Origin of the sequence: Pseudomonas sp. NPDC087346 (genome assembly GCF_044744235.1) — a bacterium.
GTDB lineage: Bacteria > Pseudomonadota > Gammaproteobacteria > Pseudomonadales > Pseudomonadaceae > Aquipseudomonas.
Genome location: NZ_JBIUXX010000017.1, coordinates 61,468 through 106,047, shown reverse-complemented (window position 1 = coordinate 106,047; position 44,580 = coordinate 61,468). Strand labels below are relative to the sequence as shown.

General features: G+C 59.8%; 36 protein-coding genes and 1 pseudogene. 19 read left to right on the top strand and 18 right to left on the bottom strand.

Going from position 1 to position 44,580, the window contains the following annotated elements; translation table 11 throughout:
* Nucleotides 1-212: 212 nt before the first annotated feature.
* Together ACIOZM_RS13175 and ACIOZM_RS13170 are read right to left on the bottom strand one after the other, a co-directional pair.
* Nucleotides 213-815: a LysE/ArgO family amino acid transporter gene (locus tag ACIOZM_RS13175; RefSeq protein WP_401214238.1), complete on the bottom strand. Its 603-nt coding sequence runs from the start codon at nucleotides 813-815 to the stop codon at nucleotides 213-215.
* A gap of 5 nt (nucleotides 816-820) precedes the next feature.
* A complete protein-coding gene (locus ACIOZM_RS13170; protein ID WP_401214236.1) occupies nucleotides 821-1,222 on the bottom strand; it encodes an ACT domain-containing protein in 402 nt (133 codons plus the stop codon).
* Between the two features lie 96 nt (nucleotides 1,223-1,318).
* On the opposite strand from ACIOZM_RS13170, the gene ACIOZM_RS13165 reads away from it, so the two are divergent.
* The 4 genes from ACIOZM_RS13165 (at nucleotide 1,319) to ACIOZM_RS13150 (ending at nucleotide 5,351) form a co-directional block, all read left to right on the top strand.
* The gene (locus tag ACIOZM_RS13165) at nucleotides 1,319-2,212 is read left to right on the top strand and encodes a LysR family transcriptional regulator ArgP (protein WP_401214233.1); all 894 of its coding nucleotides are present in this window, start codon (nucleotides 1,319-1,321) and stop codon (nucleotides 2,210-2,212) included.
* A 54-nt stretch (nucleotides 2,213-2,266) separates the two neighbouring features.
* Nucleotides 2,267-3,259 (top strand): NAD-dependent epimerase/dehydratase family protein, encoded by a 993-nt coding sequence (locus ACIOZM_RS13160; RefSeq protein WP_401214231.1) that lies wholly within the window; start codon nucleotides 2,267-2,269, stop codon nucleotides 3,257-3,259.
* Nucleotides 3,260-3,375: 116 nt separating this feature from the next.
* Nucleotides 3,376-4,233 (top strand): ATPase, encoded by an 858-nt coding sequence (locus ACIOZM_RS13155; RefSeq protein ID WP_401214228.1) that lies wholly within the window; start codon nucleotides 3,376-3,378, stop codon nucleotides 4,231-4,233.
* 269 nt (nucleotides 4,234-4,502) lie between these two features.
* Complete coding sequence (locus ACIOZM_RS13150; protein WP_401214226.1) at nucleotides 4,503-5,351, top strand: cache domain-containing protein; 849 nt, start codon at nucleotides 4,503-4,505, stop codon at nucleotides 5,349-5,351.
* A gap of 120 nt (nucleotides 5,352-5,471) precedes the next feature.
* Here ACIOZM_RS13150 and ACIOZM_RS13145 read toward each other — a convergent pair whose 3' ends face one another.
* Together ACIOZM_RS13145 and pobA are read right to left on the bottom strand one after the other, a co-directional pair.
* Nucleotides 5,472-6,989, bottom strand: a complete 1,518-nt coding sequence (locus tag ACIOZM_RS13145) for an MDR family MFS transporter (protein WP_401214224.1) — start codon at nucleotides 6,987-6,989, stop codon at nucleotides 5,472-5,474.
* A gap of 78 nt (nucleotides 6,990-7,067) precedes the next feature.
* Nucleotides 7,068-8,261 carry a 4-hydroxybenzoate 3-monooxygenase gene (gene pobA / locus ACIOZM_RS13140; RefSeq protein ID WP_401214221.1) on the bottom strand — a complete coding sequence of 398 codons (1,194 nt, stop codon included), beginning with the start codon at nucleotides 8,259-8,261 and terminating at the stop codon, nucleotides 7,068-7,070.
* Between the two features lie 178 nt (nucleotides 8,262-8,439).
* Here pobA and ACIOZM_RS13135 point away from each other — a divergent pair, with 178 nt between their 5' ends.
* Nucleotides 8,440-9,324: a helix-turn-helix domain-containing protein gene (locus ACIOZM_RS13135; protein ID WP_401214219.1), complete on the top strand. Its 885-nt coding sequence runs from the start codon at nucleotides 8,440-8,442 to the stop codon at nucleotides 9,322-9,324.
* A 133-nt stretch (nucleotides 9,325-9,457) separates the two neighbouring features.
* Here the strand turns inward: ACIOZM_RS13135 and ACIOZM_RS13130 are convergent, their stop codons facing one another.
* Complete coding sequence (locus ACIOZM_RS13130) at nucleotides 9,458-9,634, bottom strand: hypothetical protein (protein ID WP_008085463.1); 177 nt, start codon at nucleotides 9,632-9,634, stop codon at nucleotides 9,458-9,460.
* A 131-nt stretch (nucleotides 9,635-9,765) separates the two neighbouring features.
* Nucleotides 9,766-10,671, bottom strand: coding sequence for a LysR family transcriptional regulator (locus ACIOZM_RS13125; protein ID WP_401214217.1), 906 nt, complete (start codon nucleotides 10,669-10,671; stop codon nucleotides 9,766-9,768).
* A gap of 118 nt (nucleotides 10,672-10,789) precedes the next feature.
* On the opposite strand from ACIOZM_RS13125, the gene ACIOZM_RS13120 reads away from it, so the two are divergent.
* On the top strand, nucleotides 10,790-11,668 hold the full coding sequence (locus ACIOZM_RS13120; protein WP_401214214.1) for an MBL fold metallo-hydrolase: 879 nt from the start codon (nucleotides 10,790-10,792) through the stop codon (nucleotides 11,666-11,668).
* 240 nt (nucleotides 11,669-11,908) lie between these two features.
* Nucleotides 11,909-12,523, top strand: a complete 615-nt coding sequence (locus tag ACIOZM_RS13115) for an NAD(P)-dependent oxidoreductase (protein WP_401214211.1) — start codon at nucleotides 11,909-11,911, stop codon at nucleotides 12,521-12,523.
* A 122-nt stretch (nucleotides 12,524-12,645) separates the two neighbouring features.
* Here ACIOZM_RS13115 and ACIOZM_RS13110 read toward each other — a convergent pair whose 3' ends face one another.
* On the bottom strand, nucleotides 12,646-13,527 hold the full coding sequence (locus tag ACIOZM_RS13110; protein WP_401214208.1) for a LysR substrate-binding domain-containing protein: 882 nt from the start codon (nucleotides 13,525-13,527) through the stop codon (nucleotides 12,646-12,648).
* Nucleotides 13,528-13,755: 228 nt separating this feature from the next.
* Between ACIOZM_RS13110 and ACIOZM_RS13105 the strand changes: the two genes are divergently transcribed.
* From ACIOZM_RS13105 to ACIOZM_RS13080, 6 genes are all read left to right on the top strand, one after another.
* Entirely contained in the window at nucleotides 13,756-15,393 is a 1,638-nt protein-coding gene (locus ACIOZM_RS13105) for a 5-guanidino-2-oxopentanoate decarboxylase (RefSeq protein ID WP_401214207.1), read from the top strand.
* Nucleotides 15,390-16,841 (top strand): aldehyde dehydrogenase family protein, encoded by a 1,452-nt coding sequence (locus tag ACIOZM_RS13100; protein ID WP_401214205.1) that lies wholly within the window; start codon nucleotides 15,390-15,392, stop codon nucleotides 16,839-16,841. Before ACIOZM_RS13105 ends, ACIOZM_RS13100 begins: the two co-directional genes overlap by 4 nt.
* Nucleotides 16,842-17,058: 217 nt before the next feature.
* Entirely contained in the window at nucleotides 17,059-18,162 is a 1,104-nt protein-coding gene (locus tag ACIOZM_RS13095; RefSeq protein ID WP_401214203.1) for an ABC transporter substrate-binding protein, read from the top strand.
* A 191-nt stretch (nucleotides 18,163-18,353) separates the two neighbouring features.
* The gene (locus ACIOZM_RS13090; protein WP_401214201.1) at nucleotides 18,354-19,262 is read left to right on the top strand and encodes an ABC transporter permease; all 909 of its coding nucleotides are present in this window, start codon (nucleotides 18,354-18,356) and stop codon (nucleotides 19,260-19,262) included.
* Nucleotides 19,259-20,107: an ABC transporter permease gene (locus tag ACIOZM_RS13085; protein WP_401214199.1), complete on the top strand. Its 849-nt coding sequence runs from the start codon at nucleotides 19,259-19,261 to the stop codon at nucleotides 20,105-20,107. Before ACIOZM_RS13090 ends, ACIOZM_RS13085 begins: the two co-directional genes overlap by 4 nt.
* Nucleotides 20,108-20,122: 15 nt before the next feature.
* Nucleotides 20,123-21,178, top strand: a complete 1,056-nt coding sequence (locus ACIOZM_RS13080; RefSeq protein WP_401214197.1) for an ABC transporter ATP-binding protein — start codon at nucleotides 20,123-20,125, stop codon at nucleotides 21,176-21,178.
* Nucleotides 21,179-21,327: 149 nt separating this feature from the next.
* Here the strand turns inward: ACIOZM_RS13080 and cmrA are convergent.
* Nucleotides 21,328-21,573 (bottom strand): annotated as a pseudogene (gene cmrA / locus ACIOZM_RS13075) (AraC family transcriptional regulator CmrA); the annotation flags it as partial.
* A 233-nt stretch (nucleotides 21,574-21,806) separates the two neighbouring features.
* Complete coding sequence (locus tag ACIOZM_RS13070) at nucleotides 21,807-22,736, bottom strand: AraC family transcriptional regulator N-terminal domain-containing protein (protein WP_401214194.1); 930 nt, start codon at nucleotides 22,734-22,736, stop codon at nucleotides 21,807-21,809.
* Between the two features lie 380 nt (nucleotides 22,737-23,116).
* Here ACIOZM_RS13070 and ACIOZM_RS13065 point away from each other — a divergent pair, with 380 nt between their 5' ends.
* Together ACIOZM_RS13065 and ACIOZM_RS13060 are read left to right on the top strand one after the other, a co-directional pair.
* Entirely contained in the window at nucleotides 23,117-23,470 is a 354-nt protein-coding gene (locus ACIOZM_RS13065) for an antibiotic biosynthesis monooxygenase family protein (RefSeq protein WP_401214191.1), read from the top strand.
* A gap of 43 nt (nucleotides 23,471-23,513) precedes the next feature.
* A complete protein-coding gene (locus ACIOZM_RS13060) occupies nucleotides 23,514-23,756 on the top strand; it encodes a hypothetical protein (protein ID WP_401214189.1) in 243 nt (80 codons plus the stop codon).
* Here ACIOZM_RS13060 and ACIOZM_RS13055 read toward each other — a convergent pair whose 3' ends face one another.
* Nucleotides 23,757-24,386, bottom strand: coding sequence for a flavin reductase family protein (locus ACIOZM_RS13055; protein WP_401214187.1), 630 nt, complete (start codon nucleotides 24,384-24,386; stop codon nucleotides 23,757-23,759).
* Between the two features lie 157 nt (nucleotides 24,387-24,543).
* Nucleotides 24,544-24,777: a hypothetical protein gene (locus ACIOZM_RS13050; protein ID WP_401214184.1), complete on the bottom strand. Its 234-nt coding sequence runs from the start codon at nucleotides 24,775-24,777 to the stop codon at nucleotides 24,544-24,546.
* A gap of 341 nt (nucleotides 24,778-25,118) precedes the next feature.
* On the opposite strand from ACIOZM_RS13050, the gene ACIOZM_RS13045 reads away from it, so the two are divergent.
* On the top strand, nucleotides 25,119-25,874 hold the full coding sequence (locus ACIOZM_RS13045; RefSeq protein WP_401214181.1) for a hypothetical protein: 756 nt from the start codon (nucleotides 25,119-25,121) through the stop codon (nucleotides 25,872-25,874).
* Nucleotides 25,875-26,022: 148 nt separating this feature from the next.
* Here ACIOZM_RS13045 and ACIOZM_RS13040 read toward each other — a convergent pair whose 3' ends face one another.
* From ACIOZM_RS13040 to ACIOZM_RS13015, 6 genes are all read right to left on the bottom strand, one after another.
* Nucleotides 26,023-27,342, bottom strand: a complete 1,320-nt coding sequence (locus ACIOZM_RS13040; protein ID WP_401214178.1) for an MFS transporter — start codon at nucleotides 27,340-27,342, stop codon at nucleotides 26,023-26,025.
* 324 nt (nucleotides 27,343-27,666) lie between these two features.
* Nucleotides 27,667-28,998 carry a sigma-54-dependent transcriptional regulator gene (locus ACIOZM_RS13035; protein ID WP_401214175.1) on the bottom strand — a complete coding sequence of 444 codons (1,332 nt, stop codon included), beginning with the start codon at nucleotides 28,996-28,998 and terminating at the stop codon, nucleotides 27,667-27,669.
* The gene (locus ACIOZM_RS13030) at nucleotides 28,998-30,758 is read right to left on the bottom strand and encodes an ATP-binding protein (protein WP_401214251.1); all 1,761 of its coding nucleotides are present in this window, start codon (nucleotides 30,756-30,758) and stop codon (nucleotides 28,998-29,000) included. The genes ACIOZM_RS13035 and ACIOZM_RS13030 overlap by 1 nt, the downstream gene beginning before the upstream one ends.
* Nucleotides 30,759-30,833: 75 nt before the next feature.
* Nucleotides 30,834-33,500: an RHS repeat domain-containing protein gene (locus ACIOZM_RS13025; protein WP_401214172.1), complete on the bottom strand. Its 2,667-nt coding sequence runs from the start codon at nucleotides 33,498-33,500 to the stop codon at nucleotides 30,834-30,836.
* Nucleotides 33,500-38,017 (bottom strand): SpvB/TcaC N-terminal domain-containing protein, encoded by a 4,518-nt coding sequence (locus ACIOZM_RS13020; protein ID WP_401214169.1) that lies wholly within the window; start codon nucleotides 38,015-38,017, stop codon nucleotides 33,500-33,502. Before ACIOZM_RS13020 ends, ACIOZM_RS13025 begins: the two co-directional genes overlap by 1 nt.
* A gap of 203 nt (nucleotides 38,018-38,220) precedes the next feature.
* Complete coding sequence (locus ACIOZM_RS13015) at nucleotides 38,221-39,744, bottom strand: fumarate hydratase (RefSeq protein WP_401214166.1); 1,524 nt, start codon at nucleotides 39,742-39,744, stop codon at nucleotides 38,221-38,223.
* A gap of 496 nt (nucleotides 39,745-40,240) precedes the next feature.
* Here ACIOZM_RS13015 and ACIOZM_RS13010 point away from each other — a divergent pair, with 496 nt between their 5' ends.
* From ACIOZM_RS13010 to ACIOZM_RS13000, 3 genes are read left to right on the top strand one after another with little or no spacing between them, the layout of a single operon-like run.
* Nucleotides 40,241-41,347 (top strand): diguanylate cyclase domain-containing protein, encoded by a 1,107-nt coding sequence (locus tag ACIOZM_RS13010; RefSeq protein WP_401214163.1) that lies wholly within the window; start codon nucleotides 40,241-40,243, stop codon nucleotides 41,345-41,347.
* Entirely contained in the window at nucleotides 41,340-42,275 is a 936-nt protein-coding gene (locus tag ACIOZM_RS13005) for an iron-sulfur-binding ferredoxin reductase (RefSeq protein ID WP_401214161.1), read from the top strand. Before ACIOZM_RS13010 ends, ACIOZM_RS13005 begins: the two co-directional genes overlap by 8 nt.
* Nucleotides 42,276-42,302: 27 nt before the next feature.
* Nucleotides 42,303-43,052 (top strand): enoyl-CoA hydratase-related protein, encoded by a 750-nt coding sequence (locus ACIOZM_RS13000; RefSeq protein WP_401214158.1) that lies wholly within the window; start codon nucleotides 42,303-42,305, stop codon nucleotides 43,050-43,052.
* Between the two features lie 205 nt (nucleotides 43,053-43,257).
* Here the strand turns inward: ACIOZM_RS13000 and pyk are convergent.
* Nucleotides 43,258-44,580: pyruvate kinase (pyk, locus tag ACIOZM_RS12995; protein ID WP_401214156.1), on the bottom strand; the 1,323-nt coding region annotated here is incomplete at its 5' end.

The window sequence follows — 44,580 nt, the reverse complement described above, 5'->3', positions numbered from 1 at the left end:
GTGTGCGTAAGGCAGCGGCGGCAATTCGAAAGCCATGATGATTCTCCTAATCAGGTAAGTTGCGGTGAGCGCAAGGCCGATCACGGGCGGCCAGAAATGCACCGGCGAGTTTTTACTCTTTGCGGCGCAGGGTTCGGATCATAGCACCGGGGGTGCGGCATAACCACGCAACAACTGTGTGGGATAGAGGTTCCAGAGCCTTTTGGAATAAATCAGCTGGCGATAATCAATTGACCGGCCACGGTGAACATCATCACGGCCACCAGCAGATCGAGAATCCGCCATGTGCTCGGCCGCGCCAGCCAAGGGGCCAGCCACGCCGCGCCCAGCGCCAGGGTGAAAAACCACAGCAGCGAAGCGCTCGCCGCGCCCACCACATAAGCCCCCGGCACCGATTGCTGGGCTCCGAGCGAACCGATCAGCAACACGGTATCCAGATAAACGTGCGGATTGAGCAACGTCACCGCCAGTGCGCTAAGCATTACCGCGCGCAACGAACGCACAGTCTGATTTTCGTTTTGCGCCATGCTCTGCTTCGAAAACGCCCGACGCAGCGCCTGACTTCCGTACCAGATCAAAAACACCGCGCCGCCCCAGCGCGCAACCGCCAGCAGTGTCGGGTTCTGCGCGAGTACGGTGGCGAGACCGAAAACCCCGGCCGCTACCAGCAGTGCATCACAGGCGACGCACAGCGCGGCAACCGGCAAGTGATGCTCGCGACGCAGGCTTTGCGCCAACACAAATGCGTTCTGGGTACCGATCGCCATGATCAGCCCGAAAGCCACCAACAGGCCATTCACATAGCTTTGCCACATGTTGATTACTCCGCGTTGGCTGCCAGATCACGCAGCACTTGCATGGCGCGCTGGGCGTCGGCCTGGCCGACAAACAAATGATCGTGGTAATAGCCGGCAATCACGTTGCAACTGATTCCGGCCTTGCCCAGTGCAGTGGCGAAGGCGGCGGTCAGACCGACCGCTTCCAGTGCCGAGTGCACGTTCAAGGTGATCCACGCGGCAACGTAGTCGAAGCTGAAACCAGCCTTTTCGGCGTGGGAACGATCCAGAATCACCGTCAGGCCTTCCTGCTCGCGGAAACTACCGACGATCTCCAGGCCATTCGGCAATTGCCCGTCACGCAAGGTGCAGAACACGTATTCGCCGGGGTTGAGCTGCGGGCTCATGCTGCGCAGCAGGGTGTTCAATGAGGTTTCGCCGGCCATTGGGGTGTTCCTTGATAAAGAGTGCTTGCTGGCTATTCTCCGGTCAGACGCTGTATAAGAAAAACCAATAATGCTGATCGCTCATTAGGAAAACTGATGTTCGACTACAAACTGCTTTCTGCTCTCGCCGCGGTGGTCGAGCAGGCCGGATTCGAACGGGCTGCGCAGGTGTTGGGTCTGTCGCAATCGGCGATCTCCCAGCGAATCAAACTGCTGGAGGCGCGAGTCGGCCAACCGGTGTTGGTGCGCGGTACACCACCAGCGCCGACCGAGATTGGTCGGCGTCTGCTCAACCATGTGCAGCAAGTGCGCCTGCTCGAACGGGATCTGCAATCGCTGGTGCCGGCGCTGGACGAAGAAGGGCTGCCGGAACGCCTGCGCATCGCGCTGAATGCCGACAGCCTCGCCACTTGGTGGGCGCAAGCGGTGGGGGATTTCTGCGCCGAACAACACCTGTTGCTGGATCTGATCGTCGAAGACCAGACCGTCGGCCTCAAACGCATGCGCGCCGGTGAAGTCGCCGCCTGCCTGTGCGCCAGCGAACGCCCGGTCGCCGGGGCGCGCAGCGTGTTGCTCGGAGCGATGCGCTATCGGGCGCTCGCCAGCCCGACCTTTATTGCCCGGCATTTCCCGGACGGCGTAAAAGCCGAACAATTGCCGCGCACCCCGGCGCTGGTGTTTGGTCCGGATGATTTTCTCCAGCATCGCTACCTCGCATCCCTCGGTGTCGACGGTGGTTTCGAGCACCATTTATGCCCCTCATCCGAAGGTTTTATCCGCCTGATCGAGGCTGGTCTGGGCTGGGGACTGGTGCCGGAACTGCAAGTGCGCGAACAACTGGAGCGCGGCGAATTGCTCGAACTGTTGCCAGAAAAACCGATCGATGTGCCGTTGTACTGGCATCATTGGCGCAACGGCGGGCAGTTGTTGGGCCTGCTGACCGAGCAATTGGTACGTTCTTCGGCACAATGGCTGGTGCCGTTGGATTGACGGGCGGCGTCAAGACACACGCATTACGCAAAACGAAAGACATCGGAGCTCTACATGAAAATTCTGATCACCGGCGCAAGCGGCTTCATTGGCGGGCGCTTTGCGCGTTTCGCCCTGGAGCAGGGCCTGGATGTGCGCGTCAACGGCCGCCGGGCCGAAGGCGTCGAGCATCTGGTGCGCCGTGGCGCGGAGTTTGTTCAGGGTGATCTGAGCGATCCGGAACTGGTCCGCGAACTCTGTCGCGACGTCGAAGCCGTGGTGCATTGCGCCGGTGCCGTCGGCCTGTGGGGGCGCTATCAGGACTTTCATCAGGGCAACGTGCAAGTCACCGAAAACGTGGTCGAGGCCTGCCTGAAACAACGGGTTCGGCGCCTGGTGCACCTGTCGTCGCCATCGATCTACTTCGATGGCCGCGATCACCTTGGCTTGACCGAAGAGCAAGTGCCCAAACGTTTCAAGCATCACTATGCGGCGACTAAATATCTGGCCGAGCAAAAGGTTTTCGGCGCGCAGGAGTTCGGTCTGGAAACCATCGCCCTGCGTCCGCGCTTCGTCACCGGCGCCGGCGACATGAGCATTTTTCCGCGTCTGCTGAACATGCAGCGCAAGGGCCGGCTGGCGATCATCGGCAACGGCTTGAACAAGGTCGACTTCACCAGCGTGCACAACCTAAACGAAGCGCTGCTGAGCAGTTTGCTGGCGGCCGGGTCTGCGTTGGGAAAGGCCTACAACATCAGCAACGGCGCGCCTGTACCGCTGTGGGACGTGGTCAATTACGTGATGCGCAAAATGGACGTGCCGCAAGTTACGCGGCATCGCTCGTTTGGTCTGGCCTACAGCGTTGCGGCGCTCAACGAGGGTGCGTGCAAACTCTGGCCCGGACGCCCGGAACCGACCCTGTCACGGCTGGGCATGCAGGTGATGAACAAAAACTTCACCCTCGACATCAGTCGCGCCCGGCATTATCTGGACTACGATCCGAAAGTCAGCCTGTGGGCGGCCCTCGATGAATTCTGTGGCTGGTGGAAGGCTCAGGACATTCGCTGATACCACTTGGTCGGCCAACACTGAACCGCGCCGCAGGTCGAGGGTCAATCGCAGCGGTCGCGGGGTTTATACTTCGCCGCATTCAGCCATCACCGCGTTTCACAAAGGTTGCCTCAATGTCCATGCGTAACGATGCCAACGACGATTTCGATGATGTACCGAGCCTGCGTGCCGACACCCTCGACGACGATGACTTCCCGACCACCGCCCGCACCACCGTGCACTCGCGCACGCCGCCAGTGGTCAAGGTCAAGTCGGCGAGTACCGGTCCGTTGTGGGCACTGGTTGGCGCATTGTTCTTTGCCTTTATCGGTCTGGCCTGGTGGAGCTTCCAGCAGATTTCGCTGATGGAGCAACAATTGGTCGCGACTCAGGAAAGCTTCGCGCGGATCAGCGAGGAAGCGGCGGGGCGCTTGCAGGACATTTCCGGCAAGGTCGTCGCCAGCCAGTCGAATGTCAGCAGTGACAGCGAAGCCTTGAAGTTGCAGATCAAACAACTGCAAACCCAACTGCAGGATCAGAGCAAACAACAGCAGGGCGTGGCCGGACAGGCGACGGATCTGGACAAGCGTCTGGCGCAGATGACCGCGCAGACCACCGAACAACAGAACGCCAACACCCAATTGCAGGCGCAGGTCAAAGCCTTGAGTGCGGAACTGGCGAGCGTGAAAAACGCCCCGGCCGATACCAGCAAGGTCGATGCCCAGCTCAAAAGCTTCGACGCACAATTCAAGAGCCTTGGCGCTGACATCACTGCGTTGAAAAAGCAGGGCAACCCGAGCGCTGCGGTCGAGCGCCTGGAGCAGGAAATCATCGTGCTCAAAAGCGAGCAGGACAACCGCCCGACCGCCGCACAGGGCGGCGGCGGGAATACCGCCGAGTTCGATGCATTCCGTGGGCAAATGACCCGCACCATCAACACCCTGCAAGCGCAGATCCAGAACTTGCAGCAACAGCTCAACGCCCGTCCTTAGTACCTAAATTCTGTGCCGGGTGAGCTTCTGTGCAGTGGAGCTTTTTGTGGTGAGGGGGTTTGTCCCCGTCGGGCTGCGAAGCAGCCCCAAACCCTGTCACCGCCATTTTTCAGGCAAACCGGATTCGCCGGTTTGCGACGGCTGCGCCGCCGAACGGGGATAAATCCCCTCGCCACAAAAGCGCTGCAACCTGCGGACTCATGTTCAACTTTCTTATAACCGCAACCCGTCTACGCTCTTGAAACACCAACAAGAACGAGGGATGCGTTATGGGGTTATTGCATAAGGTTGCCTGGCTCGGCGTGATGTTGCTGGCGGGGTTCGGCCAGGCCAACGCGGCTGTCGCGGCAAAGGACGACAGTCAGGCCGCCATCGCCCTGCTGGAAAAAGCGCTGGCTTACTACCACGAGAACGGTGACAAGGCGTTTGCCGCGTTCAGTCGTCAGGGCGAATTTGTCGACAAGGATCGCTACGTGTTCGTGGTCGACACCAAAGGGGTGATGCTCGCCAGCGGCGGGCCGTCCTCCGCGCTGATCGGGCGTGACGTCAGTGAAGTGCTTGATCCTGACTTGCAGAAGGCCTTCAAGGATGCCTTGAAAGTGCCGGAAGGCAATGGCATTCAGCAGACCGAGTACCGCTGGAAAAACCAGGCCGATGGCAAGGTCGAGCGCAAGCACGTGTTCTATCAGCGCATCGGTCAGCGGATTCTGGCGGTCGGTTATTACTTGCCGCGAGCCTCGGCGGAACAAGCCAAATCGCTACTCGATAAAGCCGCCACTGATCTGGGCAAAGACCAAAAAGGCACGCTGACAGCGATCAATTCGCTGAAGGGCGGGTATTTGCAGGATGACCTGTATGTGTTCGTGGTCGATCTGGATACCCAACGCTATGTCGCGCATGGCACCAATCTGCGGCTGATCAACACCGATTTCAGCACGATCAAGGACCCGGAAGGTAAACCGGTGGGCGAGCCGATTCTGGCGCTGATCGCCAAGCAGGATGACGGCGAATACGAGTACCGCTGGAAGAACCCGGTGACCGGCAAGATCGAAGACAAGCATGCGTACCTGAAAAAGGTCGGGCGCTTCCTGGTTGCGGTCGGCTATTACAGCCCTTGAATGTGTTCCCCTGTAGGAGTGAGCCTGCTCGCGATAGCGGTATGTCATTCACCAATGAGGTCGACTGACACGGCCTCATCGCGAGCAGGCTCACTCCTACAGGGATTTGGGTTGTTTCGACTATTTGGCCGAGTGCTCACGCCCACGCAACAGGTTGTTCGGCATCGCAATCGCCGCCGCCAGCCCCAGCAACGAAATTGCCGCACTGACCATCAGCAGATGCCGGAACGTCACCAGCAATTCAGCACGCAAGGCATTCTGCGCATCGCCCGGTGCGGCATTCAGACCATCCAGCAGTACGTTGCCGGAGTGTCCTTCGCTGACCAGTGAACTGCTCGCCAGATGCGCGAAACTCGAATCCTGCAACAACGCCAGCAATAGCGCCGACATCAACGCCACGCCCACTGCGCCGCCCAATGAGCGGAACAGATTGGTGGTGCTGGTGGCGACGCCAATATCGCGTTGCTCCACCGAATTCTGGGTGCCAACCAGCGAGGTCGGGAATTGCATGCCGCCGGCAATCCCGCTGAATAGCATGAACAGACTGCTCACCAGCGTGGCATCCGGCGGGCTGAACGCCATGCCCATAATCGAGATTGGCATCAGGATCGCTCCGCCGAGAATCTGTGGTTTGTAGCGCCCGGTCACCGAAGTGCGACGCCCGGCGAAATACGCGCCAATCGGCAAGCCCATCGCCAGTGGCAACAGATGCAAAGCGGCCGCGTCTGCTCCGGCGCCGGTCACGCTCTGAAAGCGCAACGGCATCAGCACGATCAACGAAATGGCCTGGAAACTGGTGAAGAAAATTGTGCACCAGCACAGCAGCGCGTTGCGGTTGGTGAACAGGTGCATCGGCAGCAACGGCTCTCGCGCCCTGCGCTCATGCCAGACAAACAGCGCCAGCACCACGACGGCGCAAGCGAACAACCCAAGCACTTCACCGCTGCGCCACGAGTGACCCTGACCGACCTGCGTAATACCCAGCAGCAACGCGGTCAGGCCGATGATCATCAACAGCGTGCCCAAGTAATCGATGATCGGTTTGCGCTGCGGAATCGGCAGCCCCACCAGGTTGCGGCGGGCCACCCAATAGGCGCCGAGGCCCAATGGCAGGTTGATCAGGAACACCCAGCGCCACGACAGGTATTCGGTCATGTAGCCGCCGAGCACCGGGCCGGCGACGCTGGCCACCGCGTACATGCTGCTGAAATAGCCCTGATAGCGCCCACGTTCACGCGGCGGCACGATGTCGCCGATGATCGCCTGACTGACCGAAATCATCCCGCCGGCACCAATGCCCTGAAGGATGCGCGCCAGCACCAGTTGTTCCATGCTCTGGGCCATGCCGCAGAACAGCGATGCCAGAGTGAACAGGCCCATGCCGAACAGCATCAGTTTGCGCCGCCCGTACAAATCACCGAGCTTGCCGTAGATCGGCACCGCCACGGTCATTGCCACCATGTACCCGGAAATCACCCAGGCCAGCAGGCTGACATCCTTGAATTGCGCGGAGATGGCCGGCATCGATACGGCGACGATGGTCTGATCCAGCGCCCCCAGAAAGATCGCCATCATCAACGCGACCAGCACGCTGCGAATGGCCGGTTTGGGCGTTTCGGGGTGATTGAGATTGGTCACGGGCAAAACCTGCGGCAGTGTGGGTCCCGCAGGTCGCAAGGCGAGCGGGGATGCTCGCCAGTGTAAGTCGGTAGCAAGCTATTCGATAGCCTCGTACGGAAGTCCGACGTAATTTTCTGCAATGGTTTTTCTGCCGGCCTCCGAGCTGACGAAGTAGTCGAGTTCCGATGCACTGATGCGCTGGCTGAAATCATCATGCTCGTCAAAGCGATGCAGCATCGAGGTCATCCACCAGGAAAACCGTTCAGCCTTCCACACCCGGCGCAGGCAGATCTCCGAGTATTTCTCCAGCAGGTCAGTGCGGCCTTCGCGGTAAACCTTCAGCAGAATATTGAACAGCGTACTGACATCACTGGCCGCCAGATTCAGGCCCTTGGCGCCGGTGGGCGGGACGATGTGCGCGGCGTCGCCGACCAGAAACATCCGCCCGTACTGCATTGGCTCGACAACGAAGCTGCGCAACGGCGCGATGCTTTTTTCAATCGACGGACCGGTCACTAGTTTCGCCGCGAGGTCGGTAGGAAGGCGGCTTTTCAGCTCATCCCAGAAGCGCTGATCGCTCCAGTCATCAAGGTTTTCCTCGACCGGCACTTGCAGGTAATAACGCGTACGAGTCGCCGAACGCATGCTGCACAGGGCGAAACCACGTGGGTGGCGGGCGTAGACCAATTCGTCATGGACGGGTGGGGTGTCGGCCAGAATCCCCAGCCAGCCGAACGGATAAACTCGCTCGAAGACTTTCAGGCAGTCCTCGGGAATCGACTGGCGAGCGACGCCGTGGAAACCGTCGCAACCGGCGATGTAATCGCAATCGACGCGCCAGGTTTCACCGTCCTTTTCGAAGGTGACAAAGGCTTCGTCGCTTTTCATGCCGTGGGGAACGACATTGCCCACCTCATAAAACGACAACGCCCCGGCCTCCCGACGAGCGGCCATCAAGTCGCGGGTGACCTCGGTCTGGCCGTAGATCATCACGGTTTTGCCGCCGGTCAGCGCGTGCAGGTCGATGTGTACCTGACGTCCGTCGAGTGCCAGGTCGAAGCCGCCGTGCACCAGACCTTCGGCGTCCATGCGTGCACCCACGCCAGCCTGGCGCAACAGCTCTACCATGCCTTGTTCAAGCACGCCGGCGCGAATTCGCCCGAGTACATAATCGGGTGTCTGGCGTTCGAGGATGAGGGTGTCGATGCCGGCGTTGTGCAGCAGTTGGCCGAGCAACAAACCGGACGGACCGGCGCCGATGATGGCGACTTGGGTTTTCAGCGTTTTCATTGTTTTTATGACTCGCAAGCTTCACGCGGTGGATGCCGGTGAATGATTTTTATGGATCGAGTGCTTGCATTTTTCCCTTGCGGGTCTGTCAATTGAAGGTGAAAACTGAGCCGATACCTGTACATTCTGCCAATCGGGGCGATTATCGCCCGAAAACCTCGAGGCCTGGATTGAAGTGATGAACAACCCTGACCTGCCTTCGATTCCAGTGTTCAAGCTCTACGGTGAAAGCCTGGACTGGCCGACCCCCGACTTGCTGCACTGCGAAACCATCTCCAAACGCAGCCGCGAACATCAATGGGAAATCAAACCTCACCGCCACGCCGATTTGTGCCAGCTGCTCTTCGTCTTCAAAGGTCAGGCAGAGCTTGAAATCGAAGGTCAGCGCACGCAGTTGAACACCCCGGCCATCCAGATCCTGCCGCCGCTGTCGGTGCATGGATTTCGTTTTTCCGAGGACGTCGAAGGATTCGTCGTGACCCTCGCCACCCCGCTGATCAACCATCTGCAAGCGCAACTGGGCGACGCGGTACACGCCTTGGCGCAAACCGAGAATTACCCGGCGGGCAAGGACGGCGATTACCTCAACAGTCTGTTTTGCGCGTTGCAGGCCGAGTACAACGGCCACGAACCCGCGCGGGAAATGCTCATGCATTCGTTGGTCAGCGTGATCATGGTCTGGGTCAGCCGTCAGGCGATTCAGCGCCATAGCGCCAACCAACGTCCGCAACGGGCGCGGGAATACCTCAACGGTTTCATTCAACTGGTGGAAGAGACTTACCGACAGCACGTCAAGGTCGAGGATCTGGCGCATCGACTGGGGATTTCGGTGTCGCACCTCAACGGCACGTGCCGGGAACTGGCGGGACAACCGGCGTTGCAGATCATGCATGAGCGGCAGTTGCTGGAAGCCAAGCGCTTGCTGACATACACCAGCATGACCATTTACGAGATGTCGGATGTGTTGGGGTTTTCCGATCCGACCAACTTCACGCGCCTGTTTCGACGTCGGGTGGGGATCTCGCCGAAGGCGTTTCGCGATCGGCTGAAGGCTGAGCAGTAACCTCAAAACCGCTGCGAAAACCTGTGGGAGCTGGCTTGCCAGCGATAGCGGTGGTTCAGTCACCTTAAATGCTGAATGTCAGACTGCAATCGCTGGCAAGCCAGCTCCCACAGGTTATGTGTCAGCCTCAAGGTCAGCGCAATGCGTTCAGCGTAGCGTTGTGCGGGATGCAGCGCTCAAAGTTGCAACTGGCGTATTCGCGGGGCAGTTGTCGCAACTGCTCGACCCGCCAGGCCGCAGTGCCGTACAGCGCCAGGGTGGCGGCGCAGGTGATGAAAATCGCGAAGTACCTTCTTGTTTTGATGTTCATGGCGTTGACCTCTGAACGGATACCCTTGGGTATTACTTTCAGCATAGGTCAGCGGCAGGGACTTGCCAGCGTCACGATTTGCGCTTTTGTCGCGACATTCAGATCGGTGATGGTTTGAAAGATCCGGGCTTTTAGAGACCCACATCCCAAGCCGGGTTTTCCGGAAACCGCAGCACCAGGAAATCCAGCATGCTGCGCAGCGCGGCCGGCATGTGTTTGCGTGAGGCGTAGACCGCATAGATGTTCATCTGCCGCGGCTCGGCATCAGGTAATAAACGCACCAGTTCACCGCTGTGAATGTGCACCCCGGCCTGATAGGTCGGCAGCATCGCCACCCCCGCGCCGGCCAGGGTCGCGCGCAATAGAGTGCTCGCCTCGTTGGCGCTGATGTTGCCCTGCACCGGCACCGAAACCGGCTCGCCGTCCTCTTCGAAATGCCACAGGCTCTTGCCGAAATAGGAATGGGTCAGGCAGTTGTGCCGGCTCAGTTCCTCGACCCGTTTTGGCGCCGGATGCTCATGCAGATAGGCCGGAGCGGCGCAAACCACCGAGCGGCAAACTGTCAGGCGTCGGGCGATCAGGTTCGGGTCGAGATCGTTGCTGGTGCGAATCGCCAGGTCGATGCGCTCGTCCACCAGATTCACTGTGCGGTCGAGCATTTGCAGATCGATGCTGACCCCGGGATAGCGCTTCACATACGCCGCCATCGCATCGGCCAGTTGCGCCTGACCGAACGAGGTGCTGACGCTGATTCGCAGCAGTCCACGTGGCGCATCGTGCGGCTCGCTGACTGCGGCTTGCATGTCCCCGGACAATTCCAGCATCTGCCGGCAGCGCGGGAGGATTTCGCTGCCGGCGGCGGTCAGGCTCAATTTGCGCGTGGTGCGGTGCATCAGGCGTGCGCCGACCCAGTCCTCCAGTTCCGCCAGATAGCGCGAAACCACTGGCCGTGACAGCTCCAGATGATCGGCCGCCGCCGACTGGCTGCCCAGATCCACCACTGTCACAAACACCCGCATTGCCTGGAGACGATCCATGATTTGCCCGCTTTCAGAAACAAACTATGTTCAAGCATCGCATTTTTTGTACTGAGTTTGGCAACTAAGCTCTGTCCCATCGCCGAACACGGCAAGCAGACAGACAATGGAGCAACAGATGATCGGTTCCACTACCCTCAAGCGCGTTTTGCTGGCAACCGCCACCTTCGGCTTCGCGGCCCACGCGGCTGCCACCAACCTGACCCTCGACGTTTACAACCCGGGCACCCAGGCGATTTTCCCGGTGACCTCGGTACTGGTCAGCGGCGAGAAAGACGCGATTCTGGTCGACGCACAATTCGGCAAATCCCAGGCCGAACAGGTGGTGGAAAAGATCCGCGCCAGCGGCAAGCAACTGACCACTATCTACATCAGCCACGGTGACCCGGACTACTACTTCGGCCTCGACACCCTGACTAAGGCCTTCCCCTACGCCAAAGTGCTGGCTTCGCAACCGACCGTAGATCACATCAAGAAAACCGTCGACGGCAAACTGGCGTTCTGGGGCCCGAAAATGGGTGCCGACGTACCAGCCAAAACCATCGTGCCGGGCGTGCTCAAGGGCGACAGCCTGATGCTTGAAGGGCAGAAGTTGCAGGTGGTCGGGCTTCAAGGCAAACAGCCGGATCGCAGCTTTGTGTGGATTCCGTCGCTCAAGGCTGTGGTTGGCGGTGTAGTGGTCGCTGAAAACATTCATGTGTGGATGGCTGATACCCAGAGTGCGCAATCCCACGCCGACTGGCTGCAAACCCTGCAATCGATTGAAACCCTGAAACCGAAAACCGTAATCCCCGGTCACTACCTCGGTGACAGCGCTCGCTCGCTGGCCGCCGTGCAATTCACCGCCGGCTACATTAAGGCTTTCGACGAAGAAACCGCCAAGGCCAAGGATTCCGCTGCACTGATCGCCGCAATGAAAAAGCGCTACCCGACACTGGGCGAGGAAAGCTCGCTGGAATTGAGCGCGAAAGTCGCCAAGGGCGAGATGCAGTGGTAAGCCGCTTCACCTGAAGATTGAGGATGGCTTTTGTGGTGAGGGGATTTATCCCCGATGGAGTGCGAGGCGCTCCCCTGCGTTCATCATCGTACCGCATTCGCAGGATTTACGACTGCTGCGCAGCCGAACGGGGATAAATCCCCTCGCCACAGGAATCCCCTCAAAGTAGGCAATGTTTCATAGAAGTAGATCTATCAGATCATCGAGTTTCAGACACACTCAAGCCAACTGGAGAACGTCATGAGCAAGATCGCAATCATTGGTGCCACCGGTCGTGCCGGTAGCCAACTGCTGGAAGAGGCACTGCGTCGCGGCCATAGCGTTACGGCCATCGCCCGTGACACATCGAAGATCGGCGCTCGGGCCGGTGTGGTCAGCAAGAATGTCGATGTGCTGGACTCGGCTGCACTGAAAGATGCCGTCGCCGGTCACGATGTGGTGATCAGCGCTGCGCATTTCGCCACGGTTCCGGCCAGTGCTGTGGTCGGGCCGGTGAAGCAGGCCGGGGTCAAGCGTCTGCTGGTGGTCGGTGGTGCCGGTTCGTTGTTGTTGCCGGACGGCACACGAGTGATCGACAGCGCCGGTTTCCCCGCCGAATACAAAGCTGAAGCCAGCGCTGGTGCGGCTTTCCTTGATGCCTTGCGTCAGGAGCAGGAACTGGACTGGACGTTTGTGTCGCCATCGGCGGAATTTGTCGAGGGTGAGCGCACGGGTAAATTCCGTATCGGCAAAGATGATTTGCTGGTGAGTGCCGAGGGCCGTAGCTGGATTACTTTTGCCGATTACGCGATTGCGCTGATCGACGAAGTGGAAACGCCGAAGCATTCGCGCCAGCGCTTTGCTGTGGGTTACTAACCCGCAACACCGTTCAACTGTAGGAGCGAGCCTGCTCGCGAAAGCGGTATGTCATTCAACATCACTGCTGAATGAGCGACGGTATTCGCGAGCAGGCTCGCTCCCACATTAAAGCTGCAGCGTCAGCGGGTATGTGCCTGTTCGACCAACCAGCCGATCAGCTCCCGCAATCCCGCCGACGGTTCCGGTTTATGCGGATACACCACGTAATAAGCCAGCCCGGTCTTCACCTTCAGATCGAACGGCATCACCAGCCTGCCAGCGCGCAGGTCATCGCCGATCAGCGACCAATCGCCAATCGCCACCCCCGTCCCATGGGACGCCATCGACATCGCCTGATCCAGCGTCTCGAAATGCTGGCCGCTGCTGATGTTTTTCAAACGCAGGTTCGCCGCCTTCAACCACACCGCCCAATCCTGATCGTTGTGCGTCGGATGCAGCAGCAGATGTTGTTGCAGATCGGTCGGCACCTTGAGGTCCAGTGAGCCGCTGAGCAGTGACGGCGAGCAGACCGGCGTCAGTTGTTCATCGAACAGGTGCAGGGCCGACGGCGAATGTTCCGGCGGTGTGCAATAGACGACGGCCGCATCGAATTGCTCACGCTGAAAATCCACGCCGTGCTGGAGCGAGGCGGTCAGTTTGACCGGCACGTCCGGGCGTTCCTTTTGCCACTGCAACAGGCGTGGCAACAACCAGCGCATCACACAACTTGGCGCCTTCAGCACCAAGGTATCGCGCTGTTCGCCGATCTGCTCAACGGCCTCGCCGATCAGCCCGAAAACCTGTTCTACGCGCGGCAGCCATTGATGGCCCTCGGCGGTCAGTTCCAGACCTCGGGCCAGACGAATGAACAGCGGATAACCCAGATGATCTTCCAGCCCGGCAATCTGCCGGCTGACCGCGCCTTGGGTGATGTGCAACTGCTCGGCGGCCCGGGTGAAGTTGCAGCACTGCGCGGTAATCAGAAACGTGTGCAGCGCGGGCAGGGGAGGCAGTCGTTTCATGGAGATCCAAGGTATGACGTGAGGACATGGCTAGTATGACTTTTTATCCATTGTTGCGGCTACTCGCCGCCCGTTCAATTGAGCACAAATACGCCCCCTGTAGGAGTGAGCCTGCTCGCGATGACCGTCTCCGATTCAATATTGATATTGGCTGACACAACGCTATCGCGAGCAGGCTCACTCCTACAAAGGCCCGGCGTCTCAAATCGAACAAGAAGGGCAAACAACATGGCGACGTGTGGCGAAGTACTGGTCAAGTTACTCGAAGGTTACGGCGTCGAGCAGGTGTTCGGCATTCCCGGTGTGCACACCGTCGAGTTGTATCGCGGGCTGGCCCGGTCGAGCATCAATCACGTCACTCCGCGCCACGAGCAGGGCGCCGGTTTCATGGCTGACGGCTATGCACGCACCAGCGGCAAACCGGGTGTGTGCTTCATCATTACCGGCCCGGGCATGACCAACATCACCACGGCGATGGGCCAGGCTTACGCCGATTCGATCCCGATGCTGGTGATCTCCAGCGTGCAGTCGCGCAGTCAGTTGGGTGGCGGTCGCGGCAAGCTCCACGAACTGCCGAACCAAGGCGCGCTGGTCGCGGGTGTCGCGGCGTTCTCTCATACGCTGATGTCTGCGGCTGAGCTGCCAGGTGTGCTGGCTCGCGCATTCGCGTTGTTCCAGGCTGGCCGTCCGCGCCCGGTGCACATCGAGATTCCATTGGACGTGCTGGTCGAAGACGCCGATGCGCTGCTCGCCAGCGTCCCGGTCCATATCGACCGCGCCGGTGCCGCACCGGGTGCTGTGAACCGCATGGCTGAATTGCTGGCCGGCGCCAAACGTCCGCTGATTCTTGCCGGTGGGGGTGCCATCGATGCCGCTGTCGAACTGACCGAGCTGGCCGAACTGCTTGATGCCCCGGTCGCGTTGACCATCAATGCCAAAGGCATGCTGCCGTCCAGCCATCCGCTGCTGATTGGTTCGACACAAAGTCTGGTGGCGACTCGTGCACTGGTGGCTGATGCCGACGTGGTACTGGCAATCGGCACCGAACTGGCCGAGACCGACTACGACGTGACCTTCGCCGGCGGCTTCGAGATTCCCGGTGCACTGCTGCGGATCGATATCGACCCGGATCAAACCGTGCGCAACTACCCGCCGCAAGTGGCGCTGGTGGCCGATTCACGCAACGCCGCGCAAGCGCTGCTCAGTGCGTTGTCGCACCAATCGCTGGCCGAGCGCCGCAACGATTGGGGCCAAGTGCGCGCCGCGCGTCTGCGTGACGATCTGGCCGCGACCTGGGATGCACCGACGCTGGCGCAGACACGGTTCCTCGAAACCGTTCTGCACGAGTTGCCGGACGCAGTGTTCGTCGGCGACTCCACACAGCCGGTGTACACCGGCAACCTCACGTTCAACCCGGAACAGCCGCGTCGCTGGTTTAACTCATCCACCGGTTACGGCACCCTCGGTTATGCGTTGCCGGCAGCGATTGGTGCATGGCTCGGCGGGACTGCTGCGGACGGTGCGCGCCCGCCAGTGGTGTGTCTGATTGGCGATGGCGGTCTGCAATTCACCTTGCCGGAACTAGCTAGCGCGGTTGAAGCGCGGGTGCCGGTGATCGTCCTGTTGTGGAATAACCAGGGCTACGAAGAAATCAAGAAATACATGGTCAACCGCGCCATCGAGCCGGTGGGCGTCGACATCTATACCCCGGATTTCATCGGGGTCGCCAAGGCTCTGGGTTGCGCCGCCGAAGCCATCAATTCGGTCGAGCAACTGCGTGCAGCCCTGCGTTGCGCGACGGATCGTCAGGGCCCGACCCTGATTGAAATCGACCAGACCCAATGGATGAAGGCGGTGGCCAAATGATCAACTTCCCAACCACGCTCGATGGCTTGTACATCGATGGCCAATGGTCCGCCGGCCACGAACATTTGCGGGTGATCAACCCGGCCACCGAAGCACTGCTGACCACGGTCAATGGCGGTGACGAGCGTGCAGTCGATCAAGCAGTAATGGCGGCCACGGCAGCGTTCAGCGAATGGTCGAAAACCTCCGGTGCCGAGCGCGGCGCGATCCTGCGCAACATCGCCAATGGCGTGCGCAATGGCCGCGACCACTTGATGAATCTGCAGTCGAGCAACAACGGCAAACCGCAGTTCGAAGCGGCCATCGACGTCGATGACGTGATCGCCACTTTCGAGTATTACGCCGAACTTGCCGAAGGCCTCGATGCGAAGCAGGACAGCAACGTGCCGCTGCCGAGCGATGATTTCAGCGCGCGTCTGCGTCGTGAACCGTGCGGTGTGGTCGGGCTGATCGTGCCGTGGAATTTCCCGATGGTCACCACCGCGTGGAAACTCGCGCCGGCCCTCGCTGCCGGTTGCTGCGTGGTGCTCAAACCGTCGGAAGTCACGCCGCTGCCGGAGCTGGAACTGGCGGCAATCATCGCCGAATCCGGTTTGCCCAATGGGGTTTTCAACCTGGTCTGCGGCACCGGTCTGGCAGTCGGCGCGCCGCTGTCGGCAGATCCGCGCATCGCCAAGATTTCCTTCACTGGCAGTAACGCGGTCGGCGTGCAGGTGATGCAACGCGCCGCCGAAACGGTGAAAGGCGTGAGCCTGGAACTGGGCGGTAAATCCTCGCTGCTGGTACTCGCCGATGCCGACATCGAACTGGCGGTAGAACTGGCCTGTGGCGGCGGATTCTTCAATGCCGGGCAGATGTGCTCGGCCACCAGCCGGGTGCTGGTCGCCGATGAAGTGGCGGATGAGTTTCTCGCCAAATTGAAGACGCGTGCCGAAGCGATTCGCGTCGCCGAACCGTTCGATGCGGACGTGGAGATGGGCGCACTGGTCAATCAGGCGCAATACCAGCGCGTGCTCGGTCACATCGACCGCGGTTTGAGTGCCGGCGCCAGGCTGATCTGTGGCGGCAATCGTCCTGCGCATCTGCCGCGCGGCTATTTTTTGCAGCCGACAATCTTCACCGACGTGCCCCTCGACAGTGCGCTGTGGTGTGAAGAGATTTTTGGCCCGGTGATTTGCGTGCGCAGTTTTGCTTCCGAAGCCGAGGCGATTGCCTTGGCCAACGACAGTCAGTTCGGTCTGGTGGCAAGTGTGCTCACGCGTAACACCGCGACCGCAGATCGGGTCGCCAATGCCTTGCAGGCGGGGCTGGTGTGGCTTAACGCACCCCAGGTGATTTTCCCGCAGACCGCATGGGGCGGTTACAAACAGAGCAGCATCGGCCGCGAACTGGGGCCGTGGGGCCTGGCGGCGTTTCAGGAAATCAAACACGTGATCCGGGCGCTCTGAAGGCCCGAAAAAGGTCAGCGCATGCCTCGCAATGAGGCATGCGTCGGCGTCATGGCTTCAATGAGTTTTTATCGATAGTCAGGTGTTTTGCACGACCTCAGGATGAACCCGTCAGCAGCGCTACAGCCCTTGTATCTCGGGGCTTGTAGCAAGGCAGGCTGCGCGGATGCAACGGTTGCGACCGGTCTCATACTTAAAACAACAATGGGAGTCCTTCATGGGCGAGCACGATCTGAACAGGCGTCAATTCATCAAGACCGTCGGCGTGGCCTCGGTGGCTGCGGCGGCGCTGAGCATGCCCTTCATCCGGGCCAGTGCCAGCGACACACGTTTTGCCGGCAAGACCCTGCGCCTGTTGACCTGGTCCGACGACACCGGCCTGGCCGCCCTGCGCAACATTGCCGCAACCTTCGAAGCCAAGACCGGCGCCAAAGTGATTGCCGACCGTACCGGCAGCACCTCGGAAATGGTCGCCAAACTCAAGGCCGGTGGTGACCGTCCGCAATACGACATCATCACCCTCGCCGGCGTTGGCGCCGAAGGTCTGGCCGCCGCCGGGCTGCTGGAAAAACCCGACCTCAACCGCATTCCCAATCTGGTCGATGTGCCGGAAAAATACCGCACCGGCGCGAATGACCACGGCATCGGTTACCTGTTGTGGTGCAACAGTCTGGTCTACAGCACTCGTACCCAGAAAGAGGCGCCAACCAGTTACGCCGCGCTGTGGGATGCCGATCTGGCACCGAACATTTTCCTGCCGCCGCCGAACTGGACCGAAGCGATGGACCTGATCATCATCGCCGCGAAACTCGCCGGTGGTGACGAACACAACATCGAACCGGGCTTCAAGAAACTCGCTGAACTGAAGGATCGCGTGGTGACTCTGGGCGAAAACCCGAACCAGATCGCCGAACTGTTCCGTACCGGTTCGCTGGACATGGGCGGCCTGTATGCCCCGGCATTTTTCCCCAAGCAGATCCGCGATCCGAACTACGGCCTCGGCGCCACGTTTGGCATGAAGGAAGGTTTCTACACCGACTTGATGCTCTCGGTGATGCCGAAGAATCGGCCGGGCGATACCGATCTGGCGTATGCCTTCATCGACCACTCTCTGGACCCGCTGGTGCAGGGCAAGATGGCTGAAGACATCTACAACGGCCCGGTCAACGCCAAGGCGATCATCTCCGCCGAAGCGCGCAAAAGCCCGTTCATCCTCACGCCAGAGCAGATTGCCGAGAAGGCGATCATGCACGACAACGCCTTCCTGGCCACCGTGCATGACCAATGGATTCGTCGTTATACGGAAATCTTTTCTTCCTGACCGAGAGTCGGACACAACCCTTGCGAACCCTGCAAAAACCTGTGGGAGCGGGCTTGCCCGCGATGACGGCTTACCTGTTGAAGATGTTTTGACTGATAGCACGCTATCGCGGGCAAGCCCGCTCCCACAGGGGGCAAGGTGATTCGGGAAGTTGTGTTTGTCAGTTGCTTTCCATTGACGAGATCATTGCTATGGAACATCAATCCCTGAGCCAACCGGTCGGCGCACCTGATGTGCGGGCACCGCGTGGCATTTCGCCGACCGCCCGGGCGTGGCTTTTTCTCACGCCGTCGATGCTGTTTCTCGGCGTGCTGATCGCCGCCAGCCTGCTGGTGTTGCGCATGAGCGTTGGCACCAAGGGCGCGGAGTGGACCGGGTTCAGCCTTGCCAGCTACGCGCAACTGCTTGAGCCCTATTACCTGAAATCCTTGCTGCTGACTCTGCGTCTGGCACTGATCAGCGCGCTGATCGCCGTGGTCCTGGCAATTCCGGTGGCGTACACCATGTCACGGCTGACCTCGCCATTCGTGCGACGAATTTTCCTCGCGGCGGTGTTGCTGCCGTTGCTGGTCAATCTGTTGCTGCAAAGTTATGGCTGGCTGGTGATCCTCGGCCCTGGCGGCATGCTCAACCAGACCCTCATGGGGCTCGGGCTGATCAAGCGCCCGATCATGTTGCTGTACAACCAGAACGGCGTGTTGATGGGGCTGGTGCAAACCGCTTTCCCGCTGGCCGTGCTGCCGATTGCCAGCGCCATGCGCGGTGTCGCGCGCAGTTACGAAGAGGCCGCCGCGACCCTCGGCGCCAGCCGTTTCCAGGTGTTTCGCCAAGTGGTGTTACCGATGAGTCTGCCGGGAATCATCACCGGTGCGACGCTGGTCTTCGCCTACAACGCCAGCAGTTTTGTCGTGCCGTTGTTGCTCGGTGGCCGTCGTGTGCCGATGCTCGCCGTGATGGTTCACGACCAGATCGCGCCGTTGATGAATTGGCCTGCCGCATCCGCCGCCGGGGTGGTGTTGATCATTACCACGCTGGCGATCATGACCCTGTCTGAATACTTCACCGGCCGTCGTCGGCGGGTGCTGGAGGCTTCGCAATGAGTGCCCTGATCAAGAAGCGTCAGTCGCTGTTGCCCGGCGACACCGGCAAGTTCGCCGGGATTTTGTCCGGGTTCATTTTGCTGCTGGCGGTGTTGCCGATCCTGACCATGATCGTGATGTCGTTCAGCGGTGCGTCGAACCTCGACTTTCCGCCGAGCAGCTACAGCCTGCAATGGTACAAAGCCGCCTGGCGCACCTTTGCGTCGCCGGATGCGAGCGATGTGCTGAGCCTCGGCCAGGCCATGAGCACCAGCCTGTTGGTGGCGTGTCTGACCATGATTTTCGCCACGCTGATCGCGGTGCCGGCCGCCTATGCGCTGACGCGCTGTGAATTTCGCGGCAAGGCTGTGGCGATGCAGTTGATGTCGCTGCCGCTGGTGTTTCCGATGGTGGTGCTGGGGCTGGCGTTGCTGCTGGTGTTCGACAGCCTGCCGTTTCACATGACCACTTCGCGGCTGGTGATTGCCCACGTGATTCTGGCGTTGCCGTTTGTGGTGAAAAACTGCACCGCAGCGATGCTGTCCATCGGCACTGAAGTCGAGGAGGCCGCACAAATGCTCGGCGCTTCGCCGCTGCGGGCGATTGTCGATGTGGTGGTGCCGTTGATGAAGTCGGGGATTCTGGCGGGCATGCTCCTGGCGTTCATCGTCTCGTTCAACGAATTCACCGTGACCTATTTCCTCTACACCATCGATGTCATGACCGTGCCGATCTGGATGTACAGCCGCACCGTGTCATCGCTCGACCCCACCGTGTTCTCGTTTGCCGTGCTGATCGTGCTGATCGACTTCGTCCTGATCTGGGCGCTGGAGAAGCTGGTGGGCGAGGGCGGCGTTTCCTTCTGATTTGAGGTGCACTTCATGACTGGTCTGATTCTGGAAAACGTCGAGAAATTCTACGGCTCGGCTTGCGCGGTAAAAGACGTCAACCTGCATTTGCCGGAAGGCAAACTGGTGTGTTTCCTCGGCCCGTCGGGCTGCGGCAAAACCACGTTGCTGCGGATGATCGCCGGGCTCGAAACCCTGACCGGCGGCGAAATCCGCCTCGACGGCGAAGACATTGGCAACACCCCGGCGCACCTGCGCAATTTCGGCATGGTGTTTCAATCACTGGCGCTGTTTCCGCACATGACCGTGGGCGAGAACATCGCCTATCCGCTGAAGCTGCGCGGCGTGAGCAAGGCTGCTCAGCAGGCGCGAGTGGTGGAGTTGCTGGAACTGATCCAGTTACAGGAAATGATTGATCGCCCGGTGGCAAAACTCTCCGGCGGCCAGCGTCAGCGCGTGGCGATTGCCCGGGCCATCGCCTCGCACCCGAAAATCCTCTTGCTCGACGAACCGCTGTCGGCGCTGGACGCCAAGTTGCGCGAGTCGATGCAGGTGGAAATCCGCCAGTTGCAACAACGCCTGAACATCACCACGATCATGGTCACCCACGACCAGCGCGAGGCGATGACCATGGCCGACATCGTCGTGGTGCTGGGTGAGCATCGGGTGCAGCAGATCGGTACGCCGATTGAAATCTATCGCCATCCGGCCAATGAGTTTGTCGCTGACTTTATCGGTTCGGGCAACATCTTCCCGGCCACTGCCCTGGGCGATGGCAAGGTCGGTTTGCCGGGCGGCGAGGCGCTGCAAGTGCCGATCTGCAGCAGCGTCGTGGTCGGGCAGAAAGTGAAAATGCTGATTCGTCCGGAAGACCTGCAACTGTCGCCAGCTCAGGCTACGGCGGGTAATCGTCTGCTGGGCAAGGTTACGTTTGTGCGCGATATCGGCGCGACTATCGAGACCACGGTTGAGTGTTCCGGGGTGACGTTTACGGCGTTGAGCACGCCGTGTCAGGGCTTTGGACTGGAAATCGGGCATCCGGTGTCGGTGACATTGCCGGCGGAGGCGTGTCGGGTGTTGGCGGCCTGATCAGGACTCGGTGTTGGCTCTGCTGGCCTCATCGCCAGCAGGCTGGCTCCCACAGGTTTTGTGGTGAGCAGAAGAATTCTGTACACCACTGAGCACTGTGGGAGCTAGCCTGCTAGCGATGGCGGCGGTGAAATCATACAAAGTGCGGATCAGACCGACAGACGCAACCGCGCCAGATCCCGCAATGGCGGCGCGCCAAACAGTCGGCTGTACTCGCGGCTGAACTGCGACGGACTTTCATACCCCACCCGATACCCCGCCGCCGACGCTTCCAGCCCTTCGGCCAGCATCAGTCGTCGCGCCTCTTGCAGGCGTAACTGCTTCTGATATTGCAGCGGACTCATCGCGGTCATTGCCTTGAAGCGGTGATGCAGCGTCGAGACGCTGAGGTTCACTTCCTTCAGGGCTTTGGACTGGATATCGGGCATCCGGTGTCGGTGACGTTGCCGGCGGAGGCGTGTCGGGTGTTGGCGGCCTGATCCGGACTCGGTGTTGGCTCTGCTGGCCTCATCGCCAGCAGGCTGGCTCCCACAGGTTTTGTGGTGAACAGAAGAATTTTGAACACCACTGAGCACTGTGGGAGCTAGCCTGCTAGCGATGGCGGCGGTGAAATCATACAAAGTATGGTTCAGACCGACAGACGCAACCGCGCCAGATCCCGCAATGGCGGCGCGCCAAACAGTCGGCTGTACTCGCGGCTGAACTGCGACGGACTTTCATACCCCACCCGATACCCCGCCGCCGACGCTTCCAGCCCTTCGGCCAGCATCAGTCGTCGCGCCTCTTGCAGGCGTAACTGCTTCTGATATTGCAGCGGGCTCATCGCGGTCATTGCCTTGAAGCGGTGATGCAGCGTCGAGACGCTGAGGTTCACTTCCTTCGCCAGATCATCGATGCGCAACGGTTGCTCGAAGTTGCCGTTGAGCCATTTGATCGCCTGGCTGATGCGGTGGCTCTGGCTGTTGGCAATCGCGATTTCGTACAACCGATGGCCCTGCGGGCTGCGCAGCAGGCGATAGAGAATCTCCCGGCGAATCAGCGGCGCGAGCATGGCGATGTCTTTCGGCGCATCAAGCAAACGTGCCAGACGCAACACGGCGTCGAGCATCGCGCTGTCGATCTTTTCGACATACAAGCCGCGTCCGGTCGGGCGCGTCGGTACGCCCATCGGCCCTGCATCGGCAATCAGTGCGGTGATTTCTGCCGGATCGATATCCAGCCGCACCGCGAGGATTGGATTTTCTGGCGAAACATTGACCACGCGTCCGCTCAACGGCATCGAGACCGAGACCACCAGGTAATTCAGCGGATCGTAATTGAAGAACTCATCGGCCAGCCGTACCTCTTTGCGACCCTGCGCCATGATGCACAGCGCCGGTTGCGCGAGCACCGGGGCGAAGTCGTGGGATTGCGAGTGGCGCGACATGACCAGCGAACCGACGGCTGTGGCATAACTGCCATCTTCGGCCGTGTTGCGGCGGATGATCGCCGCCAGTTCTGCACGCTGCTTTTCCATGTCGGCGTCAGGCGGGGCTTGAAAACGATCGAATGACGTCATGCACGGCATCCTCGGCAAGGGATGTGGAATGGAGCAAAGCATATGTTTGTGCAAGCGCGAGCGGTAGACACATCCTGCGAAATGCTTGCCTGATTCTGCATCGGGTTATCCATGTTGCCGCCCATGTAGCGGGTGCGACCCAGACCTGCAGGAGCTGTCGAAGGCTGCGATCTTTTGATTTTTGTTTATAAGATCAAAAGATCGCAGCCTTCGGCAGCTCCTGCAGGGAACATGTTGTTTCTGGTGCTGACGTGAGTTTCGCAGGATTGTGCAACGCGACGGCAGGAATCGACTAACGGCAGCCGACGCCCGGCCCTTAATCTTGGACCCTGTCGCAGCCCGTCCCCCGGCTGCAACGCGACTCCCTGGGAGGGTTGAACATGTCGAAGCAGATTCCCGTCAGTCATATGGCCTTCGTTCGAGCGCGCGCCGGGCGTTCGGCGGAACTCGGTGTACGCCTGAGCGCGTTGATCGAACCATCCCGCGCCGCGCCCGGTTGCCTGAGCTTTGCCTTGCAGCATTCGCAATGTGATACCGAGTTGTGGCTGGTCTCCGGTTTCTGGAGCAACCAGCAAGCGATGACCGCTTACTTCAACAGTCCGTCGATGCAGATTTTTTCCGAGCTGGTGCAAGACCTGGTGGTCAACAGCCTGGATTTTCACACCTTCAAGGATGTCTCGGCGGCGCAGGCGCTCGGGCAATGTTCGGCGCCGATACACAAACTCGCCGGTTGAGAGTTTAATGGCCAGCTTATTTGACTGAGCCGGGACCTGCGACATGGCACGTAAAGAGTTCGAACACTTCGAAGCGGTTTCCGCTGTAGTCCCCGTCGAGCTGGGTGGCAACAAGGGCTATCACGCCGCAATTGCCGTCAAAGCCCTGGTCGATGGCGGTGCGCCACGCTTTCACAAACTGCTCAAAGAGCAGGTTTTCCCCGGCGCGATTGCCGCCGATGACGCCGCCACCCAAGAGCTGGATCGCCTCAAAGGCGTCACTGATGACGCCGAGTTGATCTGGTAATTATTTGCCGGCGCCCGGGCGCCACATCTTGAACAGGGCTTCTGGCCCCAGCTGGAAATAGTCTGCTGGTCCGCCGCCGCGCAGAATCGGTTCTGCTGCGGCGGTGTCGTAGATCCCGTCCTTCAACAGCCATTTGGCGATATGCACGGCGACCACTTCGCCGAGAATCAGCCAGCTCGGCACCGTCTCGCCATCCGCTCGTTGCAACTGAATGATCTGCGTGACCTTGCACTCGAAGGACACCGGGCTTTCGGCGACTCGCGGCACCGAAATTACCTTCGACGCTACCGTCGTCAGGCCTGCCAGTTCGAACTCGTTGACCTCAGGTGCGACCATCGCGCAGCTCTGGTTCATCTGTTCGGCCAACGGGCGGGTGGCGAGGTTCCAGGCGAACTCGCCGGTCTGTTCGATGTTGTTCAGGCTGTCTTTGCGGCCGACGCTGGAGAAACCGATGATCGGCGGAATGTAGTTGAACGCGTTGAAGAAGCTATAGGGCGCCAGATTGAGATGACCTTCGCTGTTCTGCGAAGAAATCCAGCCGATAGGGCGCGGGCCGACGATGGCGTTGAACGGATCGTGGGGCAGACCGTGGCCGTTGGCGGGTTCGTAGAAATGGATGTCATCGGGCATGGTGGGCGTTCCTGGAAGGCGTTCGTGGATAAGCAATAGTGCAGAGGCGCGCCACGTATTTCCAGTCCGACGCAGATTGTGTGGTGATCATGATTTTGTCATCCCCCAGAAATGACTAAGCCCGGCCGAGGCCGGGCTGTGGAACAACTGCGGAGTATCAGCTGATGGCCGCAGCGGTGCCGGTTTTATCAAAACCATCGGCAGCGATAGCGGCGGCAGTGCCGGTTTTATCGAAGCCGTCAGCGGCGTAGGTGCCGGACTGCACGTGTTCAACCGAGGCGCTGGCGCCGGAGATGAATTCGGCGGATTTGGTACGGTCTCCGCCGTCGGCAGCAAAAGTGTTGGCAGCCAGTACAGACAGGGTCAGGGCAAGGATCAGTTGGGTTTTCATCTTCGTTACTCCAGGGTCGTTGGCGATGTGTTTCGCATGGGTTTAATGCTACGCCAACTAAATTGATTAAAAAGCGTAAATTAATGCTAAAAACTATCGATTAACTAGATGTTAAGAGCGGCGCATTTAATCGCATTCACGGAGGAGGGCGAACGTCGCGCAGGTAATCGATCAGGTGAGTGCAGGATGCGGGGCGAGCATTAATGGGGGATTAATCGCTGTTTTGGCGTGTGTGACAGATTTTTCATACATTGCCGACCGGTTTTTCACTCGCGCAGCGCCAGTCTGCCCACGGCCAGAAAACCAAGAACCGGCCGTCACACACTGGAGCTTTACCTGCAATGAATAAACTGCCTCAAATCACCCTGGCTTTCTGGGTCATGAAAATCTGCGCGACGACCCTCGGGGAGACCGCCGGGGATTTGCTGTCGATGACCCTGAATGTCGGTTACGCCATCAGCTCGCTGATTCTGATCAGCGTGTTCGTACTGACACTGATCACCCAATTGATGGCGAAAACCTACAAGCCGTTGCTGTACTGGATCGTGATTCTGTCCACCAGCACCGCCGGCACTACCATGTCCGACTTCATGGATCGCACGCTCGGTCTGGGCTATGCCACCGGGTCGATGATCCTGATCGCGATTCTGCTGGCGATCTTCGCGGCCTGGCGCCTGAGCGGTGATTCGCTCAACGTCACCAAGGTGCAGAGCTTTCGCGGCGAGATGTTCTACTGGATGGCGATTCTTTTCTCCAACACCCTGGGCACCGCGCTCGGTGATTACCTGGCCGACGATTCGGGGCTGGGTTTTGCCGGTGGCGCGGTGCTGATCGGCTCGACCATTGGTGTGGTGGTGCTGCTCAAATACTTCACGAAGATTTCGTCAGTGGTGCTGTTCTGGGTGGCGTTCGTGCTGACCCGGCCGTTTGGCGCGACCTTGGGTGACTTGATGACCAAATCCCACGAAAAGGGCGGTCTGGATTTCGGCACGATTGGTTCGTCGGCGGTGCTGGCGGGGATTCTGCTGGTGATGATCGCCGGGGCTGCGTATGCGCAGAAGCGTTATGGCAAGCCACAGGTTGCCGGGTTGACCTGAAACCGAGTCGTGGCATTCGCGAACAAGCTCGCTCCCACAGGGTCAGGCGGTAAACACAGAATTTGTGAACACCGCCAATCATTGTGGGAGCTGACTTGCCAGCGATGAGGCCATCGCAGCCACCTTTGCAGTGGCTGCGCACACCCGATCAGTCAGTCACGATACGCGAATGTTTCTGGGTGTCTTTCATGGTCACGTACACCAGCAGCGACACCGCGATGCACGCGGTCACGTACCAGTAGTAACCGGTTTCCATGCCGATGCTCTTGAACCACAGCGCGATGTATTCGGCGGTGCCGCCGAAGATCGATACGGTCAGTGCATACGGCAGGCCGACGCCCAGTGCGCGGATTTCGGTCGGGAACAGCTCGGCCTTCACCACGGCGTTGATCGAGGTGTAACCGCTGACGATGATCAGTGCTGCCATGATCAGGAAGAACGCGCCCCACCAGGTCTGGATGGTGTGCAGGGTCATCAGGATCGGCACGGTGAAGATCGTTCCCAGCACGCCGAAGGCGATCAGGATCGGACGACGACCGATCTTGTCCGACAGACCACCGATGATCGGTTGCAGGCACATGAACAGGAACAGTGTGGCGGCAGAAATGGTGGTGGAGTCGGAGATGCTCATGCCGACGGTGTTCACCAGGTATTTCTGCATGTAGGTGGTGTAGGTGTAGAACGCCAGCGTACCGCCCATGGTCAGGCCGACCACGGTCAGCAGTTCCTTTGGATGGCGCATCAAGGTGCGCATGGCGCTTTCCTTGGATTTCTCTTTCTTGGTGAACGACTCGGTCTCTTCCATGCCGCGACGCAGGTACAGCGCAACCACTGCACACAGCGCGCCGATGGCGAACGGGATACGCCAGCCCCACGCGTACAGCTGCTCGGTGGTCAGGGTCTGTTGCAGCACGATCAGCACGCCCAGCGCGATGAGCTGGCCGGAGATCAGCGTTACGTACTGGAAGCTGGAGAAGAAGCCGCGACGTTCCTTGGTCGCCATCTCGGACAGGTAAGTCGCCGAGGTGCCGTATTCGCCGCCGACCGACAGGCCTTGCAGCAGACGGGCGAAGATCAGCAGGATCGGTGCGCCGATGCCGATGGTTTCGTAGTTCGGGCTGAGGGCGATCAGCAGCGAGCCGAAGCACATCAGGTAGACCGAGGCCATCAAGGCTTTCTTGCGACCGACCTTGTCGGCGTAGAGGCCCATTAGCCAGCCACCAATAGGACGCATCAGGAAGCCCACGGCGAAAATCGCGGCGGTGTTCATCAGTTGCGCAGTGGAGGAACCGGCAGGGAAAAAGGACTTGGCGAAGTACAGCGAGAAGGCGGCGTAGACGTACCAGTCGTACCACTCGACCATGTTGCCGACCGAACCGCTGAAGATCGATTTGATTCGGCTTGCGGTGGTTCTTTCTTTGACCGGCACGGCAGCCGACCCAAGAGGCAGGGTGTTGGAGTTATCCATTGAAGGATCCTTCGTTTAATTGTTTTTGTGGAGCGCGTTGAAACGCAGCCTGCTGGAGCTATAGCAGGAGCTGTGCCAACGGGGAGAGGGGCGGTTTAGAGGGGGTTGCGGGAATGGGTGGGCGGAAATCCGCTTAAGTCTGGCTGGTGATGAGCGGAAAATTGCTCATTCAGAGTGATGGATCATTGTTGCCTGTGCCGGCCTCTTCGCGGGCAAGCCACGCTCCCACAGGTTTTTCGGGTGATCACAAAATCTGTGTTCAGCACAAAAACCATGTGGGAGCGGGCTTGCCCGCGATATAGGTCCGATCAAGCACTGCAAAACTCAGCTGCCCGGAACAAACATCTCCCGACTCAACCCATGCCGCTGCATCTTTTCATTGAACGTACGCCGTGGCAGTTGCAGTTCTTCAAGTACCGCTTTCACATCTCCTTTATGCCGGGTCAGGGCGATGCGCAGGCATTGTGCTTCGAACGCTTCCTGCTGTGCCGCCAGCGATTGCCCCGGATCAATCCCCGGTGCCGGCTCATCCAGCCCCAGTACCTGACGCTCGGCGACGTTCGCCAGTTCGCGCACGTTACCCGGCCAGTCATGGCTGAGCAGATGGCTCAACTGCGCGCCGCTCAGGGGCGGGAACGTACGGCCCAGACGCTGGGCGGCGGCCTGGGCAAAGGTCTCGAACAATTGCGGAATGTCTTCGCGGCGCTCACGCAACGGCGGCAAGCGCAGCTCGGCGACGTTCAGGCGATACGCCAGGTCTTCACGAAAACGTCCGGCCCGGGCTTCGTCGAGCAAGTCGGGTTTGGTTGCCGCGACGATCCGCAGATCCACGCGAATACTCTGATTCGATCCCAATCGCTCAAGCTTCTGTTCCTGCAACACCCGCAGCAGTTTCACTTGCTGGGCCAATGGCATGCTTTCGATTTCATCAAGAAACAGCGTGCCGCCATCGGCGTATTCGAGTTTGCCGATGCGCTTGCCGGAGGCCCCGGTGAACGCACCGCTTTCGTGACCGAACAGCTCGGCTTCGAACAGTTGCTCAGGGATCGCCGCGCAGTTCAGCGCCACGAACGGCTTGTCCGCACGCGGGCCGAAGTCGTGCAGGCAGCGCGCAACCAGTTCCTTGCCACTGCCGGTTTCACCACGGATCAGCACGTTGACCGGCAACGCAGCCAAGTCCAGCACCTGCCGACGCAAGTTCTGCAAGCCACGGGATACACCGAGCAAGGTTGCATCGAGTTTGGCGCGGTTGTCGGCCTGCTCATGCAGAGAGCGGTTTTCCAGGACCAGCCGCCGCTTGTCGAGCGCCCGACGCAGACTGCCGAGCAGGGTTTCCGGGCTGAAGGGTTTTTCCAGAAAGTCGTAGGCACCGTCGCGCATCGCTTCGACCGCCATCGGCACGTCGCCGTGACCGGTCAGCAGGATCACCGGCAGGTCGGCATCACGACGCTGCACTTCTGCAAGCAACTCCAGGCCACTCAAACCCGGCATGCGCACATCGCTGATGATCACCCCGGGAAAGTGCACGGGCAGCGCAGCGAGGCATTCCTCGGCGCGACTGAACAACTGCACTTCGAAACCCGACAGGCTCAGCCACTGTTCGACGGCATTGCGGATGCTGCTCTCGTCGTCGACCACGATTACTGAATTGAGCATCAGATGTGTGCCTCCAGATCGATCGGCAGGGTCAGGGTGAATACCGCGCCAGTGTCGGTATTTTCCGCACTCAGGCGTCCGCCCGATTCATGCACGATGGCGAAGGACACTGCCAGCCCCAGGCCCAGTCCGTCGCCCACCGGTTTGGTGGTGAAGAACGGGTCGAATACCTGAGCCAGATGTTCTTCGGCAACGCCGCCGCCATTGTCGCTGACGCTCAGACGCCACAGTTGTTCGTCGGCTTCGAGGCGGATCTCCAGACGTTTGCAGGTTTTGCCCTGCATCGCGTCGAGGGCGTTGCGCAGCAGGTTGATCAGCACTTGTTCGAGACGAATCGCGTCGCCACGCACCCACGCCGGACGAGTCAGGTGCAGCACCAGACTGACCTGCTCGTCACGCAGCCGCGCATCGAGCAATTGCAGCGCCTGATCGACCACTGTCGCCAGGTCCAGTCGCTCACGCAAACCACTTGGACTCTTGCGGGCGAAGGTTTTCAGATGGCCGGTGAGGGCGGCCATCCGCGTGAGCATGTCATCTACCGGTTTCAACGCCTTGTAGGCATCGTCGACGCGGCCATGATCGAGCAGCAGGCGCAAGGTTGCGAGCTGCATGCGCTGCGCGGTCAGCGGCTGATTGATCTCGTGAGCCAGCGCTGCGGACATTTGCCCGAGTGCCGCCAGTTTGGCCGATTGCACCAGACCTTCCTGAGCGGTGCGCAGGTCACGGGTGCGCTCGTCCACCAGTTGTTCGAGTTCTTCGCGGCTGCGTTGACGCATTTTGGCCAGACGCCAGCGCTGGTTGAGGAACAGCAGCAAAAACACCAGCGCCAACCATACGCCAGCGGCGGCCAGCCCGGCGTTGCGCAAGTCTTCGAACGCCACTTGCGGACGGCGCAACAGATGCAATGTCCAGCCTTCGGCGGTCAGCGGCAGGGATTCCCACAGATAGTCGGCAGTGCCTTGCGGGCCTTCGACGCGGGTCAGGTCACTGTTTTCGTCGAAGCGGCGCAAGGACAGATGAGTCAGCGGAACCAAGGTCTGTTTGTCGTACTGACGCGTGCTTTTGATGTCGGCGTGATCGCTGGCATTCAGTGGCTGCAACAGGCGATAGCGCCAGCCGGGCTGGTTGGCGATGAAGATGATGCCGCGGGCGTCACTCACCAGCAGTGTGTCGCTGCCCTGACTCCACTCGCGCTCCAGTTCGGGGAATTCCAGCTTGACCACCATCGCCCCGAGGAACTCGTCGTTATCGCCCAACACCGCGCTGGAGAGGAAGTAGCCGGGAATCCCGCTGGTTACGCCTACCGCGTAGAAACGCCCGGTGCCCTGGGTGCGGGTCTGGGAGAAGTACGGGCGGAAACCATAGTTGTGGCCGACGTAACTGCTCGGCAGTCGCCAGTTGCTGGCGGCCACCGCGAGGCCGGTGCGGTCGAGCAGTTCGAGGGTCGAGGAGCGTGCCGCGCCGTTGATCTTTTCCAGTTTCAGATTCAGCGCGGCCTGTTCCTCGGCATCGACTGTGCCCGTCAGCGCCGAACGCAATTGCGGGTCCAGCGCCAGCACGGCAGGCAGGGCGCGATAGCGGTCGATCAGGGTATGCAGTGACGTGGCATACAACGCCAGTTGCTGACTGGCGCGGGCAGCATCTTCCTCCAGCGCCTGACGTTCGGCGTGGCGGATGGCCAAGGTCGCTGCGAGCACGGCTCCGGCGATGATCAGCAGGGTATACAACGACAGACGCAGGGTACGGGAAGTCGGCAGCATGCTGAGCAAACGGATGGCAGGAGGGGCGGGCACGATACCATGCACGTGTGTCGTGCGGCGTACCAGTCGTTCGGGTCAGGCATAAGACTCGAAAGAACGCATGCGTTTGGTCAAATTCAGCCTCGGTTTCGGGATCGGAGCGGATCTTGGTTTGGCCACGGGTCTGATGCTGGTCTCACTGGTGATTTCGAGATCCTGTTGTTCAACTCGTCTGAGTGCCGATCCACCAGCCATGGTCATCTGCTGGTCGAATGTCTCGATGATTTTCGCAGGCTCGTTGACCAATGTGGAAACTGCCTCGATTTTTGCTCGAAGAGTCTCCAGGAAATTCGCGCCTCTTTCGACCTGATCCAGCACGTCAAGTTGGTCCAGCGGTGCCAGCTTTTCCATCAGGCTACTCACGGCCTTTTGCTTGATATCGTCCAGTTTCGTTTGCAGGGCCTGAGGTGACCGCCCTGCGGCTATGTCCGTTGCACCTTCGGCCAGATCGCGAGTGGTGTCGCGGATCGCTTCTGTATTCAGTGCCTGCGCAATGCGAATGTCCTTCTTGAAAAACTGATAACGCACGTAAGCGATCAGCAGACCGCCTGCCAGTGCGCCGACGACGCCGCCGATTGCATTGCCAACCGGTCCCAGAAGCGTTCCCAGCGCTGCGCCAAGCCCACCGCCGAAACCTGCCCCCAAGCCAAATGCCGACATTCCGTTGGTGGTAAAGAGGAACCGGAAAAAGCCTGTGTCTTTGCGGGTTTCCGGGCTGATACCGCTGTCGTCGGGACCGTCAAATCGAGTTGCCACGTTGTGAGCCGTGTTACCGGCCGCTGCGGTTTTGGTGAAGATACCCGCCAGGCCATCGAGGAATGATGTTTTCGCGTTGCCTTCGATATCTATGTGGACAATCGGGTTGTTGCCCACGAAACCGTACAGGTTCAATCCGTCCACATCGCCGGCCGGGTCGGGACTCACCCAGCGTTGCAGCCATGGCGCGTAATAGCGGGTGCCGTAGTAATACAATCCGCTGACATCCATTTCCTTGCCGGAGTAACGCCGGGTTTTGTAATCGACCTCGATTGCCGAGCTTGCGATCATCCAAGCTGTGATACCGAACGCGTAATAACCTTCGTGGCTGATCAATCGCGCCAGTCCATCCAGTTCCATCGAGCAGGACCCCAAGTGATCATCAAGGGTGTAGCGCAACTGATCGCTGGCAATGCCGGGTGGTTTTCCGCTGACCCAATGCAGGCAACTTACGTGACCCAGGTCGGTGACCAGGCTGATGACGTGTAATTCTTCACCGTTGTCGCGGGTGCGGATTTCCAGATTTGGCAGGTAGCGCACATCATGAAAATGATGAGTGGTGGCGGTATGGGTTTCGTGATGCTTTTGAATCCGGTCTCCTTCGCTGTAGTGGTAATACTCGGCGTCGTCGAGGCCGATTGTCCGTTGCACCAGGGTTACTGAGGCCAGTTGGTCGCGGGCATTCCACAGCATGGCTTGCCCTGCTTGTACGGCGTTGAGATTGCCGTGGCGGTCGAACAGGGTTTCGAAATCAGGCGGCGGATCGCCCTCGGTCCAGCGCACGCCACGGTTGCTGTCGGCATCGACTTGCATCTGGCGCGTATGAGTGGCGCCGTCGCGTACGTGACGCAACAGCAACAGGTTGCCGCCGTGATCGTAGGTGTAGGTCTGAAGGTAATTGCGCCGGTCGCCGGGATCGGTCGGCAGTGGTCGTCCCGGAATATCCGAGGGCGGAGCGTCGTCGTAACCGCTGGAACTGTGTAATCGATACAACGAGTCGTAGCTGAACTGACGATGGCCATCGACCCGCTGGTTGGCGAAATGACTGGGTGTAAAAACGTGGTCGAGGATTTGGGTGACATTGCCCACCGGATCGTATTCGTATTCGAAGTCCTGAAGGGGCTGCTCCGTATTTTTCTGCGCCCATTGCCGGTGCAGGCGCCCGGTGGCCGGATCGTATTGCCAGTGACTGACAACGCGATTGCCGGCCTGCTGCTCGATGACCTGCCCGGCGGCATTGAATTGGGCACCCAGCAACACGGCTTGCCAGTCGGTATGTCCGACGATTTGCAGTTGCAGATGATTGAGTTGGCCGGCCAGATCGTAGCGTGATTGCTGGCGATGCCCGCCGGCATCGGTCTGTTCCAGAACGGCACCTAAAGGGCTGAAAGTACGCTGGCTGACGAATGCCTTGGTATCGGTAAAGGTTCGGGTTTCGCGTAATGGCTGCCCGAGCAGGCCGTAGCTGTGCAGGCGCAGATTGCCAGACGATTCGAGCCGGTCCAGCAACTGGCCACGCAGATTGTGGCCGGCATCGGCCGAAGCATCGGCGTAGGTAAACGTTTCTGCGACCACTTCGGCACTGTTGCTGATCGACACCACGCGCAGCAGATCATCGTAGCTGCTGCGCCAGTGCACACCGCGAGCATCCCAGCGCTGCAATGTCTGTCCAGCCGGACCGGGCAGGCTCAGGCGCCAGCCGGCGTCGACATTGTCGACTCTGAGCGGTAGACCACCGAGGCCATAAATGCTGGTGACGGCGGGGCGGGCCAGACGTGAATCCCACTGGGCGATCTGGCGCCCGGCGGCATCGTATTGCTGTCGCGTGACCAAGGGCGTTGCAGGTTCACCGGCCAGCGTACGCAGATACCCGATCTGCCGGAGAACCAGACCACGACTGTCCGCGACCGCAAGTGCAGGCGTGCGTCGGTGGATATTGCTGGTCATCAGTGCAATGTTCCTGGTGCCGAAGAGGTTGGCGCATCAGCAGCGGTATCGTTGAAGTCTTCGCTGGTCTTATACCAAGCGTGATACGTCTCGCGGGAAAAATGCCCTTTGGCATTGATCAGTTTGATCGGGCGCCCAAGCGGGTCGTAGAACAATTGCTCGAAGTAGCCGTGCTCACGCAGGGCGTGGTCATTGACGTAGTGATGAGTGTCGATAAAAAACGGTCGAAACTGACGCACCGGCAGTCCTTTGTTGTTGCAATCGACCCCCGCGGTAGCGCGCCATCGAGGATCGGCGTGTTTCTCGAGCAATTGACCGTTTTCGATGATCAGCGAGCCGTCGGCGGATACCGCATACGCGATACCCGGCTCGACAGGCTGCAGGGTCTGTAGTGCCCGGCCAAAGCCGTCCACATAACTGATGACGATTTGAAACAGTGCGGCGATGGGGTCATCGGGAAAACGGTCGGCACTGATGACAGCGCTGCACACAGGCTTGCGCGGGATGCTCTCGATCAGCTCGCGCAATACCAGCTCTGCGGGTGTCGGAAACTTGAGCTGAGCCAACCTTTGGCGCGCACGGGCGCGAATATGCAGGCTCGGCAGGACATCACCGTTTGCCAGCCATTCGCGGAGTAACTCAGGCATTTCGTTGACCGTAACCGGCAGTTGTCCCATCCAGCTGAACAAATCCTTGCGCAATATGCTAGCGGCTTCTTGCACCGCTGCCGATGGGTCGTCAATGGCCGCATCAGGCCGATGATCTATCGGACGAACATACTCGTTGAGGGGACGAAAACCTGCAGAGACAGCGTTTTCGGTGCCGAAGAAACTGACTGCAAAAGGCTGTCCGGAAGGTTCGTAGATCGCTTCCTGGCAGTTGTCATTGGCATCAATCAGGCGTGAGGGTTGCAGCGCGTAGTAATCGTACTCACTGCGAGTCTTGCAGCCATCCGGTAGCTCGACGCTCTTGATCAGCAGCCAGTAATTGTCGTATTCGGCCTTGGTCCAGCCGTGGCTCAGGGTTTCGCGGTATTCACTCACCCTGAAAAAAGCCGACAGGCCCTGGTACTTCGCATAGCTGTGGCGGGCGGACCAGAGATTTGCTTCTTCGTCAGCCGCAGGCGGAGGTTCGAACAGAGGCGCCATCGGCGTGTAGCCGATGCTTGTTAACTCTGTGCGGATGTTGAACGGTGGCGGCAGATTGCTGTAAGCGTCCAGCGCAGTCTTGTCCAGTTGCGCGAGCTCAATCGGTGCAGCCAGTGCTTCAAAGTCGGCGACGCCATCAGGCAAAGGGCTGCCGTCGGTAGAATTGAGATAGCGCTGCACGGATTGCCCCGTCAAAACCCTGAGCGCATTCCATTGTGGGGTGCCTTGGTGAACTCTCAGCGACTCCCAGGATATTTCCTGCGGATTGAGTCCCGTCGGCAACGTGCCTTTGGGCAATACCAGTGCATCGCTGCGATGTTGATAGTGCAAGCCCAGCTTGCGGCGTTGCCAGTTCGTATCCAGATCAATGAATCGCGCGCGGGATTCGTTCAGATAATAACTTTGCTGTGCCGGGTCATGGGCGTCCCGCCACCACTGTTGTTCATCGGGGTCGGAAAAGGGCGGGGTGTCTGCTTCGGTCTGGCGCCGTGCATAACTGACGGTCACGGAGTGAGTCGGCTGACCGTATGGATGTGTATTGAGAACGATCTCATGACGGGACAACGGATCATTGATAATGCGTTCGTAATGATGACTGATCGTTTCCAGTAAGCGGGGTAGCAGCACCGCAGCAGGTCCATATTGACTGGCGGGCTGCACGTCGCGAACCAGGTAGCGCGACTCCACCACCAGATATGGCCGTACGTCCTCGCCGGAGTAGGTCTCGACGCGGGTGATCGACCCGACCAGTGCTCGTGCGATCAGGTAGCGAGTGGTTTCATCGGGCGGCGTAACCGGTTCTTCGCATTCATCCGCCAGGTGATAGTGGCTGAATTGCGTCGCTCCCAAGGGAAAAGCCTGGGCATCTCCTTTGAAATAGTTGTCTCTGGACCGATCCATGGAGCGCCCGGTCATGAACCAGGTACAGACGCGTACCGGGGCGGTGAAGCTGATATCTTCGTCGCCCGTGGCGCTTTCGCTGTCGGTTTGTTGCAGATGGCCGAAGCCGCGGAATTCGCGTTCGGCGCCATCATAGGTGCCTTCGTAGTAGCTACAGTGCTGAGTGCTGCAATTGCCGGTGATTTCGTCCAGTTGTCGCTGGTAACTGACTACTTGAATCGGAAAAGGTAAGTGGCACTGTGGCGGTTCAAGTGGGTTGTCAGCGAGCCATTGCTGCTTTTCATCCAGCCATTCCTGGGCGGAACTGCGGTAGACCACTTGGGAGCTGCAACCCATGTTGTTATTACTGGATGTCAGCATATAAGGCTTGGTCGAAACAAAGTCATAGCGCCAGTGCCGGGCTGTCATGTGCGGCACGGTGAGGATCAGGCTTGCGCAACCCAGTCCCTGCAAATCGGCGAAACTGACCTGACACAAACGGTCGTAACGAACACCTTGGGGCCAGGGCACGATGACTGGCGTCTGCTCCAGACCATTGCCGCCGCGATTCAGGAAAATCTCGAACGTATCGGACTTCAGATAGATCAGGGCCGGTGCGCCGGAACCATCCAGATCGACGATCCGCACGCGGGAGGAGTCGAAGTCGCTGTAGTCGAATGGCAAGACGCTGATCACTCGCCCTTTACCGAACTTGCCATGGCCGAGATTTGGCCAGCATTTGATTTCGTTGTGGCGAATACGGTAGAGCCCGCTCGCGTTACCGCCCTGCAGATTGCCAAATATCACCAGTTCGTTGGGCGAGTTGCTGAACAGTGGCAAGCGGTCACCCGACGGTAGATGCGCAACCTCTTCGGCCGGAGCGAATCCTTCGGTTCTTTGATTGGCGTACACACGCACGGCATGCGGCCCGATCATCGCCAGAGAACTGAGTCCGTCCCCTGTCAGGTCACCCAATTGCGAGAGAGCATTGAAAAACTCCAGTGGAAACCGGGCAAACGTCATGAACGGTGCCCAACTGCGGTCGGCGTTCAAGGCTCGATAACCGCTGATGCCCGGTTGCGCCACGACCCAGTCCAGACGACCGTCACCGGTCAAGTCGAGCAACAATTGATGCGCAGGGTTATTGCGGTTTGCGACGGGGATCTGTTCCAGCGCCTTCCAGGGGGCATAACCGATGTCTTCTGTACCCGACTTGATGCGCAGCGGTTCGCGGTAATACCAGCACTGGTCATAGCGGCAAAGAAAGCCTGGCACGCCCTCGCCATACAGGTCGACACACAGGTAAAACTGTCCATCCTCGATGCCGGGCATGCTCTCGTCTTCGAACAGGCGAGCGGGAGTTTTATTGATCTCGAAAGGTGAGTAGTCAAACTCCATTGGCGGGGTTTGCTCGACCGCGCCATGTGCGTCGTAGGCCAGATAGTGAGCCGCGGTGATCTGGCTGTAACGCCAGGGAAGGGTGGTGTCCGGATATTCCAGCAACAACCGCCGCACCAGCAGCGGCTCATTACCGGTTTCCTGCGGAAAGTAATGGAACATCAAAACCTGCTGACAGAGCCTGCGTGTGCCGACTTCAAAACCTTGGCCACAGGTTGAAAACGGGTCCAGGCGGATCAACCATTGGGCCAGGGAATCTCCACCGTAGACGGGCTTCTCCGTCAGTGAACGGGTACGCTCGCCGTAGTCGAACAGCAGATGAAAATGCCAGTCGAGTTCGCTTGGGTTTTCCATAGTCCAGCCATACAAGTTCTGGCTGGCCGTGAAATTGCCGTAGAACACCGCTCGCAAATAGCGTTGCGCGCGGTAGTCGTGAATGAGGTCTTCGTTCTCGTCGTCCGCCTTGTACTCGAGGCAGATGTGTTCGCCATGAGTATTCATGCTTTCGTTCAATAACCAGGCGCCAACGTGGTGTGGCGTTTCGGGATCTGCCAGACGCGAGGCAGGCGTTTTACCGAACAGGTGCAACGTTCCATCGCCGCCGTGGATCAACCAGAAAGTTGGCGGATCAGACTCTGTGCTCGCGCGCTCCCAGCGTTCGCGCAATGCAAAGCTGCTTTCGACCCGAGGCCAATAGCGCACCACTTTGTGCAAGCCGATGCTGACGTCGTTGTAGCTGCTTTCAAAGCGTGACTGAATATTGCCTGCGGCGTCGAGTTCCGGCATCCAGACTTCGCCATCATCGCCGATGATCTCATCATGATCGGTATAGCGCGGCACACCTTTGTTAGTGCGTCGACTGATCTGAGCAATGCCGATGTTCCAGCCAATGCCAAAAGGCCCGTTGCCGGCCTGACTGCTGTAACCAAGCGACAGTTGCGGGTCCCAGCCACGTCCGGGAGAAATCGGCAGCGGCAGATCGAACGAGGCAGCGCCGGTCGGGCCGACGGCCCCCCAACTTTTGCCAATGGTGGAGATTGAAGCGCTTTTGGCAATGGAGGGGGTGATGATGCTGAGGTCTTGATCGGCCATGGTTGTATCCACTGCATACAGCGTTAGCGTGAGGCTCTGACGCTATCAAGATGCAGGCAATACGTAACCTGTCAGAACTGACAGGTTGATCAGATCAAATTCGTCGCAGGGCCCGATTTTTTATAACGAAATTGCTGAGGGCACAAACAAAAACGGCCGGGTCACCTTTCGATGAGCCGGCCGTTACAGTCAGTTAAAAGCGCTTACTGCACTTCTACTGCCAGGCTTTCGCTGATCTTCTTCTGCCAGATCGCTGGACCGGTGATGTGTACCGACTCACCTTTGCTGTCCACCGCGACGGTGACCGGCATGTCCTTGACCTCGAACTCGTAGATCGCTTCCATGCCCAGTTCGGCGAACGCCAGCACCTTGGACTTCTTGATTGCCTGGGCAACCAGATAAGCGGCGCCGCCGACGGCCATCAGGTACACGGCTTTGTTGTCCTTGATCGCTTCGATGGCGGTAGGGCCGCGCTCGGATTTGCCGATCATGCCCAACAGGCCGGTCTGCTCAAGGATCTGACGAGTGAACTTGTCCATCCGCGTAGCGGTAGTCGGGCCAGCCGGGCCAACCACTTCGTCACCGACCGGATCAACCGGGCCGACGTAGTAGATGAAGCGACCCTTGAGGTCTACCGGCAGGGTTTCACCCTTGTTCAGCATCTCGACCATGCGCTTGTGCGCAGCGTCGCGACCGGTGAGCATTTTGCCGTTGAGCAGGACGGTTTCGCCCGGCTTCCAGCTCTGCACGTCTTCCGGGGTCAGGGTGTCGAGGTTGACGCGGCGCGCCGACGGACCTGCTTCCCAGACGATTTCCGGGTAGGCGTCCAGCGGTGGCGCTTCCAGCGAGGCCGGGCCGGAACCGTCGAGCACGAAGTGCGCGTGACGGGTGGCGGCGCAGTTCGGGATCATGCACACCGGCAGCGAAGCGGCGTGGGTCGGGTAGTCCATAATCTTCACGTCGAGCACGGTGGTCAGGCCACCTAGGCCCTGGGCGCCGATGCCCAACTGGTTGACCTTTTCGAACAGCTCCAGACGCATCTCTTCGATACGGTTGGACGGGCCGCGCTTTTTCAGCTCGTGAATGTCGATGGATTCCATCAACACTTCTTTGGCCATGACCGCGGCTTTCTCGGCGGTGCCGCCGATGCCGATACCCAGCATGCCTGGAGGGCACCAGCCGGCGCCCATGGTCGGAACGGTCTTCAGCACCCAGTCGACGATCGAGTCGGACGGGTTGAGCATGGCCATTTTCGACTTGTTCTCGGAACCGCCGCCCTTGGCCGCCACGTCCACTTCCACGGTGTTACCCGGGACGATGGAGTAATGGATAACGGCCGGGGTGTTGTCCTTGGTGTTTTTACGAGCGCCCGCCGGGTCGGCGAGGATCGAGGCACGCAGGACGTTTTCCGGCAGGTTGTAAGCCTGACGCACGCCTTGGTTGATCATGTCGTCCAGGCTCATGGTCGCGCCGTCCCAGCGCACGTCCATACCTACGCGTACAAACACGGTGACGATGCCGGTGTCCTGGCAGATCGGGCGGTGGCCGGTGGCGCACATGCGCGAGTTGATCAGGATCTGCGCCATCGAGTCACGGGCCGCTGGCGATTCTTCGCGCAGGTAGGCTTCGTGCATCGCCTGGATGAAAACCACGGGGTGGTAGTAGGAAATGAACTGCAGGGCGTCGGCAACGCTCTGAATCAGGTCGTCTTGCTTGATCACGGTCATGAGTCGCGCTCCTCTATAAGACGGGAACATTCAATAAGGTGCTTGCGGCTTGGGTGTATCGGTCGACCGCAAACACCTTTCAAGGCACGCCGGGGCTGCTGGCGCGACGCTAAAAAGGCGCGGCAGTATACCGCGCCTCGGTAGGGCTTACACGCGCCGGCAGTCATTCGTTGGTCGCATGCCGAACACTTGTGACAAGGGCTGGCCCCTGTGGCGAGGGGATTTATCCCCGTTCGACTGCGCAGCAGTCGTAAATCCATTGGACGCGTTATGACAGATAGATCGCCGGTGGGCCGCTTCGCTGCCCAACGGGGATGAATCCCCTCGCCACAGGGTTGTCGTTTTCAGAGAAATTTAATTCATTTCAGGTCATGCATTTGACGTCAATTTTCGAGCCCGGAAATCGGTGGTCATTTCGCGACTACGCCACTAAAGTGGCAGCCGGTCTGTAGAGTAGGACACTCGGTCAGCCTCCTATCGCACGGTGAGTCAACGATTGACCCATAACGCCATACAACGTCTTTTGCTCAAGCGCTTTGCCCTTGCTGCGGCCACCTACGGATTGGCTTTGCTGCTGCTGTGGCTGGCGTATTTCACCGATCACTACGACGATTCGCTGGTGGGTGTGACCGTCGGTAGCGCGCTGGTGGTGATCTCTCAAGCGACCCTCTTCGCCATATTCTTTTCCGGCTACAACCTGCGCTTTTCCGACCCGAGCCTGACCGAGGCGCAAGTGCTGCTCGGCCTCGGCTGGCAGACATGGCTGATCGCTCATCTGGATGAAGCCCGGGGCGCGTTCCTGGTGTTTTACGTGCTGATTTTGTTGTTCGGCCTGTTTCACCTGTCACGCCGGGCGTTCATCCGTTGCGCGATGCTGGTGTTCTTCAGTTTCTGTGCGATCACTCTGTGGGATGGCTACCACTTCCAGTTACCTGATCCGGCCATGGCTGCGTTGCAGGTGTGCATCCTGTTCATGGTGCTGGGCTGGCTGGTGCTTTATGCACGCTTCGTTCAGACCTCGCGTCAGCGTCAGCGGCAGCGTCGGTTCGCCTTGCAGGCGCATCAGGACACCCTGCGCGGCATGATGCGACAGCTCGAAGATCTGGTGGCCACCGACGAATTGACCGGATTGTTCAACCGTCGGCACTTCCTGCGTCTGGCATCGCGTGAGCTGAACTCGATGGACGCCGATGTGATGCATGGCCTGGCGCTGATCGATCTCGATCACTTCAAACGCATCAACGACCTGCACGGCCATGCCGCCGGGGATCAGGTGTTGCAGGCGTTTGCCGCGGTGGCCGGTGCGTGTCTGCGTGACGGCGACGTATTGGCGCGTTACGGTGGTGAAGAATTTGTGGTGCTATTGCCGGACTGCGATGCCGAGCGCCTGACCGCCTGTTGCGAACGGCTGCGGATCGCTTTCACTGACGTCGAACTGGTGGGCCTGAATGTGCGAAATCTCAGTCTGTCGGCAGGCATGACCCTGCTGGAACTGGGCGACGATCTCGACGATGCCTTGCAACGCGCCGATCAGGCGCTGTATCGGGCCAAGCGTGACGGGCGCAATCGTTGTGCGGCGGCGTGGGAGAACGTCGATGCCTGAGTTGCGGGTCGGCGACCGTCAGTGGTCCGTGACGGCGGGCAGCAATCTGCTCAACGCCCTCAATCAAAACGGCGTCGCGGTGCCTTATAGCTGCCGCGCCGGCAGTTGCCATGCCTGTCTGGTGCAATGCACACAGGGCCTGCCCGCCGACAACCGACCGGATGCGCTGAGCGCAGAGCAGCGTCAGCAGGGTTGGCGTCTGGCTTGTCAGTGCCAGGTGGTCGAAGACCTTCACGTGCATACCTTCGATCCTGTCGCTGACGGCCAGCCGGCAGAGGTCGCGGCGCTTGACTGGCTCAGCGCCGGCGTCCTGCGTTTGCGTCTGACTCCGCAGCGACCGTTGCGCTATAGCGCCGGGCAACATCTGGTGCTTTGGATCAACCACATCGCCAGGCCATATTCGCTGGCAAGCCTGCCGCAGGAAGACCGCTTTCTCGAATTTCACCTCGACTGCCGCCAGCCCGGCGAATTCAGCGATGCCGCGCGACAATTGCAGATCGGCGACTCGATCCGCCTTGGCGAACTGCGTGGCGGTGCGTTGCATTACGATCCTGACTGGCATGACCGGCCGTTGTGGCTGCTGGCAGCGGGCACCGGTCTGGGGCCGCTGTTCGGTGTGTTGCGCGAAGCCTTGCGCCAGGATCATCAGGGCGCCATCCGTGTCATTCACCTGGCCCATGACGCCGACGGACACTATCTGGCCAAACCCCTTGAAGCACTGGCCGCGCAGCGTGAAAACCTCAGCGTCGAACTGTGGACGGCGGCCGAGTTGCCCGCCGCTTTGGCGCAACTGCGCCTTGTTTCCCGGCAAACCCTGGCCTTAGTCTGCGGTTCAACCACCAGCGTCGATGCCTTCGCCCGGCGTCTGTACCTGGCCGGACTGCCGCGCAACCAACTGCTGGCCGATGTGTTTCTGAGCCGTGGTTGAGCGCTGACTTTCGCTACGAGAAACGCCATGACCGAAGCCATTCTGCTGGAACGCGAACGCGGTTTGCTCACTCTGCGGCTCAACCGTCCGGACAAGAAAAACGCCCTGACCCGCGCGATGTACAGTCGTCTCGCCGACGCCTTGAAACAGGCCGATGCCGACCCGCAAATCAACGCAGTGCTGATCACCGGCAGTGCCGAATGTTTCACTGCCGGCAACGATATCGCTGACTTCATTCAGCAGCCGCCAACCGATCTCGACAGTCCGGTGTTTCACTTCATGCTCAACCTGCTGGAGTGCCGCAAACCGGTGATCGCTGCGGTGGCGGGTGCAGCGGTGGGTATCGGCACGACATTGTTGCTGCACTGCGATCTGGTGTACGTCAGCCGTGATGCACGCTTGCGCATGCCGTTCGTCAATCTGGGTTTGTGCCCGGAGTTCGGTTCCAGTCTGATCCTGCCGCGCTTGCTCGGGCATGCGAAAGCGGCAGAGCTGTTACTGCTCGGCGAGGGTTTCAGTGGTGAGCAGGCTGCGCAGTGGGGTATCGCCACCGAAGCGTTGGGCAGTGGCGAAGCCGCGTTGAACAAAGCGCGGGAGATGGCGCTGCGCTTCGAAGGGTTACCGCCGGAAGCTGTGCGTATCAGCAAACAACTGATGAAGGTGCCGGATCGCGAATTGATCCGCCAGGTGATCGAGGAGGAGGGCGCGCTGTTCACCCAGCGGCTACGCTCGCCGGAAGCCCTGGCGGCGTTGACCGGATTTATCAAACGGCATTGAGTCATTCGTTGAATGGGCGAGCGCTATCGCTGGCAAGCCAGCTCCCACAGGGTTATGTGGTGGTCACAGAGTTTGTGCTCGGCGCAAATCCTTGTGGGAGCTGGCTTGCCAGCGAAGAGGTCCAGACAGGCACCCCATCTTCTGGATCAGAATGCAAAAAGCCCCGGCACTCACATGCCGGGGCTTTTGTTTTTCAGCGAGTCACTCAGACCTGCGGATCACCAACGTGCAGGATCTTCATGCCATTGGTGCCACCGGTGGTGTGGTAGCTGTCGCCCTTGGTCAGGATGACCCAGTCGCCTTTCTGCACGACGCCGCGCTTGACCAGCTCGTCGATCGCCTTCTGGCTGACTTCGTGCGGTTCCAGCGAGGCCGGGTCGAACGGTACGGTGTACACGCCACGGAACATCGCTGCGCGCGCCTGAGTCTCGCGGTGTGGCGAGAATGCGTAGATCGGCACCGAAGAACGGATACGCGACATGATCAGCGGGGTGTAGCCACTTTCGGTCAGCGCGATGATCGCTTTAACGCCCGGGAAGTGGTTGGCGGTGTACATGGTCGCCAGTGCAATGCTCTCGTCGCAGCGAGTGAATTCCTTGCCGATACGGTGGCTGGAAGTCTTGCCGGTCGGGTGCTTTTCAGCGCCGACGCAGATGCGCGCCATTGCTTGCACAGCTTCCAGCGGGTACAGGCCAGCGGCGGATTCAGCAGACAGCATCACGGCGTCGGTGTAGTCGAGCACGGCGTTGGCCACGTCGGACACTTCGGCGCGAGTCGGCATCGGGTTCTGGATCATCGACTCCATCATCTGGGTCGCAACGATCACAGCCTTGTTGTGGCGGCGTGCATGCAGAATGATTTTCTTCTGAATGCCTACCAGCTCGGCGTCACCGATTTCCACACCGAGGTCACCACGGGCAACCATCACCGCGTCGGACGCCTTGATCAGGCCGTCGAGGGTTTCGTCGTCGGCCACGGCTTCGGCACGTTCGATCTTCGCGACCAGCCAGGCGGTGCCGCCGGCTTCGTCACGCAGTTTACGGGCGTATTCCATGTCGGCGGCGTCACGCGGGAAAGACACCGCGAGGTAGTCGACTTCCATTTCCGCAGCGAGCTTGATGTCAGCCTTGTCTTTTTCAGTCAGGGCCGGAGCGGTCAAGCCGCCACCGCGACGGTTGATGCCTTTGTGATCGGACAGCGGGCCGCCGATGGTCACGGTGCAATGCAGTTCAGTGGCAGTGGCGGTATCAACGCGCATGACCACGCGGCCGTCGTCGAGCAGCAGCTCGTCGCCTACGCCGCAGTCCTTGACCAGATCCGGGTAGTCGATGCCGACCACTTGCTGGTTGCCTTCGGTCAACGGATGGCTGGTGGAGAAGGTGAACTTGTCACCGATCTTCAGCTCGATCTTTTTGTTGGCGAATTTGGCGATACGGATTTTCGGGCCTTGCAGGTCACCGAGCAGGGCGACGAAGCGACCGTGCTTGGCAGCGAGGTCACGCACCAGCTTCGCGCGAGCCTTGTGCTC

Excerpts from the sequence above, each read along its gene's own strand:
- ACIOZM_RS13175 (WP_401214238.1), bottom strand. The coding sequence starts at position 815 with ATGTGGCAAAGCTATGTGAATGGCCTGTTGGTGGCTTTCGGGCTGATC.
- ACIOZM_RS13170 (WP_401214236.1), bottom strand. The coding sequence starts at position 1,222 with ATGGCCGGCGAAACCTCATTGAACACCCTGCTGCGCAGCATGAGCCCG.
- ACIOZM_RS13165 (WP_401214233.1), top strand. The coding sequence starts at position 1,319 with ATGTTCGACTACAAACTGCTTTCTGCTCTCGCCGCGGTGGTCGAGCAG.
- ACIOZM_RS13160 (WP_401214231.1), top strand. The coding sequence starts at position 2,267 with ATGAAAATTCTGATCACCGGCGCAAGCGGCTTCATTGGCGGGCGCTTT.
- ACIOZM_RS13155 (WP_401214228.1), top strand. The coding sequence starts at position 3,376 with ATGTCCATGCGTAACGATGCCAACGACGATTTCGATGATGTACCGAGC.
- ACIOZM_RS13150 (WP_401214226.1), top strand. The coding sequence starts at position 4,503 with ATGGGGTTATTGCATAAGGTTGCCTGGCTCGGCGTGATGTTGCTGGCG.
- pobA (WP_401214221.1), bottom strand. The coding sequence starts at position 8,261 with ATGAAAACGCTGAAAACCCAAGTCGCCATCATCGGCGCCGGTCCGTCC.
- ACIOZM_RS13135 (WP_401214219.1), top strand. The coding sequence starts at position 8,440 with ATGAACAACCCTGACCTGCCTTCGATTCCAGTGTTCAAGCTCTACGGT.
- ACIOZM_RS13130 (WP_008085463.1), bottom strand. The coding sequence starts at position 9,634 with ATGAACATCAAAACAAGAAGGTACTTCGCGATTTTCATCACCTGCGCC.
- ACIOZM_RS13125 (WP_401214217.1), bottom strand. The coding sequence starts at position 10,671 with ATGGATCGTCTCCAGGCAATGCGGGTGTTTGTGACAGTGGTGGATCTG.
- ACIOZM_RS13120 (WP_401214214.1), top strand. The coding sequence starts at position 10,790 with ATGATCGGTTCCACTACCCTCAAGCGCGTTTTGCTGGCAACCGCCACC.
- ACIOZM_RS13115 (WP_401214211.1), top strand. The coding sequence starts at position 11,909 with ATGAGCAAGATCGCAATCATTGGTGCCACCGGTCGTGCCGGTAGCCAA.
- ACIOZM_RS13110 (WP_401214208.1), bottom strand. The coding sequence starts at position 13,527 with ATGAAACGACTGCCTCCCCTGCCCGCGCTGCACACGTTTCTGATTACC.
- ACIOZM_RS13105 (WP_401214207.1), top strand. The coding sequence starts at position 13,756 with ATGGCGACGTGTGGCGAAGTACTGGTCAAGTTACTCGAAGGTTACGGC.
- ACIOZM_RS13100 (WP_401214205.1), top strand. The coding sequence starts at position 15,390 with ATGATCAACTTCCCAACCACGCTCGATGGCTTGTACATCGATGGCCAA.
- ACIOZM_RS13095 (WP_401214203.1), top strand. The coding sequence starts at position 17,059 with ATGGGCGAGCACGATCTGAACAGGCGTCAATTCATCAAGACCGTCGGC.
- ACIOZM_RS13090 (WP_401214201.1), top strand. The coding sequence starts at position 18,354 with ATGGAACATCAATCCCTGAGCCAACCGGTCGGCGCACCTGATGTGCGG.
- ACIOZM_RS13085 (WP_401214199.1), top strand. The coding sequence starts at position 19,259 with ATGAGTGCCCTGATCAAGAAGCGTCAGTCGCTGTTGCCCGGCGACACC.
- ACIOZM_RS13080 (WP_401214197.1), top strand. The coding sequence starts at position 20,123 with ATGACTGGTCTGATTCTGGAAAACGTCGAGAAATTCTACGGCTCGGCT.
- ACIOZM_RS13070 (WP_401214194.1), bottom strand. The coding sequence starts at position 22,736 with ATGACGTCATTCGATCGTTTTCAAGCCCCGCCTGACGCCGACATGGAA.
- ACIOZM_RS13065 (WP_401214191.1), top strand. The coding sequence starts at position 23,117 with ATGTCGAAGCAGATTCCCGTCAGTCATATGGCCTTCGTTCGAGCGCGC.
- ACIOZM_RS13060 (WP_401214189.1), top strand. The coding sequence starts at position 23,514 with ATGGCACGTAAAGAGTTCGAACACTTCGAAGCGGTTTCCGCTGTAGTC.
- ACIOZM_RS13055 (WP_401214187.1), bottom strand. The coding sequence starts at position 24,386 with ATGCCCGATGACATCCATTTCTACGAACCCGCCAACGGCCACGGTCTG.
- ACIOZM_RS13050 (WP_401214184.1), bottom strand. The coding sequence starts at position 24,777 with ATGAAAACCCAACTGATCCTTGCCCTGACCCTGTCTGTACTGGCTGCC.
- ACIOZM_RS13045 (WP_401214181.1), top strand. The coding sequence starts at position 25,119 with ATGAATAAACTGCCTCAAATCACCCTGGCTTTCTGGGTCATGAAAATC.
- ACIOZM_RS13040 (WP_401214178.1), bottom strand. The coding sequence starts at position 27,342 with ATGGATAACTCCAACACCCTGCCTCTTGGGTCGGCTGCCGTGCCGGTC.
- ACIOZM_RS13035 (WP_401214175.1), bottom strand. The coding sequence starts at position 28,998 with ATGCTCAATTCAGTAATCGTGGTCGACGACGAGAGCAGCATCCGCAAT.
- ACIOZM_RS13030 (WP_401214251.1), bottom strand. The coding sequence starts at position 30,758 with ATGCTGCCGACTTCCCGTACCCTGCGTCTGTCGTTGTATACCCTGCTG.
- ACIOZM_RS13025 (WP_401214172.1), bottom strand. The coding sequence starts at position 33,500 with ATGACCAGCAATATCCACCGACGCACGCCTGCACTTGCGGTCGCGGAC.
- ACIOZM_RS13020 (WP_401214169.1), bottom strand. The coding sequence starts at position 38,017 with ATGGCCGATCAAGACCTCAGCATCATCACCCCCTCCATTGCCAAAAGC.
- ACIOZM_RS13015 (WP_401214166.1), bottom strand. The coding sequence starts at position 39,744 with ATGACCGTGATCAAGCAAGACGACCTGATTCAGAGCGTTGCCGACGCC.
- ACIOZM_RS13005 (WP_401214161.1), top strand. The coding sequence starts at position 41,340 with ATGCCTGAGTTGCGGGTCGGCGACCGTCAGTGGTCCGTGACGGCGGGC.
- ACIOZM_RS13000 (WP_401214158.1), top strand. The coding sequence starts at position 42,303 with ATGACCGAAGCCATTCTGCTGGAACGCGAACGCGGTTTGCTCACTCTG.